The organism is Achromobacter marplatensis (genome assembly GCF_002209535.1).
Classification (GTDB): domain Bacteria; phylum Pseudomonadota; class Gammaproteobacteria; order Burkholderiales; family Burkholderiaceae_B; genus Achromobacter; species Achromobacter marplatensis.
On record NZ_NJIG01000003.1, the window covers coordinates 621001 to 676831 of the forward strand.

The 55831-nt window shown below is 66.4% G+C and carries 54 protein-coding genes (2 of these 54 running past the window's edge); 30 read left to right on the forward strand and 24 right to left on the reverse strand.

Annotation, left to right across the window (positions count from 1 at the left end):
- The 4 genes from CEY09_RS09830 to CEY09_RS09845 all read left to right on the forward strand — a co-directional run.
- Positions 1 to 790, forward strand: the final stretch of a protein-coding gene (locus CEY09_RS09830; RefSeq protein WP_088588483.1) for a urocanate hydratase. 878 nt of this gene lie to the left of the window's left edge; only the last 790 of its 1668 coding nucleotides appear in the window; its start codon lies beyond the left edge, outside the window; the stop codon is at positions 788 to 790.
- A 91-nt stretch (positions 791 to 881) separates the two neighbouring features.
- The gene (locus tag CEY09_RS09835; RefSeq protein WP_088588484.1) at positions 882 to 2222 is read left to right on the forward strand and encodes an MFS transporter; all 1341 of its coding nucleotides are present in this window, start codon (positions 882 to 884) and stop codon (positions 2220 to 2222) included.
- Positions 2215 to 3348 carry an MBL fold metallo-hydrolase gene (locus CEY09_RS09840; protein WP_088588485.1) on the forward strand — a complete coding sequence of 378 codons (1134 nt, stop codon included), beginning with the start codon at positions 2215 to 2217 and terminating at the stop codon, positions 3346 to 3348. Before CEY09_RS09835 ends, CEY09_RS09840 begins: the two co-directional genes overlap by 8 nt.
- Before the next feature lie 46 nt (positions 3349 to 3394).
- On the forward strand, positions 3395 to 5173 hold the full coding sequence (locus CEY09_RS09845; protein ID WP_088588486.1) for an HAL/PAL/TAL family ammonia-lyase: 1779 nt from the start codon (positions 3395 to 3397) through the stop codon (positions 5171 to 5173).
- A gap of 52 nt (positions 5174 to 5225) precedes the next feature.
- Here CEY09_RS09845 and CEY09_RS09850 read toward each other — a convergent pair whose 3' ends face one another.
- The 4 genes from CEY09_RS09850 to CEY09_RS09865 form a co-directional block, all read right to left on the reverse strand.
- Positions 5226 to 5831, reverse strand: a complete 606-nt coding sequence (locus CEY09_RS09850; RefSeq protein WP_088588487.1) for a 2-hydroxychromene-2-carboxylate isomerase — start codon at positions 5829 to 5831, stop codon at positions 5226 to 5228.
- A gap of 7 nt (positions 5832 to 5838) precedes the next feature.
- Entirely contained in the window at positions 5839 to 7167 is a 1329-nt protein-coding gene (locus CEY09_RS09855) for an MFS transporter (protein ID WP_088588488.1), read from the reverse strand.
- Between the two features lie 42 nt (positions 7168 to 7209).
- The gene (locus tag CEY09_RS09860; RefSeq protein WP_006224154.1) at positions 7210 to 7995 is read right to left on the reverse strand and encodes an aldolase; all 786 of its coding nucleotides are present in this window, start codon (positions 7993 to 7995) and stop codon (positions 7210 to 7212) included.
- A 154-nt stretch (positions 7996 to 8149) separates the two neighbouring features.
- The gene (locus tag CEY09_RS09865; protein WP_088588489.1) at positions 8150 to 9025 is read right to left on the reverse strand and encodes a LysR family transcriptional regulator; all 876 of its coding nucleotides are present in this window, start codon (positions 9023 to 9025) and stop codon (positions 8150 to 8152) included.
- A 142-nt stretch (positions 9026 to 9167) separates the two neighbouring features.
- Between CEY09_RS09865 and CEY09_RS09870 the strand changes: the two genes are divergently transcribed.
- The gene (locus tag CEY09_RS09870) at positions 9168 to 9605 is read left to right on the forward strand and encodes an NUDIX hydrolase (RefSeq protein ID WP_088588490.1); all 438 of its coding nucleotides are present in this window, start codon (positions 9168 to 9170) and stop codon (positions 9603 to 9605) included.
- Between the two features lie 132 nt (positions 9606 to 9737).
- On the forward strand, positions 9738 to 10553 hold the full coding sequence (locus CEY09_RS09875) for an aminoglycoside phosphotransferase family protein (protein ID WP_088588491.1): 816 nt from the start codon (positions 9738 to 9740) through the stop codon (positions 10551 to 10553).
- A 4-nt stretch (positions 10554 to 10557) separates the two neighbouring features.
- On the opposite strand, the gene CEY09_RS09880 is transcribed toward CEY09_RS09875, so the two are convergent.
- Positions 10558 to 11313: an AraC family transcriptional regulator gene (locus CEY09_RS09880; RefSeq protein ID WP_088588556.1), complete on the reverse strand. Its 756-nt coding sequence runs from the start codon at positions 11311 to 11313 to the stop codon at positions 10558 to 10560.
- A gap of 138 nt (positions 11314 to 11451) precedes the next feature.
- Here CEY09_RS09880 and CEY09_RS09885 point away from each other — a divergent pair, with 138 nt between their 5' ends.
- Both CEY09_RS09885 and CEY09_RS09890 read left to right on the forward strand, forming a co-directional pair.
- Positions 11452 to 13614 carry a TonB-dependent siderophore receptor gene (locus CEY09_RS09885; protein WP_088588492.1) on the forward strand — a complete coding sequence of 721 codons (2163 nt, stop codon included), beginning with the start codon at positions 11452 to 11454 and terminating at the stop codon, positions 13612 to 13614.
- A 77-nt stretch (positions 13615 to 13691) separates the two neighbouring features.
- Positions 13692 to 15086, forward strand: a complete 1395-nt coding sequence (locus CEY09_RS09890) for a GntP family permease (RefSeq protein ID WP_088588493.1) — start codon at positions 13692 to 13694, stop codon at positions 15084 to 15086.
- Here CEY09_RS09890 and CEY09_RS09895 read toward each other — a convergent pair.
- Positions 15065 to 15976 (reverse strand): LysR family transcriptional regulator, encoded by a 912-nt coding sequence (locus CEY09_RS09895; protein WP_088588494.1) that lies wholly within the window; start codon positions 15974 to 15976, stop codon positions 15065 to 15067. The two genes, CEY09_RS09890 and CEY09_RS09895, sit on opposite strands and share 22 nt — an antisense overlap.
- A 114-nt stretch (positions 15977 to 16090) precedes the next feature.
- On the opposite strand from CEY09_RS09895, the gene CEY09_RS09900 reads away from it, so the two are divergent.
- Together CEY09_RS09900 and CEY09_RS09905 are read left to right on the forward strand one after the other, a co-directional pair.
- Entirely contained in the window at positions 16091 to 16852 is a 762-nt protein-coding gene (locus CEY09_RS09900; RefSeq protein ID WP_088588495.1) for an SDR family oxidoreductase, read from the forward strand.
- A gap of 331 nt (positions 16853 to 17183) precedes the next feature.
- On the forward strand, positions 17184 to 18068 hold the full coding sequence (locus CEY09_RS09905; RefSeq protein WP_035212931.1) for a crotonase/enoyl-CoA hydratase family protein: 885 nt from the start codon (positions 17184 to 17186) through the stop codon (positions 18066 to 18068).
- A gap of 26 nt (positions 18069 to 18094) precedes the next feature.
- On the opposite strand, the gene pdeR is transcribed toward CEY09_RS09905, so the two are convergent.
- Complete coding sequence (gene pdeR, locus CEY09_RS09910) at positions 18095 to 20092, reverse strand: cyclic di-GMP phosphodiesterase (protein WP_088588496.1); 1998 nt, start codon at positions 20090 to 20092, stop codon at positions 18095 to 18097.
- Positions 20093 to 20436: 344 nt separating this feature from the next.
- Positions 20437 to 21432, reverse strand: a complete 996-nt coding sequence (locus CEY09_RS09915) for a Bug family tripartite tricarboxylate transporter substrate binding protein (protein WP_088588497.1) — start codon at positions 21430 to 21432, stop codon at positions 20437 to 20439.
- Between the two features lie 221 nt (positions 21433 to 21653).
- On the opposite strand from CEY09_RS09915, the gene CEY09_RS09920 reads away from it, so the two are divergent.
- Positions 21654 to 23429 (forward strand): IlvD/Edd family dehydratase, encoded by a 1776-nt coding sequence (locus CEY09_RS09920; protein WP_167390043.1) that lies wholly within the window; start codon positions 21654 to 21656, stop codon positions 23427 to 23429.
- 9 nt (positions 23430 to 23438) lie between these two features.
- Positions 23439 to 24122, forward strand: a complete 684-nt coding sequence (locus CEY09_RS09925) for a GntR family transcriptional regulator (protein ID WP_088588498.1) — start codon at positions 23439 to 23441, stop codon at positions 24120 to 24122.
- A 43-nt stretch (positions 24123 to 24165) separates the two neighbouring features.
- On the opposite strand, the gene CEY09_RS09930 is transcribed toward CEY09_RS09925, so the two are convergent.
- The 9 genes from CEY09_RS09930 to CEY09_RS09970 all read right to left on the reverse strand — a co-directional run bounded on the left by CEY09_RS09930 (position 24166) and on the right by CEY09_RS09970 (position 34799).
- Positions 24166 to 25821, reverse strand: a complete 1656-nt coding sequence (locus tag CEY09_RS09930) for a TRAP transporter large permease (RefSeq protein ID WP_088588499.1) — start codon at positions 25819 to 25821, stop codon at positions 24166 to 24168.
- Positions 25822 to 25823: 2 nt separating this feature from the next.
- Positions 25824 to 26450, reverse strand: coding sequence for a TRAP transporter small permease subunit (locus CEY09_RS09935; RefSeq protein WP_088588500.1), 627 nt, complete (start codon positions 26448 to 26450; stop codon positions 25824 to 25826).
- An 82-nt stretch (positions 26451 to 26532) separates the two neighbouring features.
- The gene (locus CEY09_RS09940) at positions 26533 to 27309 is read right to left on the reverse strand and encodes an ABC transporter permease (protein WP_088588501.1); all 777 of its coding nucleotides are present in this window, start codon (positions 27307 to 27309) and stop codon (positions 26533 to 26535) included.
- Positions 27306 to 28115 (reverse strand): ABC transporter ATP-binding protein, encoded by an 810-nt coding sequence (locus CEY09_RS09945; protein WP_088588502.1) that lies wholly within the window; start codon positions 28113 to 28115, stop codon positions 27306 to 27308. Before CEY09_RS09945 ends, CEY09_RS09940 begins: the two co-directional genes overlap by 4 nt.
- A complete protein-coding gene (locus CEY09_RS09950) occupies positions 28112 to 29137 on the reverse strand; it encodes an ABC transporter substrate-binding protein (RefSeq protein WP_088588503.1) in 1026 nt (341 codons plus the stop codon). The genes CEY09_RS09945 and CEY09_RS09950 overlap by 4 nt, the downstream gene beginning before the upstream one ends.
- 64 nt (positions 29138 to 29201) lie before the next feature.
- Positions 29202 to 30434, reverse strand: coding sequence for a xanthine dehydrogenase family Fe-S subunit (locus tag CEY09_RS09955; protein WP_088588504.1), 1233 nt, complete (start codon positions 30432 to 30434; stop codon positions 29202 to 29204).
- 11 nt (positions 30435 to 30445) lie between these two features.
- Positions 30446 to 31273, reverse strand: a complete 828-nt coding sequence (locus tag CEY09_RS09960; RefSeq protein ID WP_088588505.1) for an FAD binding domain-containing protein — start codon at positions 31271 to 31273, stop codon at positions 30446 to 30448.
- Entirely contained in the window at positions 31270 to 33672 is a 2403-nt protein-coding gene (locus CEY09_RS09965) for a xanthine dehydrogenase family protein molybdopterin-binding subunit (RefSeq protein WP_088588506.1), read from the reverse strand. The genes CEY09_RS09960 and CEY09_RS09965 overlap by 4 nt, the downstream gene beginning before the upstream one ends.
- 23 nt (positions 33673 to 33695) lie before the next feature.
- Complete coding sequence (locus CEY09_RS09970) at positions 33696 to 34799, reverse strand: TRAP transporter substrate-binding protein (RefSeq protein WP_088588507.1); 1104 nt, start codon at positions 34797 to 34799, stop codon at positions 33696 to 33698.
- Positions 34800 to 35196: 397 nt separating this feature from the next.
- Here CEY09_RS09970 and CEY09_RS09975 point away from each other — a divergent pair, with 397 nt between their 5' ends.
- From CEY09_RS09975 to CEY09_RS09990, 4 genes are read left to right on the forward strand one after another with little or no spacing between them, the layout of a single operon-like run.
- Positions 35197 to 35511, forward strand: coding sequence for a non-heme iron oxygenase ferredoxin subunit (locus CEY09_RS09975; protein WP_088588508.1), 315 nt, complete (start codon positions 35197 to 35199; stop codon positions 35509 to 35511).
- A 2-nt stretch (positions 35512 to 35513) separates the two neighbouring features.
- Complete coding sequence (locus tag CEY09_RS09980) at positions 35514 to 36815, forward strand: NAD(P)/FAD-dependent oxidoreductase (protein ID WP_088588509.1); 1302 nt, start codon at positions 35514 to 35516, stop codon at positions 36813 to 36815.
- A gap of 35 nt (positions 36816 to 36850) precedes the next feature.
- Positions 36851 to 38140: an aromatic ring-hydroxylating dioxygenase subunit alpha gene (locus CEY09_RS09985; protein WP_006224185.1), complete on the forward strand. Its 1290-nt coding sequence runs from the start codon at positions 36851 to 36853 to the stop codon at positions 38138 to 38140.
- A gap of 17 nt (positions 38141 to 38157) precedes the next feature.
- On the forward strand, positions 38158 to 38676 hold the full coding sequence (locus CEY09_RS09990; RefSeq protein WP_088588510.1) for an aromatic-ring-hydroxylating dioxygenase subunit beta: 519 nt from the start codon (positions 38158 to 38160) through the stop codon (positions 38674 to 38676).
- A gap of 77 nt (positions 38677 to 38753) precedes the next feature.
- On the opposite strand, the gene CEY09_RS09995 is transcribed toward CEY09_RS09990, so the two are convergent.
- Genes CEY09_RS09995 through CEY09_RS10015 form a run of 5 tightly spaced genes read right to left on the reverse strand, consistent with a single transcriptional unit; the run spans position 38754 to position 43070 of the window.
- Positions 38754 to 39374, reverse strand: a complete 621-nt coding sequence (locus tag CEY09_RS09995; protein WP_088588511.1) for an N-carbamoylsarcosine amidohydrolase — start codon at positions 39372 to 39374, stop codon at positions 38754 to 38756.
- A gap of 40 nt (positions 39375 to 39414) precedes the next feature.
- Positions 39415 to 40464, reverse strand: a complete 1050-nt coding sequence (locus tag CEY09_RS10000) for a 2,5-dihydroxypyridine 5,6-dioxygenase NicX family protein (RefSeq protein WP_006224188.1) — start codon at positions 40462 to 40464, stop codon at positions 39415 to 39417.
- Positions 40465 to 40495: 31 nt separating this feature from the next.
- On the reverse strand, positions 40496 to 41320 hold the full coding sequence (locus CEY09_RS10005; RefSeq protein WP_088588512.1) for an alpha/beta fold hydrolase: 825 nt from the start codon (positions 41318 to 41320) through the stop codon (positions 40496 to 40498).
- An 11-nt stretch (positions 41321 to 41331) separates the two neighbouring features.
- Positions 41332 to 42084 carry a maleate cis-trans isomerase family protein gene (locus CEY09_RS10010; protein ID WP_088588513.1) on the reverse strand — a complete coding sequence of 251 codons (753 nt, stop codon included), beginning with the start codon at positions 42082 to 42084 and terminating at the stop codon, positions 41332 to 41334.
- Between the two features lie 23 nt (positions 42085 to 42107).
- On the reverse strand, positions 42108 to 43070 hold the full coding sequence (locus CEY09_RS10015; protein ID WP_088588514.1) for an amidohydrolase family protein: 963 nt from the start codon (positions 43068 to 43070) through the stop codon (positions 42108 to 42110).
- A 341-nt stretch (positions 43071 to 43411) separates the two neighbouring features.
- On the opposite strand from CEY09_RS10015, the gene CEY09_RS10020 reads away from it, so the two are divergent.
- Positions 43412 to 44401 (forward strand): XdhC family protein, encoded by a 990-nt coding sequence (locus tag CEY09_RS10020; RefSeq protein WP_088588515.1) that lies wholly within the window; start codon positions 43412 to 43414, stop codon positions 44399 to 44401.
- A gap of 36 nt (positions 44402 to 44437) precedes the next feature.
- Here the strand turns inward: CEY09_RS10020 and CEY09_RS10025 are convergent, their stop codons facing one another.
- Together CEY09_RS10025 and CEY09_RS10030 are read right to left on the reverse strand one after the other, a co-directional pair.
- Positions 44438 to 44905, reverse strand: coding sequence for a MarR family winged helix-turn-helix transcriptional regulator (locus tag CEY09_RS10025; RefSeq protein WP_377785544.1), 468 nt, complete (start codon positions 44903 to 44905; stop codon positions 44438 to 44440).
- A 186-nt stretch (positions 44906 to 45091) separates the two neighbouring features.
- Entirely contained in the window at positions 45092 to 46000 is a 909-nt protein-coding gene (locus tag CEY09_RS10030; protein WP_006224194.1) for a LysR family transcriptional regulator, read from the reverse strand.
- A gap of 121 nt (positions 46001 to 46121) precedes the next feature.
- Here CEY09_RS10030 and CEY09_RS10035 point away from each other — a divergent pair, with 121 nt between their 5' ends.
- The 13 genes from CEY09_RS10035 to CEY09_RS10095 form a co-directional block, all read left to right on the forward strand.
- Complete coding sequence (locus CEY09_RS10035; protein ID WP_006224195.1) at positions 46122 to 47084, forward strand: 3-hydroxyacyl-CoA dehydrogenase family protein; 963 nt, start codon at positions 46122 to 46124, stop codon at positions 47082 to 47084.
- Positions 47081 to 47935 carry a beta-keto acid cleavage family enzyme gene (locus CEY09_RS10040; protein WP_088588516.1) on the forward strand — a complete coding sequence of 285 codons (855 nt, stop codon included), beginning with the start codon at positions 47081 to 47083 and terminating at the stop codon, positions 47933 to 47935. The genes CEY09_RS10035 and CEY09_RS10040 overlap by 4 nt, the downstream gene beginning before the upstream one ends.
- Positions 47936 to 48132: 197 nt before the next feature.
- Positions 48133 to 48291: a periplasmic nitrate reductase, NapE protein gene (gene napE, locus CEY09_RS10045; protein ID WP_035212934.1), complete on the forward strand. Its 159-nt coding sequence runs from the start codon at positions 48133 to 48135 to the stop codon at positions 48289 to 48291.
- Positions 48292 to 48314: 23 nt separating this feature from the next.
- Positions 48315 to 48632: a chaperone NapD gene (locus CEY09_RS10050; protein ID WP_088588517.1), complete on the forward strand. Its 318-nt coding sequence runs from the start codon at positions 48315 to 48317 to the stop codon at positions 48630 to 48632.
- Positions 48616 to 51111 carry a periplasmic nitrate reductase subunit alpha gene (napA, locus tag CEY09_RS10055; protein WP_088588518.1) on the forward strand — a complete coding sequence of 832 codons (2496 nt, stop codon included), beginning with the start codon at positions 48616 to 48618 and terminating at the stop codon, positions 51109 to 51111. Before CEY09_RS10050 ends, napA begins: the two co-directional genes overlap by 17 nt.
- Positions 51112 to 51130: 19 nt before the next feature.
- Positions 51131 to 51607 carry a nitrate reductase cytochrome c-type subunit gene (locus tag CEY09_RS10060; protein ID WP_006224200.1) on the forward strand — a complete coding sequence of 159 codons (477 nt, stop codon included), beginning with the start codon at positions 51131 to 51133 and terminating at the stop codon, positions 51605 to 51607.
- A 15-nt stretch (positions 51608 to 51622) separates the two neighbouring features.
- Positions 51623 to 52261 (forward strand): cytochrome c3 family protein, encoded by a 639-nt coding sequence (locus CEY09_RS10065; protein WP_006224201.1) that lies wholly within the window; start codon positions 51623 to 51625, stop codon positions 52259 to 52261.
- Positions 52248 to 52943, forward strand: a complete 696-nt coding sequence (ccmA, locus tag CEY09_RS10070; RefSeq protein WP_088588519.1) for a heme ABC exporter ATP-binding protein CcmA — start codon at positions 52248 to 52250, stop codon at positions 52941 to 52943. The genes CEY09_RS10065 and ccmA overlap by 14 nt, the downstream gene beginning before the upstream one ends.
- Positions 52909 to 53574 (forward strand): heme exporter protein CcmB, encoded by a 666-nt coding sequence (gene ccmB, locus CEY09_RS10075; protein ID WP_006224203.1) that lies wholly within the window; start codon positions 52909 to 52911, stop codon positions 53572 to 53574. The genes ccmA and ccmB overlap by 35 nt, the downstream gene beginning before the upstream one ends.
- Positions 53575 to 53582: 8 nt before the next feature.
- Positions 53583 to 54374: a heme ABC transporter permease CcmC gene (gene ccmC / locus CEY09_RS10080; RefSeq protein ID WP_088588520.1), complete on the forward strand. Its 792-nt coding sequence runs from the start codon at positions 53583 to 53585 to the stop codon at positions 54372 to 54374.
- A complete protein-coding gene (gene ccmD, locus CEY09_RS10085) occupies positions 54371 to 54535 on the forward strand; it encodes a heme exporter protein CcmD (protein ID WP_006224205.1) in 165 nt (54 codons plus the stop codon). The genes ccmC and ccmD overlap by 4 nt, the downstream gene beginning before the upstream one ends.
- Positions 54532 to 54993 carry a cytochrome c maturation protein CcmE gene (gene ccmE, locus CEY09_RS10090; RefSeq protein WP_088588521.1) on the forward strand — a complete coding sequence of 154 codons (462 nt, stop codon included), beginning with the start codon at positions 54532 to 54534 and terminating at the stop codon, positions 54991 to 54993. Before ccmD ends, ccmE begins: the two co-directional genes overlap by 4 nt.
- Positions 54990 to 55831 carry the beginning of a heme lyase CcmF/NrfE family subunit gene (locus CEY09_RS10095; RefSeq protein WP_088588522.1) on the forward strand. 1168 nt of this gene lie beyond the right edge of the window, so only the first 842 of its 2010 coding nucleotides appear in the window; the start codon lies at positions 54990 to 54992; its stop codon lies beyond the right edge, outside the window. The genes ccmE and CEY09_RS10095 overlap by 4 nt, the downstream gene beginning before the upstream one ends.

Sequence of the window (55831 nt, forward strand, 5' to 3'; positions counted from 1 at the left end):
GATCGTGCGCCACGTCACCGCCATGCTGGGCTTCAAGGACCAGGGCGCAGTGGTCTTCGACAACGGCAACCTGATCCGCACCCATGCCAGCCAGGGCGGCGTGCAACGCGCGTTCGAGATCCCCGTCTTCACTGAAGCGTTCCTGCGGCCGCTGTTCGCGCGCGCCATCGGCCCGTTCCGCTGGATCGCGCTGTCCAACGACCCCGACGACATCCGCAAGATCGACGATTTCCTGCTCGCGCGCTTTCCCGACAACGCCATCGTCTCCAACTGGATCCGGCTGGCGCGCAAGGAAGTGCCATTCGAAGGCCTGCCCGCGCGCATCGCATGGCTTGGCCACGGCGAGCGCACCGAGCTGGCGCTGGAGGTCAACCGCATGGTGCGCGAGGGCATCCTGAGCGCACCGGTCGCGTTCACCCGCGACCATCTGGACGCCGGCGCGATGGCGCACCCGAACATCATGACCGAAAACATGCGCGACGGCTCGGACGCCATTGCCGACTGGCCGTTGCTGAACGCGATGATCAACTGTTCATCCAGCGCCGACCTGGTCGCGATCCACTCGGGCGGCGGCGGGTACAGCGGCTACATGACCAGCGCGGGCGTGACGGTGGTGGCGGACGGCACCGAGGCGGCCGAAACGCGCCTGCGGCTGTCCATGACCAACGACACCGCCAGCGGCGTATTGCGGTACGCGGACGCAGGCTACGAGGAAGCACTGGATGAAGTGCGCAAAAAAGGCATCGCTCGCATCGATACCTCCGCCACTGGCCGTGCAGGCGGCCAGTAACGCGGCGGGCAATGCGATTCAGTCAATGGACAGTCGGACAGCAGTAATAGATAGCGCGGATCAAGCGCAAACGATCTCAATGGGGAATGCAATGAAAGACGTGATCATCAATCCGGGAATCGGGGCCTTGCCGGGCCACCCCGCTTCCCAGGCCACCGCGCAAGAGCGCAGCGGCCGCAAGGCCGTCATCGCGGCATCGGCAGGCAACGCACTGGAGTGGTATGACTTCACCGTCTACGCCCTGTTTGCGGTGTACATCGGTCAGAACTTCTTTCACAACGAAGACCCGACCGTGCAGTTGATGGCCTCGTTCCTGGCGTTCGGGCTGGGCTTCGTGGTTCGGCCACTGGGAGCGCTGGTGCTGGGCTCTTATGGCGACCGCGCCGGCCGCAAGGCCGCGCTGACCCTGACCATCATGCTGATGGCCGTCGGCACGCTGCTGATCGCGGCTGCCCCGCCCTACGCCGCCATTGGCGTGGGCGCCCCGCTGCTCATCGTCTGCGGCCGCGTGCTGCAGGGCTTTTCGGCCGGCGGCGAAGTCGGCGGCGCCACCGCCTTCCTCGTCGAGCACGCCCCGGAGGGCAAGCGCGGTCAATACGCGTCTTGGCTGCAGGCCAGCATGGGCATTTCGAATCTGCTGGGTGCGCTGGTGGCCACGCTGGTCACCACCTTCCTGACCGAGCAGCAGATCGGGGAATGGGGGTGGCGTGTGCCGTTCATCATCGGCCTGGCGATCGCGCCGGTGGGGCTGTGGATGCGCCGCGCGCTGGACGAAACGCCGCACTTCCGCGAAGAGCAGGCTCGCCAGGCGCGCCAGAACGACCGCGTCAAGACGCCGCTGCTTGCCGTGGTGCGCGACTATCCGAAGGAGCTGCTGACGGGCCTGTGCATGTCGGTGCTGTGGGCGGTCGGTCCGTACGCGCTAATCATCTTCATGCCCATCTACGTGCAGAAATCCCTGGGCTTCTCCAGCTCTCAGGCTTTCGTGGCGGCCTTGGTCGGCAACCTGTTCCTGATCGGCGGCTGCGTGTTCTCCGGCACGCTGTCCGACCGCTACGGCCGGCGCACCGTGCTGCGCGCCGCCGCGTTGCTCCTGCTGATCGCCGTGTATCCGCTGATGATGTGGCTGAAGGTGTCGCACACGCAGACCACGCTGATCGTGGTGCAGTCGATGTTTTGCCTGATGGTGGCCATGTATGTGGGCGTGGCGCCGGCAGCACTGTCCGAAGTCTTTCCCACGGCGGTGCGGTCCTCGGGCATGTCCCTGTCGTACAACACGGCGGTGACGATACTGGGCGGATTTGCGCCCGCCATCCTGACGTGGATCACCTACACCACCGGCGTAGCCTTCGCCCCCGCGCTGTACGTCATGGGCGCATGCGTCGTTGCGCTGGTGGCCTTGACCATCTTGCCGCAGGGCCGTCATGGATAAGCCCCGCAAGGCAGGAGCTTGCCGTCCGGGCGATTGGCGCCGGCTGGGCGCCGCAGCGGCCGCGCTGACGCTTGCGGCCTTCTGGTCGGCGGCCCCCCGGGCGGCCGCCGCCACCGAACCGCCGCCCGCCGAACTGGTGTTGGTGGGCGTGGCGGGTGGCCCCACCTGGTACGGTGAAGATTCTCCCCACGGGATTTCGTCCGCACTGGTGGTCGATGGACAGGCTTACATCGTCGACGTGGGCTCGGGCGTCTACCGCCAGCTTCGCCGTGCCGGCGTCAAGCCCGGCACCGAACAAGCGGTGTTCCTTACGCATCTGCACACCGACCACATCATCGACCTGGCCAACCTGCTGGCCTACGACCCCAGCGCGCGCCGCCGCGCCAGGGCGTCCATGCAGATCATCGGGCCCGGCCCGCGCGGCGTGCTGCCCCCGCTGGCGCCGGGCATGAAGGACGATGTGGTCATTCATGCCGAGAATCCGTCGCCGGGTACGCATGACCTGGTGGCGTCCATCGTCGCCGGCATGGCGGCGGACCTGAACATCCGCGTGCGCAGCGAAGGCGTGCCGGACATTCGGCAATTCTTCCAGGCGCACGACATCGTGGTGCCGGCCGGCGTCGTCAAGGATCCGAACACCGATCCGGCGCCGCCCATGGAGCCGTTCGCCGTCTGGCAGGATACCCGCGTCAAGGTCAGCGCCATCCTGGTGCCGCACGGACTGGTGTACCCCAACTTTGCCTACCGCTTCGACACGGCGGCCGGCTCGGTCGTGTTTTCGGGCGATACGGCGGTCAGCGACAACCTGGTCAAGCTGGCGCGCGGCGCGGACATCCTGGTGCACGAAGCGATCGACCCGGCCTGGGTGGACCATATCGTCGGCGCCAAGCCCTGGGATGCCCGGCAGCAGGCGCTGGCCACACAGTTGCTGCACGCGCACGCCACGCCGCTCGAAGTCGGCGACGTGGCCACCCGCGCGGGCGTGAAAACGCTAGTGCTGTCGCATCTCGTGCCGGGCGACGCCCCCGCCGAACACTGGCTGCAGGCGCGCCAGACCTTCAAGGGTCCGGTCGTGCTGGGGCAAGACCTGATGCGCCTGCCCCTGGGCGCGCCCCCGCCGCGCTAGCCTTCTCGTCCCTTCGAAGCCCCACCATCGCCTGTCTGGAGCCGCCATGCTCATGCATCCCGCGCCGCACGCCCCTGCCCGCCCGCTTCGCCGCCGCAGCATCGCCCGCTTGCGCGGTCGCCTCGCCGCCCTCTCCTCTGCCCTGCGGCGGGGCGCCGCCATGGCGCCCCTGCTGCTAGCGCTATGGCACCCAACGAGCGCATCCGCAGCCTGCAAGCCGGTCACGCTGGACGGCCGCTCGCTCACCCTGGAGCAGGTCGGCGCCGTCGCGCGACTGGGCTGCGGCGTCGTGCTGGCTGACGACGCTACCGCACGTGCCCAGCGCTCCTTCGAACTGCTGCTGGCCTACGCCAAGCTGGACCGCCCCGTATACGGATTGAACCGCGGCGTGGGTCTGAACAAGGATCAGACCCTCTTCAAGGGCGGCGACATCTCGCCCGACGTGCGCAAGGTCTCTGAACAGTTCAACCGGAACCTGCTGCATTCGCACAGCGCCGGGTATGGCGCCGAAGCCCCCCAGGACGTGACTCGGGCAGCCATGCTCATCCGGTTGAATTCGGCGCTGTTCGGCGGCTCCGGCCTGCAGGTGGAGATATTGCGCCAGTACGCCGAGTTCTTGAATCGCGGCATTACACCCGTGATGTTCGGTGAAGGCTCCGTCGGACAGGCCGACATCACCATCCTGGCGCAGATCGGGCTGGCGATGATGGGCGAAGGAGAGTCCTATTACCAAGGCCGCCGCATGCCTTCGGCAGAAGCGCTGGAACTGGCCGGCCTGAAACCCGTACGCCCGTTCGGCAAAGACGCCCTGGCCATCGTCAGCGCCAATGCCTACGGCGCCGCCGTCGCCTCGCTGGCGGCGCTGGACGCGGCCCGGCTGCTGGACCAGGCTGATGCGGTGGCTGCCTTGTCGCTTGAAGGATTGGATGGAAACCTGGCGCCCCTGCTGGCCGCGACGCAGGCGCAACGGCCTTATGACGGACAGCGGCGGACGGCTGGGCACATGCTGACGCTGCTGCACGGCAGCGCCCTGTGGCAACCCGACCCCAAGCGCGCGCTGCAAGACCCGTTGAGCTTTCGCACCGTCAGCCAGGTGCATGGCGCGGCGCGAGACATGCTGGGCCTGCTGGAGCGCCAGCTTCAGATCCAGATCAACAGTTCCGACGACAATCCTACCGTGGCGCTGGACGCGCAACCGGCCGCAGGCACGCAAGCCTACGCGGCCCAGTTCTACGTCACGGACGGACCCGTGCGCGGCGCCGTCCTGCCATCCGCCGGATTCGACCCCAGCGCCTGGGTACTGCCGCTGCAAAGCCTCGGCGTGGCCTTGTCCCAAACGGCGCAATTGTCGGCCCAACGCACCTTACGGCTCACCGACCCGGCGTTCACCGCGCTGCCACGCTTTCTCAGTCCCGGCAATGGCGCGATCGGCTATGGACCGATCCAGAAAACGGTGTCGTCGCTTGCCGCGGATGTGCGGACCCTATCGCTGCCCATCGTGACCGACGTGCAGGCGCAGGCCGGCAACATCGAAGATGTGGGCACCAATGCGCCCGCTACCGGCCGCAGGGTCTCCGCACAGATCGACCGGCTGACGACGCTGCTGGCGGTTGAACTGATGCACGCCGCCCAGGCGGTGGACCTGCGGCGCGCCCAGCGTCCCGGCTACGAGCTGGGCACGGGAACGGCGGCGCTGTGGCGTGATTTCCGCAAGCACGTGCCCTATATGGATGCCGACCGCCGCAACGACGTGGACATCGTCCGTGCCAACGACTTCTTGGCACGAGGCCAGGCAGGCCCGGACAAGCTGGCGTCTTTGCCTTGAACAGCCTGGCGGGCGGCGGCGCGTGAAGCGCGCCACCACCCTACGCCCCCGCCTACTCGTCCGAAGACGCCGCAATGGCTTCCTCCAGCATTTCCAGCCGGTCCTGGCCCCAGAACACCTCGCCCCGATACACGTAGGACGGCGAGCCGAACACGCCGGCCTGGACCGCTTCATCCGTGTTGCGGCGATACGTGGCCTCGATGTCCGGTGCGTCGGCTGCCGCCAGCAGGCTTGCGGCAGCCAGTCCCAGTTTCTCCATGAGCCCGCGCAGGACAGCGGGGTCGGAGATGTCCTGATCGTCCACCCATTCCGCCTTCAGGATCGCCTTGTACAGCGCCAGCACCGGCATGCCGGCACGATCGGCCGCGATGACGATGCGCGAGGCCAGCGACGCATCCGGGCACATGTGCGCCGGTTGCGGATTGACGTGGATGCCGAGCTTGGCGCACCAGCGCGCCAGCTCCGCCACGCGATAGGCCTGGCGCTCGGGCGAGCGCTGCCCAAGCAGCACGCCGCCGGTGCGCGCATAGACGTCGGGCAAGTCCACGGGCAGGTAGCGGATCGCCGCTTGCTGGCGGACCGCCAATGCTTCAAGCCGGTCGGCGCCCAGGTAGGCCCAGTCGGAATTCATCCAGAAGTAATAGTCGATCGTCTTCATGAGAGCCTCAGGTTCTTGCCGCCGCGGGCACGCGCAGGGCGGCAGGCGTGGCAGCCTCGCCCTGCATGCGCCAGGCGCTGAAGAAAGCAACCACGCCCAGCGCGCTCAGGTACCAGACCACGTACTTCGGGTCGCCCCCGCCCTTGGCCAGCAGCCAGGTCGCCAAGATGGGCGCCAGCCCGCCGCCGATGGCGCCCGACACCTGCACCGCCAGCGAAATGCCGGTGTACCGCACATGCGCGGGAAACTGGCTGGAGAACAAGGTGCCTTCGGGTCCGTACAGGCAAGCGTATACCAGCCCCACCGCCAGGCAAACCGCCACGATGATCCAGGCTTTATCGCCCGAGCCCAGCAGGTTGAAGAAGACCGGCGCGCAGATCAGGATGCCCACTGTGCCCGCCATGAACACCCACTTGTGGCCGATCTTGTCGCCCAGCACCCCGAACAGCGGCATCGTGAACAGGGCTAGCGCCGCCCCCCAGATCGTGGCGTCCAGCATGACGGAGCGCGGGATACCCAGCGTGCCCGTGGCGTAGGCCAGCGAAAACGTCACGACCGTGTAGAACCACGTCACCTCGGCCAGACGCGCGCCGACCACCACCAGCAACGCGCGCCGGTGGTGCTTGAGCACTTCGGCCACCGGCACCTCGACCTTGGCGCCTTTTTCCCGCATCTGCTCGAAGTCGGGCGACTCGGCCACCTTAACGCGGATGAACCAACCCACCAGCAACAGCACCACGCTGGCCAGGAACGGCAGGCGCCAGCCCCAGGACAGCATGTCGGCTTCGGGCAGCGCGGCCACTGCGCCCATCGCCAGCGACGACAGGATCAGCCCGGGCGCCACGCCGGCCTGCGGCAGGCTGCCGAAAAAGCCCTTCTTGCCTTCGGGCGCATGCTCTACCGCCATCAGCACCGCGCCGCCCCATTCGCCGCCCACTGCAATGCCTTGCAGAAAGCGCATCAGCACCAGCAGCACGGCGGCCCAATAGCCGATCTGCTCATACGAAGGGATCAGCCCGATCAGGATGGTAGGCACGCCCATCAGCAGCAAGGTGATCAGCAGCATGGACTTGCGGCCGATCTTGTCTCCATAGTGGCCGAAAATCACGCCGCCCAATGGCCGCGCGAAGAACCCCACGGAATACGTCGCAAACGCCGCCAGCGTGCCTGTCAGCGGGTCGAAGGCGGGAAAGAAGATCTTGTTGAAGATCAGAGCGGCAGCCGTGCCGTACAGGAAAAAGTCGTACCACTCGATCGTGGTGCCCATCATGCTGGCAAGGCCAGCCGTCACATAATCGCGGCGCGAACGCGCAGCAGCAGGCTTGGTCGTCATCATCGTGACTCCCCTGGAAAAGGTCGTGATCGGATGCGAGCGGAATCAGGCTTGGGGCAGCGGCAGCGGCGCGATGCCGTGCGTTTGCCGAGCCCAGTAGTCGAAGGTCGCGCGCACGATCGAAGGCTTCAGCAGGTAGTCGTGCGCCTCGCGCGCCAGGGCGTCGTCTACCGGCGTCAACGGCCCGAACGCCTGGGCGCGGATCTGCATGCGCGCCGCACGCTCCAAATAGACCGACAGATACGTCGCTTCCTCGCAGGAGCCGCCCGCCGTCAGATAACCGTGGTGCGCCAGGATGATGGCGCGCTTGCGTCCCAGCGCCTCGGAAATGATCACGCCCTCCTGGTCCGCGATCGGCACCCCCGGCCATTCACCCAGGAAGGCACAGTCGTCGTGCAGCGGCGTCATGTCCATCTGTGAAATGACCAGCGGCTGGCGTGCGGCGGCCAGCGCCGAGGCCCACGGCGAATGCGTGTGGATGATGGATTGCACATCCGGGCGCGCTTCGTATACCCACAGATGGAAGCGCGTAGCCGGGTTGGGCATACCGTCGCCCGTCAGGGTGTGCAGGTCGCGGTCGACTTCGATGAAGTCCGCCGGCGTCGCCTCGTCAAAGCCCAGGCCGAAGCGCAGGGTCCAGTACGCGCCCGGGCGCGCCGAGCGCACGCTGATCTGTCCCGCCAGGCCGGCTTCCTGCTCGGTCATCGCCAGGATGCGGCAGGCGTAGGCCATGGTTTCCTGGATGCTGCGCGGCACGGCCTGCAGATGGCGCGCCATTTCCTGCGTGGCACGGGTGTCGAAATACGATTTCTCTCGCAATGCGGTATTCATGGGTTCCCCTTGATGTCCTTGGCTTGCGGCGTCGAAGGACGCCGTGCAAGGTCAGGACAGTATGGAAACCACCGCGCAAACTAGCCATGCAGCCAGGCTCATAGCAGCTATTCGGAAGGCGGAACGGGGCCGCCGGGGGTGCAGGGGTTACCCGTCAAGCCGCAGCGATGCGGTGCGCGCACGCCAACAGCTCGGCCACCAGCGGCAAGGGCTGGCGCTGGGCCGGCGTGATCGCCACCACGCGGCGGCGCAGCACCGGGCTGCGGATGCCGACCTTGCGCAAGCCGTAGTCGGTCAGCAGCTTTTCGGGGATGCGCGACGGCAGGATACAGGCGCCCACCCCCGAGGACACCAGCTTGAGCATGGCGTCGATGGTCTCGGCCTCGGCCATGAACTCGGGCTGCAGCCCTGCGCTGTGGATCATCTTGCGCAAGGCGTAATGGGACGGAAAGCCCACCAGCCGCAACGGCATGCCGCCCAGATCCACCGCGTCCGCCAGCGGCACGTCCCGGCGCACGATCAGGCACATCTCGTCGTCGAACAACGGGGTGGACGTCAGATTGTCCGAGGCCACCGCCGCGTCATAGACGAAGCCCACGTCGGCCTTGCCGCTTTCCACCAGGGCCACTACGTCGGGCGAACTGCGCCCCATCACGGACAGGTTCACGTGTTCGTGGCTGCTGACGAAGCTGGCCACGACGTCGGCCATGAAGTAGTAGCTAAGTGTGTGCACGGTGGCAAGGCGCACCGTGCCGTGGGTCACGCCTTCCTGCTGGCGCACGGCATCAAGGACGCGGTCGATGTTCTGGTAGGCGGGCTGAATGCCCTCCAGCAGGCGGCTGCCCGCTACGGTCAGCTCCACGCCCCGGCCGGTACGCGTGAACAAGGGTTTGCCCACATGCGCTTCCAGCGCCGCCAGTTGCCGGCTCAGGCCCGATTGCGTCTGGTCCAGGTCCTCGGCGGCGCGTGATAAGGACTTCAGCTCCGCGATCCGCAAAAAATAACGCAACTGCCGGTCCGGCGTGTCCATGGTGCTGCCCCTTGATTCCGGTCTGACGCGCTCGATTCGGCGCGGCTACAGTGTGCCCAAGGATGCCGTCCGGCACCACGGGGATTTGCGCTAAGGGCCTGAAAGCGTACCCTTGCAGCTTGCCCCTACGCCGGAAATCTGCATGTCCACTCCCATTGCCCGCCCCATTCCCGCGACAATCGCCGCCGTCGTCCGCGAAGGCCACGTGCTGCTGGTGCGCCGCGCCAACCCGCCCGACGAGAACTGCTGGGCCTTTCCCGGCGGCAAGATCGACGCGGGCGAACGCATCGAGGCCGCCACGGCGCGCGAACTGCTGGAAGAAACCGGCGTGGTCGCCGAGCCGCTGCATGTGTTCGATGCGGTAGACGTCTTCGACCGCGACGAAGTCGGCGCCCTGCGCCGCCACTTCATCCTGATCGCCGTGCTGTGCCGCTGGCAATCCGGCGAACCGGTCGCGGGCGACGATGCGCGCGACGCCCGCTGGATTGCCCTGGCGGACCTGGAAGGGCATGAACTGGCGACCAGCTTCGGCGTCGCCAGGCTGGCGCGCAAGGCGGCGGCGCTGATGGCGGCGATGTAATCAGCCACGGCGCGCCAATGCGCCTGGTCCGGTTGCGGGCCGCTCATGCTTGCTGCTCCACGATGCCCCACGAATGCGGGCGCGACGACAGGCCCTACTATATACAGCCCGTCTACCTCCCCCTCCTACCCCATGTTCGACGCCTACCTCTCCCGTTGGAACCTCGTGCCCGACGGCGCCCCCATCGTGACCCATGCCGCGCAACTGCTGCCCGTCATGCGCGACGGCACGCCGGCCATGTTGAAAGTGTCGGTCGAAGAAGACGAGCGCCAGGGCGGCGTGCTGATGACGTGGTGGGACGGCCAGGGCGCGGCCCGCGTGCTGGCGCACGACGACTGCGCCATCCTGCTGGAACGCGCCACCGGCACGCGCTCGCTGGCAGCCTATGCCCGCACGGGCCGCGACGACGAAGCCACGCGCATCCTTTGCCGCGTGCTCAAGGCGCTGCACGCCCCGCGCGTCAAACCGCTGCCGCCGCTGCGCAGCCTGGAGGAATGGTTCGTGGAACTGTGGCCTATGGCCCAGGCGCAAGGCGGCATCCTGGCGCACAGCGCCCGCCACGCCCGCGCGCTGCTGGACGATCCGCGCGACCTCGCGGTGCTGCATGGCGACTTCCACCACGACAACGTGTTGGACTTCGGCGAACGCGGCTGGCTGGTCATCGACCCCAAGCGGCTCTACGGCGAACGCGCGTTCGACTATGCCAACATCTTCTGCAACCCCGACCTGTCGGACCCCGTGCCGCCTGTGGCTATCGCGCCCGGCTGCTTCGAGCGGCGCCTGGACCTCATCGTGGCCGAGTCCGGCCTGGACCGCCGCCGCCTGCTGCAATGGATCGTGGCGTGGTGCGGGCTGTCGGCCGTCTGGTACCTGGGCGACGGCGACGATGCCGCGGTCGACCTGAACATCGCACGCCAGGCGCAGGGGCTGCTGGACGCGGGCGCCTGAGGCCCTATGCCGCCGTGATCTGTTCGACATACCGCGTCGGCGACACCCCCGTCAGATTGCGGAACATGTAGACGAATGCGCTGGCGCTGGCGTAGCCCAGCGCGCGCGCCACGTTCACCACGGACTGCCCTTGCAGCAGCCGGCAGATCCCTTCGTCGATCCGCACTTGCAGGCGCCAATGGTGAAAACTCATGCCGGTTTCGTCCTTCATGCGCCGCGCCAGCGTGCGCGCGCTGGCGCCGATGCGCTCACCCCATTGCTCCAGCGTGTCGTCGTTGCCCGGGGCCTGCAAGACCGCATCGCACACCTTGCGCAGCCGCCGGTCAAAAGGCAGCGGCAACTGGCGGTGCTGGCGTTCGGTATCGGCCAGCAGATTCAGCAGCAGCTCCGAACTGAGCCGCTGCACGGGCCCTTTGCGGGGCGGGCCGTTCAGCGTCAGGATCAGCTCGCGCATCAGGGGGTTCACGTCCAGCGCGCAGGTCTCCTTCCAGAGCCATGGCGCCGCATCCGGCATGATGAACGCGGAACGCATGCTGACGCTGCCCACCATCTTCACCTCGTGGGTGACGCCGGCCGGAATCCATAGCGCGCGCATCGGCGCCAGCATCCAGGCGCCGTCCTCGGTCATGACGCGCATGATGCCCGTGGGGGAATACATCAGCTGGATACGCTCGTGCGAATGCGGCTGCTGGCGGGCGCCATTTTCGTAGTTGAACGACCGCGCGACCACGGCAGGCGCATCCTGGGGAAATTCACGCATTGGCAGGTTTTCGATATCAATGGGAAGGAAGTCGCCCATCCTGACAGTTATGTCCGTTTTTCGACATTTTCTGTCCAGCAGGACGGGAACTTGCTTTTTATCATTAATGCAAATGATTCCCATTGTTTTCAATAAAAAATGAACGCCTCTGCGCTTGTTCCCGTCGCATTTCACCCACGCCTGCCGTACCTTCCCCGTTTGACGCTTGCCGCCGCGCTGCTGGCGCAAGCCTGCCTGGGCGCGGCCGCCCACGCCGATGACGCGCCGGTGCCGCAGTTGAGTCCCGTGCGGGTCAGCGGCACCGCCGATTCGCTGTCGGACCCCGGCCAGACGGAGGGTTCGCAGTCCTACACCGCCAACACCGTCACGCTTGGCAAGGGCGCGACGAACGTGCGCGACATTCCCAACTCGGTCTCGGTGGTGACGCGCCAGCGCATGGACGACCAGAACATGACCACCGTGCAGGACGCCCTGCGCGAGACGACCGGCGTCAGCGCCATGAGCTACGGCGACGGCACCGCGTACTTCACCGCGCGCGGCTACGAAACCGACGTCCAGTTCGACGGCGTGCCCGCCAACGGCGCGCTGCAATACCTGCCACAGTTCGATTTGGCGCTGTATGACCGGATAGAAGTGCTGCGCGGCCCAGCGGGCCTGTTGCAAGGCTTCGGCAGCCCGGCCGGCACCGTCAACCTGGTGCGCAAGCGCCCGTTGGACGCCTTCAGCCTGACGGGCAGCGTCATGGCCGGGTCCTGGAACAATTACCGCACCGAACTGGACGTGACCGGTCCCGTGACCGCCGACGGCCGGGTCCGCGCCCGGGCCGGCTTGGCCGCCCAGGACCGCGACTACTCGATGGACGAAGCCCATATGCGCCAGGGCCTGGTCTACGGTTCGCTGGAATTCGACCTGACCGCCAACACCTTGCTGACCCTGTCGGCGGCTTATCAGAAAACGCGCATGGCGCCCTTCGACTACGGCCTGTCGACCTATTCCAACGGCAAGTTCGTCGACGGCCCCCGCTCCGGCTTCTACGGCGTGGACTGGGCGCGCGGCGACACCGACCTGTCCGAGGTCTACGCGGAACTGAGCCACCGCTTCGCCAGCGGCTGGACGGGCCAGGCGTCGATGAATTACCGGGCCACCGACCTGGACAGCAAGTACGGCTACGTTGACGGCCCGGTCGACCCCGCCACGGACCAAGCGGCCTATTGGCTGCAATTCCAGAAGGACCGCATCCGCTGGATGGGCCTGGACACGCACGCCTCCGGTCCCTTCACGCTGTTCGGCCGCACGCACACGGCGATGGTCGGCGCCAACTACGCAGAACGCAGACAGGACAGCCGATCGTCGGGCACGGGCATCGACAGCGTCGATATCCACCACATCGATGTGCCGGAAGTGGATATCCCGTTCACGTCGGGCAACAACTCCAAGTCCAGCCAGATGGGCGTGTATGGCCAGCTTAGTTTCAACGTGGCCGACCCGCTGACCCTGATCGCTGGCGGCCGCCAAAGCTGGTACCGCAACGCGACGCAGCCGGTACTGCCCGAGGCCGGCGACACCCGGCGCGACCCCGAGGTGCGCAAGTTCGTCCCCTACTTCGGCGCCGTGGCCCAGTTGAATTCGTGGTTGTCGGCATATGCCAGCTACTCGGACGTATTCGCGTTTTCGGAAGCCTGGCAGATGACGGCCGACGGCAAGCCCCTGGCCCCGCGCACTGGCAAGCAGTACGAGATCGGCCTGAAAGGCCAGTTCCTGGAAGGCGCCGCCAACGCGTCCCTGGCCTTGTTCCGGATCCGCGACAAGAACCGAGCCGTGCCGGATGACGCCAATCCCGGGCGGTATGTCGCCCAGGGCGAAGCGCAGAGCCAGGGCGTCGAAGCCGAAGTCACCGGCCGCCTGCTGCCCAACTGGGATGTATACGCCGGCTACACCTACCTGCAGACCCGCTACCTGTCTGACCCCACGCAGGAAGACCAGATCGTGAACCCGGAGTCGCCCAAGCACCTGTTCAAAGTCTGGACCACCTACCGCTTCACGCCCGACGTGTTGCCGGGCTGGCGCGTGGGCGCAGGCGCACGGGTGCAGAGCCGCACCAGCCGCAACAACACGTCGTGGCAAGGCGGCTATGCCGTGGTGGACGCGCAGGTTGGCTACCGCGTCAACCGCAACCTGGACGCGTCGATCACCGTGAACAACCTGTTCGACCGCAACTACTACAGCCGGGTGCCGTCCAGCTACTACAGCGTCTACGGCGAACCCCGCAATGTGATGCTGACCTTGCGCGCCACGTACTGACCGTCATTCAGGCTCCCGAAAGGATGAGGTAAGGTGTAGCCCCTTCACCCCTTATCTCTTCATTCCTGGAGTATCGAATGACCGGATTGTTCATCGTGGTGGCGGCGCTGGCATTTCTGATGCTGGCGGCGTATCGGGGCTACAGCGTGATCCTGTGCGCGCCCATCGCAGCCATGGGCGCGGTATTGCTGACGGATCCTTCCGCGCTGGCCCCCGTGTTTTCAGGCATTTTCATGGAGCGCATGGCCGGTTTCGCCAAGCTCTACTTCCCCGTGTTCCTGCTGGGCGCCGTGTTCGGCAAGCTGATCGAACTGTCGGGTTTTTCCCGCGCGATCGTGCAGGCGGTACTACGCATGATCGGCGCGGAACGCGCCATTGTCGCCATCGTGCTGGTGTGCGCCGTATTGACCTACGGCGGCGTCTCGCTGTTCGTGGTGGTGTTCGCGGTGTATCCGTTCGCCGCCGAGATGTTCCGCCAGGGCGGCATTCCGAAGCGGCTGATGCCGGGCGCCATCGCGCTGGGTGCGTTCACGTTCACGATGACGGCGCTGCCCGGCACGCCGCAGATCCAGAACATCATCCCCACCACCTTCTTCGAAACGACCACGTGGGCCGCGCCCTGGCTGGGCCTGATCGGCGCGGCGTTCACGCTGACGGCGGGTATCGCCTACCTGGAGTGGCGGCGCAAGCGCGCGGCGGCGGCCGGCGAGACCTACGGGACCGAACTTCGCAATGAACCGACGACGCCGCCCAGCGAACGCGACCACCACCCGCTCGTCGCCTTGCTGCCGCTGGTGGTGGTAGGCGTGGCCAACTTCCTGCTGACGCGCTGGATCCCCGGCTGGTATCCCGCAGGCGCCGAGGTGAACCTGCCCGGCCTGCCCAAGCCGATGCCCGTGAACGCCGCCGATCAGGTCGCGCTGTGGGCCGTGATGGGCGCGTTGATCGCCGGCATCTTCACCATCCTGCTGTTCTCGTTTCGCAGCATCAAGGCGCACTTCGCCGAAGGCAGCAAAAGCGCCGTGTCGGGCGCGCTGCTGGCTTCCATGAACACTGCGGCCGAATACGGGTTCGGCGGCGTCATCGCGGCGTTGCCGGGCTTTCTGCTGGTGGCCGAGGCGTTGAAATCGATCCCCGACCCGCTGGTGGGCGAAGCCATCGCCGTGACATCGTTGGCGGGCATCACGGGATCCGCCTCGGGCGGCATGAGCATCGCGTTGGCCGCCATGGCGCAGACCTTCATCGACGGCGCCGTTGCCGCAGGCATCCCGATGGACGTGCTGCACCGGATCGCCGCCATGGCCAGCGGCGGCATGGACACGCTGCCGCACAACGGCGCGGTGATCACGCTGCTGGCCGTCACCGGCCTGACGCACCGCCAGTCCTACGGCGACATTTTCGCCATCACGTTGATATCGACCATGTCGGTGTTCGTCGTGATCGCGGTGTACTACCTGACCGGCATCGTCTGATCGAAGGCCGTGGCGAACACGTCGGCCAGCCACTGCGTGAAGACGCGCACGCGGGCTGACACTTGCCGGTTCTGCGGGTATAGCACCGACACCGGCATGGGCGCGGGCGGCGCCTTGGGCAGCACGATCCGCAAGTGCCCCGCCGCCAGCTCGCGCTCCACCCGGTAGCGCGGCACCTGGGCCAGCCCCAGCCCCGCCAGCGCCGCGCCGGTGTAAAGCTCGGCCCCCGTCACGCTGATGACCGAGCCGGGACGCACCAGCACGTTGCGCCCGTCGACCATGAAGTCCAGCGCAATGCTACGGCCGGTGGCGCTGGACAAGTAATCCACGGCGCGGTGGCCCGCCAGGTCGTCCACGGTGGCGGGCGTGCCGAAACGCGCCAGGTAGGCGGGGCTGGCCACCGTTACCTGCGGCATCAGGGCAATCTGCCGGCCCACCAGCGACGAATCCTGCAAGGCGCCCGCCCGCAGCACACAGTCCACGCCCTCGCGCACCATATCCACCAGGCGGTCGTCTTCGCCCAGGTGCAGGACGATGTCGGGATAGCGCTCAAGAAAGCCCGGCAGCCCCGGCATCACGAAATACTTGGCCAGCGTGCCCTGGGCGTTCACGCGCAGCAGCCCCTTGGGCGCGGTGTTCAGGAACGCACCATCGGCCTCTTCCAGGTCGGCCAACAGGCGTACGCATCGCTGGTAATAGGCCTCGCCGTCGTGCGTCAGCCGCACCTGGCGCGTGGTGCGTTCCAGCAACCGGGCGCCCAAGCGCCTTTCCATGCGTTTAATCAGGTTGGTGACCGTCGCGCGGGGAATCTGCAGGTCTTCGGCTGCCTGGGAAAAACTGCCGCGCTCCGCGATGCGGACAAACACCTGCATTTCCTGAAAACGATCCATCCGAGCCCCAATTATTAATGCAAATGGAATTATGTTAGCGAATATAGGGTAATTATCTTCCGTTTGGAATAGTCCATCATTCGTTTCACCCCCTTCCCTTCTCGGAGATCGCGCATGAACACCCAAGCTTCTCAATCGACCGCGACCGCGCAACGCGTCGCCCTGGTCACGGGCGGATCCCGCGGCATCGGCGCCGCCATCGTACGCCGCCTGGCCCGCGACGGTTTTGCGGTCGGCATCAACTACGCATCCAACTCCGCGCAAGCCGACGTGCTGGCCAAGGAAATCCAGCAGGCCGGTGGCCGCGCCGTCGCGGTGCAAGCCGACGTGTCCAGGGCGGCCGACGTGCGCGCCCTGTTCGACAAGGTCGAATCCGAACTGGGCCGCATCAGCGCACTGGTCAACAGCGCCGGCGTCCTGAAGGTGCAGCCGCTGGCCGACACCTCCGACGAGGACTACGCGCAGACCTTCGACATCAATACGCGCGGCACCTTCAACACCCTGCGCGAAGCCGCCACCCGGCTGGCCGATGGCGGCAGCATCGTCAACGTGTCCAGCACGACGATTGCGCTGAACCTGCCGGGCTATGCGGTCTACATTGCCAGCAAGGCCGCCATCGAGAGCTTCACGCACGTGTTTTCCAAGGAACTGCGCGGCCGCCGGATCACCGTGAACGCCGTGGCCCCCGGCCCCGTCGCCACCGAGCTGTTCTTGAAGGGCAAGAGCCCCGAACTGATCGAGCACTTCGCCAAGATGCCGCCGCTGGAACGGCTGGGGCAGCCCGACGACATCGCCGGCGTCGTGTCGTTCCTGACGGGGCCGGACAGCGGCTGGGTCAACGGCCAGATCCTGCGCGCCAACGGCGGCGTTGCCTGACACAGGCCCGTCGCAGCCCGCGATTTCCCATCGCCAGGCCGCGACGTCGTCATCCGAACGCATGAGTCCCGCCGTCCCCACGGCGTTTCGCGCGTCGCCCCGATCCGCGCGAATTTGCGAAGGTCCTCATCCGTTGCGCCGATGCGTGTCTCCGCCGAGAGGCCGAGACGCCGCCTCAATCTGCAAGACTTTTGCATTGTTCGCTCGCGCTTTTGACTTACTGACAAGTCTGGCCACTCGAACGAGGTTTGCATGAGACGACAGCCGGAAGCTCTGTATTAGGCTGATCCGGCAGTACTCCGACTCACCTTGATCGATTGGACGAAAGCACATGAATCAACTCATTCATCCAGACTGCCACCCCTTTACCGCAGCGGGCAACATGAAGCAGATTTCAGCGTTTTACGAGGAGGGACGTCGTGTCATGTGGATGATGCTCCGGGCGCAGCCCCGGCCCTGCTTTAACCACGAACTCATCGACGAAATCATGACCCTGGCGCGGGCTGCCAAGGATTCGGGCCTGCCCATCGACTTCTGGGTGACGGGCTCGCTCGTGCCCCAGATCTACAACGTGGGCGGCGACCTCAACTTCTTCGCCGAGGCGATCCGGACCGGCAAGCGCGAAGCCTTGCGGGCCTATGCGCGGGCATGCGTGGATTGCGTGCATGCGGCCTCACGCGGGTTCGATACGGGCGCCATCTCGCTGGCCATGATCGAGGGCACGGCGTTGGGCGGCGGCTTCGAGGCCGCCCTGGCCCACCACTTCGTGCTGGCGCAGAACAACGCCCGCATGGGTTTCCCGGAAATGGCGTTCAACCTGTTCCCGGGCATGGGCGGCTACTCGCTGGTGGCGCGCCGCTCCGGCATGAAGCTGGCCGAAGACCTGATCAGCACGGGCGAATCGCATACCGCCGAATGGTTCCACGGCAAGGGGCTGGTGGACGCGCTGTTCGAGCCGGGCGACGCCTACCGCGCCACGCGCACCTTCATCGACGTGATGCGCCCCAAGCTCAACGGCATGCGGGCCATGCTGCGCGCGCGCCAGCGCGTGCTGAACCTGTCGCGCTCTGAACTGATGGACATCACCGAGGACTGGGTGGAAGCCGCGTTCGCGATCGATCCGAAGGACCGCGCCTACATGGAACGCCTGGTCATGGCGCAGAACCGGCGCACGGCCTCCAGCGCCGACGCGACGCAGGAAGCCACCATGCACTGATCCGCCACGGGCGGACGCCGGCTGTATCAGGCGATCAGATGCAGTCGGCGGCGCTGGGCCAGCCAGGTCGAAAACTCGCTCGCGGGCATGGGCTTGGCATACAGGTAGCCTTGCTTGGCATCCACGCCCAGCGTATCCAGGAACGCGGTTTCTTCCGACGTTTCCACCCCTTCGGCGATCACCTTCAGTTCCAGCGTACGCGCCACGGCCACGATAGCCCGCGCCAGCGCCTGCGACACCGGGTTCTCGTTCACGCCGCGCACGAAGCTGGCGTCCAGCTTGATGGCATCCAGCGGAATGCGGGCCAGTTGCGACAGCGACGAATAGCCGGTGCCGAAATCGTCCAGGTGCACGCGTGCGCCCAATTGGCGGAACTGCTTGATCAGGTCGATAGCCGCGACTTCGTCTTCGATCAGGCAGCTTTCCGTCAGCTCGATGTCCAGCAGGCACGGGTCCAGTTCCGCGTCGCCGATGGCGCTCATGAAGTCGCTGACCACGCCCTTGTCGTCCAGCTGCCGCGCCGACATATTGATGGCGATCCGGATGTTCAGGCCTTCACGCTTCCAGGCGGCCGCCTGGCGGGCGGCCTCGCGCATCACCCACACGCCCAGCGGCGAGATCAGGCCCGATTCCTCGGCGTACGGGATGAAGACGCTGGGGCAGACCATGCCGCGTTCGGGGGAACGCCAGCGCAACAGGGCTTCCACGCCGTCGACCTCGCCGGTCCGCCCGACGAGCTTGGGCTGGTAGTACAGCATCAGGTGGTTCTCGGCCAGCGCCTTGCGCAGGTTCGTGTCCAGCCACACGTAGTCCGCATTGCGGCGGTCCATGTCGGGTTGGAACACGCGGTAGGTATGGCGCCCCGCTTCCTTGGCCACGTACATCGCGATGTCGGCGCTGCGCACCACGCTGTCCAGGTCGGCGCCGTGGTCGGGGTACATCGCGATGCCGATCGAGCAACTGGTGTAGACCTCGATCAGCCCCTGGCGGAAAGGTTCGCGCAGGCGTTCGATGATGCGCTCGGCGGTGGCTTCCAGCTCCCAGGCCTGGGCCTGTTCCTGCAGCACGATGAACTCGTCGCCGCCCAGCCGGGCCAGCGTCTGGCCTTCGGACAGGCAGGTCGAGATCGCCACCGACACGGCCTTGAGCAGGCGGTCGCCGAAGCCATGGCCGTAGTGATCGTTGATGCGCTTGAAATTGTCCAGGTCCAGGAACAGCACGCCGCCCCGCCCTTCCTTGCCGGCCGCCAGCGCCGCCTTCAGGCGCGTCGTGATGGCATGCCGGTTGGGCAGGTTGGTCAGCATGTCGGTATTGGCCAGCACGCGCAGGCGCTCCTGCGCCTGGCGTTCTTCGGTGATGTCGGTGCCCGAGCAGATCAGGTACACGCGCTTTTCGCCGCTGCCGCTGGTGACGAACTTATTGCGGAACAGGAACAGCCGGGGGCCCTTGACCGTATTGATCAACCGTTCGGCCTCATAGGACTGCCCGCGTTTGTAGAATTCCGCGATATTGCGGCGCGAGGCCATGGCTTCTTCGCGCGTCATGAACATCTCGAACACGCTGCGGCCAACGATGTCCTGTTCGCGCTTGCCGGTGTATTCCTCGCTCAACTTGTTGAAACGTTGCACGCGACCGTTCTGGTCCACGATGACGATCACCGAGTTGGCTTCGGACACTACGGTTTCGGCAAACGACAGCCCTTCGACCAGGTCCTTGGCGACGGATTCAGTGTCGGAATGCGCCGATGCGGTGCCGGCCCATTCGTTGGGATTGATCTTGCGGCCTACCAGATGCAACCGCAGCAGATCCCCGTATAGCGAGATATCGATGCGCAGGCTGGACGTAATGCCCGTCAGCGAACGGACGGCGTCGGCCTGTTCCGGACGCAGCGCCATCGCGATATTGGTCGCTCCCTTGACGGCGGAGAGCTCAAAGGCGTCGCTATCGGCGGCCAGACGCCAATATGGACTGTGCGTACCGAAATGCGTGTACAGGATCGACCTTTCGTCCTGATGCTCTGTCATCGTGGTATCCCCCCACTGTCCTAAGGCCTGCCACACTAAAAGTAGGCGCCTTTAGTATGACCAGTCGTAGCTGGACCGAAAAGTACATTACGGCCAAGCCTGGGCGGGGTCAACACCTATGTGCAGCGCGTCAAACGCTGTATTGCGGATTGTTTCACCGACTATCACGGACGTGTGGAAAACCCGATCCCTGACAACATCTTTAATTCGCCGCCACGTCCCGGCGCGCACGCCTTGTTGCGCCGGATCGCACCGCAACGCACAAACAAAATCGCCGAAGATTCCATGAAGAAATCTTCGGCGTGTCGCGTAAAAGGCGCAACCCGGCGGATCAACCCGACGGATCAGTCCCCCTTCACCCCGGCTTCATCGATCACCTTGGTCCAGCGGGCCAGTTCGGCCGACACGCGGGCGCTGGCGTCGGCAGGCGTAGTCCAGGTGGCGATGGCGCCCTGGTTCAGCAGCGATGCCTTTACTTCCGGCTTGGCCAGGATCTTCTTGAGTTCACCGTTCAGGCGGTCGATGACCGGAGCCGGCGTATTGGCAGGCGCCACGATGCCGAACATCGAGCTGACCTCGAAGTCCTTCAGGCCCGCTTCGGCGGCGGTCGGCACATCCGGCAACGCGTCCACGCGCGCAGGCGACGTCACCGCCAGCGCACGCAACTTGCCCGCCTTGATATTGGCCTGCGCGGCCGGCACGGTTTCGATCATGCTGAGCACCTGGCCGCCCATCAGGTCGGTCATGGCTGGGCCACTGCCCTTGTAGGGCACGTGCAGGATGTCGACGCCCGCCGTGCGCTTGAACATTTCGCCGGCCAGATGCTGGGGCGAGCCGTTGCCGGCCGAGGCCATGGTCATGTAGCCCGGCTTGGACTTGGCCAGCGCGATGAATTCCGACAGCGTCTTGGCCTGCACCGACGGGTTGACGACGAACACCAGCGGCACCGTGCCCACGATGGACACCGGCGCGAAGCTCTTTTCCACGTCATAGGTAACGCGGCCGCGATACAGGGCGGCGTTGATGGAATGGCTGGTCAGCGCGCCCATCAACAAGGTGTAGCCGTCGGGCTGCGCCTTGGCGACCTGGTCCGCGCCGATGTTGCCGGCAGCGCCCGCACGGTTCTCCACGATCACCGACTGGCCCAGCGCGCCCGTCAGTTCCTGCGCCAGCACGCGGCCGATCACGTCGGTCGCGCCTCCGGGCGGATACGGGACGATCAGGCGGATGGGCTTGTCCGGGTACGCGTCGGCCGACAGCGCCGGGGCGGAAACGCCGGCACAGAGGGCCAGCAGGGAAAGCAGGACGGCACGGCGCGGCCGCAGACGCAGGTCTGACATTGAGGTCTCTCCAGCCGGGATGAGTATAGGAATGGACGGACGCCCGGCTCGTCAACGGCGCCAGTGTAGGAGTCCGAACTTGATAGAAGAATCAGAATTTTTCTATCGACTGATCTGAAATACAGATCAATATATCGGCGCGCATAAAGCGCTTGCGGGATGCTTCAAAGGGTAGCTATGATCTTGGCCCTGGATTATCAATAATATTATCGGGATTGAAAATGACGGACGAGACGAAAGGCGGCAAGCCCGCAGCGGGGCCTTTTGACAGCGACAGCGCCACCGCGCAGGGCGTGGCCCGCGGGCTGACGAACTACGGCGACAAGGGTTTCTCGCTGTTCCTGCGCAAGGCCTTCATCAAGGGCGCCGGTCTTTCCGACGACGCACTGGCCCGTCCGATCATCGGCATCGTCAACACGGGCAGCAGCTACAACCCGTGCCACGGCAACGCGCCCCAGCTGATCGAAGCGGTCAAGCGCGGCGTGATGCTGGCCGGCGGCCTGCCGATGGACTTCCCGACCATCTCGGTGCACGAAAGCTTCTCGCAGCCGACCAGCATGTACCTGCGCAACCTCATGTCCATGGACACCGAGGAGATGATCCGCGCGCAGCCCATGGACGCCGTGGTGCTGATTGGCGGCTGCGACAAGACCGTGCCGGCCCAGCTGATGGGCGCCGCCTCGGCCGGCGTGCCCGCCATTCAGCTGGTCACGGGCTCGATGCTGACCGGGTCGCACCGCGGCGAACGCGTCGGCGCCTGCACCGATTGCCGCCGCTACTGGGGCCGCTACCGCGCCGACGAAATCGACGCGCCCGAAATCGCCGACGTGAACAACCAGCTGGTCGCCAGCGTGGGCACCTGTTCAGTCATGGGCACGGCCAGCACCATGGCCTGCATCACCGAAGCGCTGGGCATGATGGTGGCGGGCGGCGCATCCGCTCCGGCCGTCACAGCCGACCGCGTACGCGTGGCCGAACGGACCGGCGCCACCGCGGTCGCCATGGCCGCGTCCCGGCTGACGCCCGACCAGATCATCAACGGCAAGTCCATCGAAAACGCCTTGCGCGTGCTGCTGTCGATCGGCGGCTCCACCAACGGCATCGTCCACCTGACCGCCATCGCCGGCCGCCTGGGCATCGATATCGACCTGGCGGGCCTGGACCGCATCAGCCGCGAAACCCCCGTGCTGGTCGACCTGAAGCCGTCGGGCCAGCACTATATGGAAGATTTCCACGACGCCGGCGGCATGCTCGCGCTGCTGCGCGAACTGCGGCCCTACCTGCACCTGGACGTGATGACCGTGTCCGGCCGCACGCTGGGCCAGGAACTGGACGACGCTCCCGCGCCCTTCACGCAGGACGTGATCCGCACCGCCGCGTCGCCCATCTACCCCGTGGGCGGCCTGGCCGTGCTGCGCGGGAACCTGGCCCCGGGCGGCGCCATCATCAAGCAGTCCGCCGCCAACCCCAAGCTGATGGAGCACGAGGGCCGCGCGGTGGTGTTCGAAGACGCAGAAGACATGGCGCGGCGCATCGATGACGACGCGCTGGACGTGACCGCCGACGACATCCTGGTGCTCAAGCGCATCGGCCCGACTGGCGCGCCCGGCATGCCGGAAGCCGGCTACATGCCGATCCCGAAAAAGCTGGCGCGTGCGGGCGTCAAGGACATGGTGCGCATTTCGGACGGCCGCATGAGCGGCACGGCGGCGGGCACCATCGTGCTGCACGTCACGCCCGAGGCCGCCATTGGCGGGCCGCTGGCTTACGTGCAAAATGGCGACCGCATCCGCTTGTCGGTGGCCCAGCGTGAAATCGCGCTGCTGGTGGACGACGCCGAACTGGCGCGCCGCGCCGCGGCCCAGCCCATCACCCGGCCCACCGCCGAACGCGGCTACCGCAAGCTGTTCCTGCAAACCGTGACGCAGGCCGACCAGGGCGTCGATTTCGACTTCCTGCGCGCCGGCGTCACCCACGACACCGTGCCGAAGAAGTAACGCCGCCCCATGAACGCCATCACGCCCGACGCCCTGCAAGCAGAGGCCCCTGACGCCACGCAGACCGCGGTGGACGCCCTGGAAGAAGACATCGTCTTCGGCAGGCTGCACCCGCGCGAACGCCTGACCGAGGACGAGCTGATGGCGCGCTTCGCCATGAAGCGCCATGCCGTGCGGCAGGTGCTGGCGGAGCTGGAACTCTTGGGCGTGGTCGAGAAAAAGCGCAATATCGGCGCCGTCGTGCGGGCGTTTTCCACCCGCGAAGTGATGGAACTGTATGCGCTGCGCGAGGTGCTGGAAGTGCATGCCGCCAGCCAGATGCCGCTGCCCGTGCCCGAAGCGCGGCTGGCAGCGCTGGTAGCGGTGCAGCGCGAGCACGATGCGGCGGTGGCCGATGGCGACGCGCGCCGCGTGTTCCGCAGCAACCAGCGGTTCCACCGCGAGTTCTTCGGGCTGCTGGACAACGCCGTGCTGGGCCAGGCCATCGAGGAATACGCCCGGCGCACCCACCCCATCCGCTTCGGCACGCTGGTGGCCGCCGGCTACCGCGAACGCGCCCGCCAGGAGCACTGGGCCATGATCCAGGCGCTGCGCGACGGCGACCGGGCGGCCCTGATGACGGTGTGCCGCGATCACCTGCTGCCATCGCGCGACGCCTATCTGGCCTCGGAACAGGTGCGGCCGGGGCGCTAGGCCGGCACGCCGCTACCGCTACCGCTGCGCCGCCCTGCCCGTCCTATTTGAACGGATTGGAATCGGCCCCGTAGGCGCCGGCGCCCGCGCCCCCGCCCACTTCCAGCGACACCGAACTGGGGTCGACCGTCGGCGCGTCGCTCTTGTAGTGCATCACCATGCCCGGGAACGCCATGACCGCGGCGACCATCAGCAACTGGATCACGATGAACGGCACCGAGCCCCAATAGATCTGCCCCGTGGTGACGGGTTCGATCATCTTTCCCGTGACCCGGTCCTTGTAGCGGTCCCGCGGCGCCACGGACCGCAGGTAAAAGAGCGCGAAGCCGAAAGGCGGATGCATGAACGACGTCTGCATGTTGACGGCCAGGATCACGCCGAACCAGATCAGGTCGATACCCAGCTTGTCGGCCACCGGCCCAAGCAGGGGCACGATGATGAACGCCAGTTCAAAGAAGTCCAGGAAGAAGGCCAGCACGAAGGTCAGGACGCTGACGACGATCAAGAAGCCCCACTGTCCGCCGGGCAAGCCCGTCAACAGATGCTCGACCCAGAGGTCGCCGTTGACCGCGCGGAAGGTCAGGCCGAACACGGTGGACCCCACCAGGATGAACACCACGAAGCAGGACAGCTTGGTCGTCGTGTCCATCGCCTGCTTGAGCAGGTCCAGCGACAGGCGGCGGCGTATCAGCGCCATCAGGATGGCTCCCACCGCCCCCATGGCGCCGCCCTCGGTCGGCGTGGCCACGCCGATGAAGATCGTGCCCAGCACCAGGAAGATCAGCGCCAGCGGCGGAATCATCACGAACGTCACCCGCTCGGCCAGCGCCGACAGCAGGCCCAGCCCCAGCGTCTTGTTGATCAACGCGATGACGAAGGCCGTGGCGCCCCAGAACAGCAGCGCCACCACGATGCGTTCGTCGATCGGCGCGGTGTTGTTCTCGACCCAGAGGCCCAGGAAGTAGGCCGACACGGCCGAAATCGTCATCAACACCAGCAGCGACCGCCCGCCGCGCGTGCCGTTCGGCTCCTGGAAGCGGCGCGCCTCTTCGGGCAGCGCCGGCGCCGACGCCGGCTTCAGCAGGCTCATGATGACGATGTAGACGATGTACAGCCCGGCCAGCACAAAGCCCGGCACCATCGCCGCCCGGTAGATGTCGCCGATGGAACGGCCCAGCTGGTCGGCCAGGATGATCAGCACCAGCGACGGCGGGATGATCTGCGACAGCGTGCCCGACGCGGCGATCACGCCGCTGGCCAGCTTGCGGTCATAGCCGTTGCGCAGCATGATCGGCAGCGATATCAGCCCCATCGAAATGACCGAAGCCGACACCACGCCCGTGGTCGCGGCCAGCATCGCACCCACGAACACCACCGCGATGGCCAGCCCGCCGCGCACCGCACCGAACAGCTGGCCGATCGTCTCAAGCAGGTCCTCGGCCATGCCCGAACGCTCAAGCACCAGCCCCATCAGCGTAAAGAACGGCACCGCCAGCAGCGTATCGTTGGAAATGATGCCGAACACCCGTTGCGGCAGCGCCTGGAACAGCGAGGAATTGAGCAGGCCCAGTTCCATGCCCACCAGACCGAACAGGATGCCGTTGGCCGCCAGGGCGAACGCCACGGGAAAGCCCAGCAACAGGAAGATGATCAGCGTCGCGAACATGATCGGCGCCAGATTGGCAATGAAGAACTCCATGATCAGCGACCCTTGTTATCCAGTTCACGCACAGCGGCCGCTTCGCGCGCTTGCGCTTCACGGGCGATTTCTTCGGCCAGTTCCTCTTCGGCGCTCTTGGCGCCCTCGCGTTCGCGCGGGTCGCGGCAGCGCCCCATCAGGAAGCCGATGCATTTGATCAGGTGCGACAGGCCGGCAAGCACCAGCAGCGCAAACCCCACGGGGATCAACAGCTTGACCGGCCAGCGGATCAGGCCGCCGGAGTTGGACGAATGCTCGTTGCTCAGGTACGAATCCATGAACACCGGCCAGGACAGGTACATGATCAAGAGGCAGGCCGGCAGCAAAAAGAACAGCACGCCGAAGATCTCGATCCCCACCTGGGCGCGGCGCGACAGCCGCGACGCGATGATGTCCACGCGTACGTGGTCGTTCTTCAAGAGCGTGTAGCCCGCCGTCAGCAGGAACATCGCGCCAAACATGTACCACTGCATTTCCAGCCAGGCGTTGGAGCTGAAGTGGAAGAACTTGCGCACGATGGCGTTGCCGGCGCTGACCAGGACGACCAGCAGCGTCACCCAGGACACGATCCGGCCCATCCGCAGGTTGATCGCGTCTATGCCGCGCGACAAGGCGAGTAGTGCTTGCATCTGTTTTCCCCAGAATTGTTTCTAATCACACGTTTGCCCGAACCCGACGCCACGGTCTGCCGCCGCGGACACGGAAACCTTCTCAACCGTCTTCCCGGTGGTGCCGCAGCCACGGCGTCGAGCGGCGTTCCAGCCACACCAGCAGCGCGAACAGCACCATGCCCATCAGCGCCAGCACGAAGATCGCGGCAAACACGCGCACCGTGTCGAACGTGCCCTGGGCGCTCATGATCACGTAGCCCAGGCCGCGCTGCGACGACACGAATTCACCGACGATGGCGCCCACCAGCGCCAGCGATATCGACACTTTCATGCCCGCCAGGATCGAGGGCAGCGCGCTAGGCAGCCGCACCTTGAAGAAAAAGTCGCGGCGCGAGCCCTTCAGCACCCGCCCCAGGTCCAGCACGTCCTGCGGGACCGATCGCAGGCCATGGACGGTGTCGACGATGATCGCGAACACGGCGATCAGGAAGGCGATGGCGATCTTGGGTTCGGCGCCCGTGCCCATCCAGATCACGAACAAAGGTGCGATGGCGACCTTCGGCACGCTGTTCAAGGCCACGATCAGGGGATAGATGAATCGCTCGAACCAGCGCGACCCCACCAGCATGATGGCGATCGCCACGCCGCCGGCCACCGCCAGCGCAAAGCCGGCCAGCGTGGTCATCAGGGTGTAGGCGGCGTGGCCGGCGTACCAGCTCCATTCGGACGCCAGTTCCAGCACCACCTGCCCCGGCAGCGGCAACATGATGGCGCGTACGTGGAAGACCCGGGCGGCAACTTCCCAGAGCAGCAGGAACACCACCACCGACACCAGGCCCGCCATCCGGCGGGCGGCACTGCGCAATAGCCGGATCATCGGGCGCTCTCCACGGGTGACGCCGCGCGGGCGCCCTCGTCTATCAAACCCATCTGCTGGAACATGCCCCGGATATGCCGCACGTATTCGCCAAAAGCGGGGGTTTCGCGCAGCGCCAGCGGCCGGGGCCGCGGCAGGTCGATGTGGATCGTTTCCAGGATGCGGCCGGGGCGCGGCGAAAACACCATCACCACATCGCCCAGGAATACCGCTTCGGCAATGCCGTGGGTCACGAACAGCACCGTGTTGCGGGTTTCCATCCAGATCCGCTGCAACTCCACGTTCATCTGGTCGCGGGTCAGCGCATCCAGGGCGCCGAACGGCTCATCCATCAGCAGCAGTTGCGGGTCGTCGACCAAGGCGCGGCAGATCGCGGCGCGTTGACGCATCCCGCCGGACAACTCGCGCGGATAGCTCTCGGAAAATTTCGTCAGGCCGCTCAAGGCCAGCAGCTCACGTACCTTGCCCTCATACGCCGCCACAGGCTTGCCGGCGAATTCGATCGGCAGCAGGATATTGCGCCGGACGTTGCGCCATTCCAGCAGCGCATCGCGCTGGAACACCATGCCCATGCCTTGCGGCGGCCCGTCCACCGGCACGCCTGCCACCTGCAACTCGCCGCTGGAGAGGGTCTCCAGGCCCGCCACGCAGCGCAGGAACGTGCTCTTGCCGCACCCGCTCGGCCCCAGGATGCTGACGAAGCGGCCTTGCGGCACGTCGACCGACACCGAGGCCAGCGCCTCCACGCCGGCCGCCCCCGGGTAGCGTTTACGCACGTCCCGCGCCGACACCGCCCACGGCGTCATGGCTGCACCAGGCTGTCGTAGCGTTCGGGGTGCACCAAGCCGGGCACATAGAACGAAGAGGCCTCGGCGCCAGCGCCGATCAGCCCGACGGAAGACAGTGTCTTGACGGCCTGCGTCCAGTCCTGCGGCACGATCGCGCCCAGGCGTTCGCCTGCCGCCGGCTGGCCGAAGTACGGCTGCAAGGCGTCGATCTGGCCGCGCAGCACGGTCTTGTCCAGGCGGGCCTGCGGCCGCTGCTGCAGGATCGCGGACACTGCCTCGTCCTGATGGCCGGCGTAGATGTATTCCCAGGCCCGCGCGGTGACGCTGGCAAAGCGCGCGATGGCTTCGCCCCGCGCGGCCAGTTTGGATTCATTGGCGAACAGGCCGAAGCTGGGCATGTTCAGGCCGAAGTCGGCAAAGCGCACCGCGCTGGAAGGCCGGTTCTGCGATACCACCGGCAGGAAGAACGGGATCGTGGAGAACGCCGCGTCCGCCCGGCCCATCGCATAGGTCGACGCCTTGCCGGCGGCGTCCACGTTGATCAGTTCCAGGTCGCTCTTCTTGAGCTTGCCCGCCGCCAGGAAGGCATCGATGAACGGCGCCTCCAACGAACCGGCCGTATAGGCCACCTTCTTGCCCTTGAGCTGGGCGGGCCCGGTGATGCCGGCCTCCGCCGGCACCAGCAGCCCGATATCGCTTTGGCGCGCAAACACCGCCACCGCCTTGACGGGCATGCCCTTCTCGCGGGCGATCATCACCGAGGCCAAGGCCGCATGCCCGACGTCGAAACTATCGCCGGCCCCCACGATCTGCACCGTGGTCACCGAACCGTTGCCGTCCTCCAGCGAGACGTCCAGGCCGGCCTGCTGGTACCAGCCCTTCTGCTGCGCCAGGTGGAACGCGCCGTGCACCCCCCACGGCGTCCAGTCCAGCCGCACCCGCAGCGGCTCTGGATTCTGGGCCCAGGCCGACGCGCTGAGCGCGACCGCGGCCAGGCCCCACATGGCGTGGCGCCAACCTCTTGCGAAACCCGCATGCATGATCTTCCCCGTTATCCGACGACACTATGCGGCCGCTGTTGCGGCGGCCTGACCTCGTCCGCGATCAGTCGCCGCGGCCGAACCAACGCTTGATACGCGCCCACAGCACGCTGAAGAACATGGCCGTGGGATTGAAACTGGCCTGGGCCAGGGGTTCGCCCTGCCCTGCGGGCTGACGCAAGCGGGCCGTCACGTTGTTGCCGAAGTCGGCGATCATGCGGCGCACGAAATCCTGCACCAGCCCCGACCGCGAGAACTGCGCCAACGGCCCTTGCAGCGAATACAGCAGATTGACGTTGACTCGCGTCTCGGTGGGCGACAGCGCCTCAAGCTGATACGTGATGTCGCCATTGGCGCGCGACTGGCTCAGCGAGTCCTGCCCGGCGCCGCGGAACACTGCCCGCATGGCGGCGTCGTCGCGTTCCAGGCGGGCCGCGCCGTTGAAGGCCGCGGCCATGGGCCCGAACTTGATGGCGACCTTGCCCTTGACGCGGTCGCCCTCGTGCGATTCGATCGAGGCGCCCGGCAGGCAACTGGCCAGGGCTGGCAAGTCCACCATGAAGGCCCAGACTTCCGCCGCCGGGAACGGCACCTGGAAGCCGCCGTCGATCTGGCTGCCGCGCCCCGCTTTCTTGTCCGCCGGCGCCGCCGCCGTGGGGGTTGGGGTTGCTGCGCTGTCCGCACTGCCCGCGGTGGCCGAGGCCGTCGTTTCAGCCGGGCTCGCCATCGTTGGGGTAAAGCCTGCGAACGCCACCGGCTTCTCGGCCACGGGCGCTGCGCCGCGGCCTTGCGCCTGGGCGGCGCGCAACGCCTGCACCGCCGCATCAGGCTGCGCCTTCAAGTCGGCCAGCACCGACATCACCGCAGCGACGATGCCCATATAGCCCGTGCAACGGCACAGGTTGCCGGACAGCTCCACCCGGACCCGGCTTTCATCCGCATCGGGCAGGCGCAGCACGATATCGCGCGAGGTCGCCAGCATGCCCGGCGTGCAATAGCCGCATTGCAGGGCGTGATGCCGGGTGAAGGCGGCGCGTAGCCGCTGCATCACCGGATCGGCGTCGTACCCTTCGATGGTGGTCACTTGCCGCCCTTCGCACGCCACCGCGAACGAAATACAGGACCGCACCGGCGCTCCGTCGACCAGCACCGTGCAGGCGCCGCAGACGCCATGTTCGCAACCGAGGTGGGTGCCGGTCAGGCGCGCCTGATCCCGCAGGAAATCCCCCAGATGCATGCGCGCGGGCGCCTCGTGCGACACGCGCTTGCCGTTTACTTCCAATGTCACCTGAACCATGGTTTTTCCTGTCAGCCCAACGCCTGCGCCAGGCAGCGCGTCACCGCGGTCCCGTGCAGCTTGCGGTGGTGTTCATCCTTGTCCTGCATGACACCGGCCAGTTCATTGGCCAGCAGCGTCTCGTCCATGCCGGCCAGCCCCTGCTGCGCGATGCGCGCGGCCAACTGGGGCAGCAGCCTGGGCGCGCCGTCCAGGGCGCCCACCGCGATGCGCGCCGTGCACGCCACGGGATCGAACCAGGCGGCGCAGCTGGCTTCGGCGAACTCGCCCGTCTTGCGGCAGAACTTGTAGTAGCCCCAGCGCGCCTGCGGGCTGGGAACCGGCACGAGCACGGCGGCGATCAGTTCGTCTTCCCGCAACGCCGTGGTGTAGGCGCCCTGCATGTAGCCATCGGCCGGAACCCTGCGCACGCCGTCCGGGCCGGCGATCTCCAGCGTCGCGCCCAGCCCTACCACCGTCAGCACCCAATCCGCCGCCGGGTCGGCGTGCGCCAGGCTGCCGCCCAGCGTCCCGCGGTTGCGGATGGCGCGGTAGGCGATGCCCGGGGCCACCTGCTGCAAGGGCGTGCCGCGCAGCAGCTCGTGCACGCCGTCCTCGATCTCGGCGTGCGTCACGGCCGCGCCCACGCGCAGCATGCCGTCCTGCCGGGTGACGGTACGCAATTCCGACAGGCCGGAAATGTCGATGACGACCGGCGGACGCGCCAGCCGCAGGTTCAGCATCGGCCCAAGCGACTGGCCGCCGGCCATCAGCTTGGCGCGGCCGTCGTGTTCGCGCAGCGCCCGCAGGGCTTCCTGCAGCGAGCCCGGACGCGTGTACTCGAATGCGGCGGCCTTCATGCCATCACCTCCGCCGCGGCGGGCTGTATTGTTTGCTTGCCTTGCGCGATGGCGGCCAATACGCGCGTCGGCGACAAGGGCGTGCGCAGCAGTTCCGCCGCGCCCAAAGGACGCAGCGCATCGTTGACGGCGTTGAACAGCACGGCTGGCGGCGCGATGGCGCCTCCCTCGCCCATGCCCTTGGCGCCGAATTCGGTGTGCGGCGATGGCGTCTCGAAGTGATGCAGGCGCATGTTGGGGACTTCGGTGGCGCCGGGCAGCATGTAGTCCGCCAACGTCGAGGCCAGCGGCTGGCCGTTCTCGTCGTAGGGCGTCTCTTCATAGAAGGCGGTGCCGATGCCCTGGGCCACGCCGCCGATGGTCTGACCTTCGACGACCATGGGATTGATCATCGTCCCGCAATCCTCTACCACCACGTAATCCAGGATTTCCACGCCGCCCGTGCCCGGATCCACCGCCACCACCGCCGCATGGGTGGCGTAGGTGAAGCAGCCCGTGTCGACTTTGGGCTTGTAGCCCACGGTGACCTCCAGACCGCTGGGATCCACGTCGGGCGGCAGCAGTTGCGGCCGCAGGTACCAGGCGTCGGCCACGTCCTTGACCGACACCGATTTGCCGCCCGCCTCCAGGCGATCCTGGTTCCACGCCACGCTGGCCGGATCGGCCTGCAGCAGGTGCGCGCCGATATGGGTCAGCCGCGGCAGCAGGCGCTTACAGGCTTGCGACACGGCGCCGCCCGACATCACCAGCGACCGCGACGCGTAGGTACCAGTGGAAAACGGCGTCTGCCCGGTGTCGCCGTGCAGCAGCTTGATGCTGCCCACGTCGACGCCCAGGATTTCATTGGCGATCTGCGCAAAGGTGGTTTCCATGCCCTGTCCGTGCGAATGCACGCCCACCCGCAGTTCCAGCCCGCCGTCGGGCGTGACCCGGGCCGTGGCCTGGTCGAACCCCGGAATGACGGGGGTTCCCCAGGCGGCGAACACGGACGTGCCGTGCGCAGCCTGCTCGGTATAGGTCGCCAGGCCCACGCCGATCAGACGCCCATCGGCTTCGCCCTGGCGCTGGCGCTCGCGCACCGCGGCCACGCCGATCATGTCCATGGCCTGTTGCAGGCTGGCTGGATAGTCGCCGCTGTCCAGGTGCTTGCCCGTCACGTTGACGAACGGCATCTGGTCACCCTGCACCAGGTTCTCCTGGCGCACTTCCCACGGTTCGCGCCCGACCTCGCGTGCGATCGCGTCCATCGTCAGTTCCATCGCGAAGCACACGCCGGTGCGCGCCACGCCGCGGTAGGGCACGAATCCCGGCTTGTTGGTGGCTACCGCCCGCGTGACGCAGCGGTAGCCTTTGAAAGCGTACGGCCCGGGCAGGTTGCCGATGGCCTGCCCCGGCTCCAGGCCGATGGTGAACGGCCATACCGAGTACGCGCCACCGTCGATGGTGATCTTGGCGTCCAACGCCAGGAGCTTGCCGCGACGGTCGGCGTAGGCCACCATTTCATAATGGTGCTCGCGCGAGTTGGCGCCCGCGGTCAGGTGTTCGCGGCGGTCCTCGATGAAGCGAAACGGCCGCTTGAAGGTCTTGGCCAGCCAGGCCACGCACAACTCTTCCTGCTGCAGCACGCATTTGTAACCAAAGGCGCCGCCCACATCGGGCGACACCACCCGCACACGGCCTTGCTCCAGGTCCAGGCACTGGGCCAGCACGCTGCGGATCATGTGCGGCACCTGGGTGGCGCTGACCACTACCAGCTGGTCGGCCTGATGGTCCCAATACGCCAGCACCGCCTTGCCTTCCATTGGCACCATGCATTGCCGCGCCAGGTCGATCTTGCGACGCACCACCACCTCGGCCTGCGCCGCATACTCGTCGAACTGCTTGTCGGCATTGAGCGTGACGAAGACGTTGTCGCGCCACTGCTCGTGCAGCAAGTCGCTCTGTGCGGCCTGCGCGCTGTCGACGTCGGCATACACCGGCAGGTCGTCGTAGTCGACCTCGATCAGTTCGGCGTAGTCCTCGGCTTCGGCGCGCGTGGGCGCAAACACCATGGCCACCGGTTCCCCGACGAAACGCACCTTGCCCGAGGCCAGCGGCGGCTGGGCCGACGCCTGATAGGTGGGCAGCGTGGAATCGGCCACGATGTCGCGCGCATCGGGCATGGCCTGACGCAGGAACACATTGCCCGCGATCTGATCGGCCACGCGCACCGCCGTGATGCGCGCATGCGCCAGCGGACTGCGCAGAAACGCGACTTCGCTCAGGCCCGGCATGGCCATGTCGGCCACGAAATTGCCTTTGCCGTGCAGATGGCGCGCGTCCTCCTTGCGCGGCACCCGCGCGCCCACTCCTTGCGGCTTACCCGGCCGGCCGTGCGTACTGGCGTGTTCTGTCGTCATGACTACCCTCTGTCTCCTGAGTCTTATTTGGCCTGGGCCTTCGCCACGGCGGCGAAGGTGTAGTTGTCCAGCGGGCCTTCGGCCACGCGGAACCAGCCCACCTGCTCGGCCTGGAATTTCTTCCAGTCGGGATAGATCGCGGCAAAGTCGGGATTCTTGGCCGACAGTTCCACCCACAGTTCCTGCGACGCGTTGTAGGCCGCGTCCATCACTTCCTTGGGGAAGAAACTGACCTTGGCGCCGCCCGCGATCAGCTTGCGCAGCGCAAGCGGATTGCGCGCGTCGTAGTTGGCCAGCATGCGCATGGTCTGTTCGCCCGCGGCGGCTTCGAATGCCGCCTGGTAGGCCGGGGGCAATGCCTCCCAGGCCTTGTCGTGCACCATGCTGGTAATGGATGCGCTGCCTTCGAACCAGCCGGGCGAATAGTAGAAAGGCGCCACCTTGTTGAAACCCAGCTTCTCGTCGTCGTAAGGCCCGATCCATTCGGCGGCGTCGATGGTGCCCTTTTCCAGCGCCGGATAAATATCGCCAGGCGGAATCTGCTGCGGCACCGCGCCCAGCTTGGACAGCACCATGCCGCCAATGCCGCCGATCCGCATGTTCAGGCCTTTCAGATCGGCAAGCGATTTGATTTCCTTGCGGTACCAGCCACCCATCTGCACGCCGACGTTGCCACAGACGTGGTTCACGATGTTGTATTTCTTATAGAGCGCCCGCAGCATCTTCAGGCCGCCGCCGGAATGGACCCAGGCGTTGTGCTGGCGCGCGCTCAAGCCGAACGACAGGCCGGTGTCGAACGTCAGCGCGGTGTTCTTGCCGATGTAGGCCGTGCTCAGCACGTGATTGCATTCGACCGTGCCGTTGCTGACCGCATCCATGTTCTGCGCCGCCGGCACCAGCTCGCCGCCAGGGAACGCGCGGATCTCGAACTTGCCGTCCGTCAATTGCGCCACGCGCTTGCACAGCTCTTCTGCCGAACCGTAGATGGTGTCCAGGCTTTTGGGCCAACTGGTCGACATGCGCCAGCGCACCGCCGGCGCGGATTGCGCGATGGCGGGCATGCCCACGGTGGCAAGGCCCGCGCCGGCTGCGCCAGCGGCTTGTGCGAGGAAACGGCGTCGTTGCATGTATTGCTCCCGATCTATTCGATTGAGTCCCCTTGGACCCGCCTCAACCCATGCCAACGCCGCTTCCGTACACCCGAAAAAACGTTAGCACACTGAATTGTTGATCAGCATACTGACAGTAATTTTGAGTGTCAATAAGGTAAATCCCCACTGCGAAAGCCGCTTAAACCCTGCGTTTGCGGCCCATTCGGCGCGCATGGCGGGACGGCGCCGACGGCGTTTACGGGTAGTCCTTCCATATAGAGGAAGTGGCGCGCCCGCGCGCTTACATGGCGGGCATAATAGGCCCGCGCCGCAGACCGCCTGCGAGCGTCACGTCGGGGAAATCCCTAGCTCCAGACTTGTTTTTTTGAGCAGTACACTGACCACATTACTCAGCATACTGATTAGAGACAATATGAACTGGATCCGCATCGCCTCCACCGACCAGCTGACCGACGACGATGAAGTCATTCCCGTCGCGGCCGGCGAAAAGCAGCTTGCGCTGTATCGCAGCGAAGGCGAGTTCTTCGCGTCGGACAATGTCTGTACGCACGCCTATGCGCTGCTGTCCGACGGTTATCTGGAAGACGGCTGCATCGAATGCCCGCTGCATCAAGCCAGGTTCGACATCCGCACCGGCCAGGCCATGTGCGCGCCGGCGACCAGCGGCATCCGCGTGTACCCCGTCAAGGTCGAAGGCCAGGACATCTACGCGGACGTGCAGGGTTGATCATGGCTGACGCCGACTCGATCCTCATCATCGGCGCCGGCCAGTCCGGCGCGGTGGCCGCCGCCGCCCTGCGCGACCAGGGCCATGAAGGCCCGATCACGCTGATCGGCCGCGAAGCGCATGCCCCCTACGAGCGCCCGCCCCTGTCCAAGGCCGTGCTGCAATCGGCAGAGGCGCATGCGCAGACGGCGGTCCATCCCGGCGACTTCTATGAACAGCGGCGCATCACGCTGCTGACGGGCGCCGAAGTGGTCCGTCTGGATCCCGCGGACCACCAGGTCCATCTGGCCGATGGGCGCGCCTTAAGCTATAGCCGCTGCCTGCTTGCCACCGGCGGCCGGGCGCGCGAACTGCCCGCCTTTCCGCGCGGCACCGCCGGCGTGCATTACATCAGGACGCTGGATGATGCGGCCGCGCTGCGCGCCGGCCTGACACCGCAAGCGCGTGTCGTGGTGATCGGCGGCGGTTTCCTGGGCCTGGAAGTTGCCTCCACCGCGCGCGCCCTGGGCGCGGCGGTGACCGTGCTGGAAAGCGCGCCCCGCCTGCTGGAGCGTGTGCTGCCGCCGGCGCTGTCCGACTGGTTGGCCGAACGCGCCCGCCATGCCGGCGTGGCGCTGCGCCTGGACGCGCGCATTGCGCGCAGCAGCGCGCATCCCCACCCGGACGCGACGGTAAAGCACCAAGCGCGTTTCACCCTTGAACTGCAGGATGCCACCGTGATCGACGCCGACGTGGTGGTGGTGGCCATCGGCCTGGCGCCCGAGGTGTCGCTGGCCGAGCAGGCGGGCCTGGCGCTGGACGCCGCCAACGGCGGCATCGTGGTCGACGCCCACTGCCGCAGCAGCGATCCCGACGTCTACGCCGCGGGCGATTGCGCCAGCCAGCACCGGCGTCACCTGAACCTGGCACTGCGGCTGGAGTCATGGCAGAACGCCAATGAGCAAGCGCGCGCCGCCGCCGCCGGCATGCTGGGCCTGCCCGCACCGGGCGAGCCCTACCCCTGGTTCTGGACGGACCAGTTCGGCTGCAACGTGCAGATGCTGGGCCTGCCGCAAGCCGGCCTGGCCTATGCCTGCCGCGGCGTGCCCGACAGCCAGGGCGACGCGCCCAAATTCATCTGGCTGGGCCACCGCGATGGCGTCCCCGTGCACGCCATCGCCGTCAACGCCGGCGGCGACCTGCGCCAGTTGCGTGTGCTGTTCGAACAAGGCCTGCGCATCGATCCGCAGCGCTACGCCGACGAAACCGTGGCGCTCAAGCCGCTGGTGAAAGCCTGCCAGCAGAGCGCAGCCGCCGCGTCCTGAATTCCATTGTTGCCCCGCCTCGACAGGAGCTTTTCATGTATCAATCACAAACCGTCATCGGCCGCACGGTAGCCGCCAAGGATGCAGCGCTAGCCGACTGTGTCTGGCCAGAAGACGCGCTGCACTACATCCCCGACTGGGTCTACACCAGCAGCGCCGTCTACGACCAGGAAGTCGAGAAGATCTTCCACGGCAAGACCTGGAACTACGTGGCGCTGGAAGCCGAACTGCCCAATCCGGGCGACTACAAGCGCTCTTACGTCGGGCCGACGCCCGTGGTGGTCTCGCGCGCCGAAGACGGGTCGGTCAACGTGTTCGAGAACCGCTGCGCCCATCGCGGCGCCGAGTTCTGCCGCAACAGCCAGGGCAACGCCAAAGAGTTCGTCTGCCCCTATCACCAGTGGTCGTACGACCTGAAGGGCAATCTGCAAGGCATCCCCTTCAAGCGCGGCGTGAACCGCGAAGGCGGCATGCCCAAGGACTTCAAGAACGACGAACACGGCCTGCGCAAGCTCTACGTGACCACGCGCAACGGCGTGATCTTCGCCTCGTACAGCGCCGAGGTCGAACCCATCGACCAGTACCTGACGCCCGAGATCCTGACCGATTTCGACACCGTCTTTCCAGGCAAGAAGCTCAAGATCCACGGCTACTACCGCAACGAGCTGCCGTGCAACTGGAAGATGTATCACGAGAATCTGAAGGACCCCTACCACGCGACCCTGCTGCATTCCTTCCTGGTTGTCTTCGGGCTGCTGGTGGCCGGCAACAAGTCGGCGATGCTGGTCGATTCCGTTCATGGCCGCCACGGCACCATGGCCTCGGCCAAGAGCGAAGACAAGTACGCCTCCGTCAGCGAAGAAAACAAGAAAGAGATGCGTTCTTTCCACGACGGCCTGCACCTGCAGGACGACCGCTTCCTGGAGTTCGTCAAGGAATTCGATTCGCCCTGGTCGGTCACCATGCAGACGGTGTGGCCCAACCTGATCGTGCAGCGCGAAATGAATACGCTGGGCGTGCGCCAGATCGTGCCCAACGGCCCCGACAGCATGATCATGCAGTGGACCATGTTCGGCTATGAAGACGATACGCCCGAGATGGAACGCCATCGCCTGCGCCAGGGCAACCTGATGGGACCGGCCGGCTTTTTGGGCCTGGAAGACAACGAGGCCATGAAGTTCGTGCAAGAAGGCGTGCGGCGCGCCAGCACCGACGTCAACGTGCTGAAGCTGGAATCCGGCAAGCAAGGCACGTCCAACACGTTGATCTCGGAGGCCGCGATCCGCTCGATGTACAGCTACTACCGCGGCGTGATGGGCTTCTAAGGCAGGAACCGAGACAGATGAGAACCCGATTCGAATTTTCCCGCCGCAAGATCGACCCGACGCGCGCCATTGCGTTGCGCCAGGAAATCGAGGAATTCCACGCCGACTATTGCGCGACGCTGGACGCCGGCCAGGTCGAGGCCTGGCCCGCCTTCTTCACCGAGGACGGCCTGTACCGCGTGACTGCGCGCGAGAACGCCGAGCTGGGCTTGCCGGTGGGGCTGGTCTATTCCGAGGGCCGCGCCATGATGCACGACCGCGCCGTGGCCATTTCGCGCACCCAGATGTTCGCGCCGCGCTACATGCTGCACCTGGTCAGCAATACCCGCGTGATCAGCGAATCGCCTGACGGCGACATCGAGGCCCAGGCCGCGTTCATGCTGATGCAGACCCTGGTGGAAGGCCCCACGACGCTGCACCTTGCCGGCACCTACTACGACCGCTTCACGAAGCAGGACGGCGTGCTCAAGCTGAAGGAACGGCAAGTGGTGTATGACACCACCATCCTGGCCAACGACCTGGTGTATCCCGTGTAGTCCATCGGGGCGCCAAAGAAAAAAGGGTTTGCGCCGGACGGCGCAACCCCTTTTTCCTTGGACGATGGCCGGGCCGTTCAGCCCCGGGTGGCGCGCACCGCCTCGTCACAAGTCAGCACGGTGGCGTACTTCTGGCGCATGTCGAACAGGTTGGCCTCGTGCGGGCCAATGGCGCGGTCGCCCACGCAGTCCGACACCACCAAGGGCCGAAAGCCATACTGCATTGCGTCCACCACGCTTGCCCGCACGCAGCCGCTGGTGACCGCGCCCGCCACCAGCAGCGTCTGGACGCCGCGCTGCGACAGCCAGGCGGCCAGGCCGGTGCCAAAAAACGCCGAAGGCACCGTCTTGCGTACCACCAGTTCCCCGGCGGCGGGCGCCAGTTGGGGAACGATCGCGCTGTTGGGGTGGGTTTCCTTCAGCGTCAGCATGCCCGGGACCTTCAACGTGAAGATGTTGTGGTCGGCGTCGTCGTCCGCGAACACGATGCGGCTGTGGGCCACCGGCCAGCCTTGGCTGCGCGCGTGCGCCAGCAGATGCGTCGTCTGCGCGATGGCCGGCGCGATGTTGCCCCCGCCGAACACCGCGGGGTCGGCGAAGCCGTTGACCAGGTCCACGATCAGCAGGCCGTAGGGGGGCTTGGGCGCCATGGCGGCGCCAAAACCCTGGCGCTCGTAGGCAGAGATATCGTCATTCATGAAGCGGGTTCCTTGATCGATAGTGACTGGGCGCGATGGCCTATTCCTGCCGGGCAGCGCCGTCCAGCACCTTGCCCTGGCGAACCACGTCCTCGCCGTCCAGCCGCACGGTGCACGCACGCAGCGGGATGTCGATATGGCAGGTGGTGCTGCGGCTGCCGCCCGCCTCGTTGTTCGGGCCCAGCGAGAACAGGAAATTGCCCTCGTACGCCCGCGCGTCCATGCCGATCGTGGCCTCGCGGTCGTACAGCCCCAGCGTGGTCCAGTGCGCGCGCGGTTGCAGGCCCCAGCCGATATGCGAAATCGCGTAGGCCTCGGGGTCCCGGAACGACGCCACGTATTCGCGCAGCAGTTCCGCGTCGACGCCGCCTTCGATCCGCGTGGCAAAGCCGTTTTCCACCGTCAGTTCGATGGGTGAGCGCACGTAGAGCTTTTGCGGCAGCAGGATGTCGCCCACGTCGATCACGATCTTGCCGTTGGCGCCGCGCTCGTTCGGCCAGGTCAGGACAAAGCCGCTGGGCCAATGGTCCCAGCGCCCCGGTTCATCCACGAAGCCGTATTCGCTGATCGCGGGGAATTCGCCCAGCGGGCAGCGCAGGTCGGTGCCCGCCGCCGACACCACGCTCATCTCGCGCGCGGCGCCGATGCGCGCGGCCGCCGCCTTCACCCGCGCGCGGTCCGCCTCGGTGGGCACCAGCCGCGCCAGCACCTCGGGAGGCTCCACCGCCAGCAGGATCTTGGTGCCCGTCGCCAGGATTTCGTGCTGCTCCGGCGAGAACAGCAGCGTCATCAGGTCCAGCACCAGGTCGCTTTCCTTTAACGCCGCGATCGCGGGCTTGTTGCCCGTCAGCGGCGTAGTGCCCAGATAGGCCAGCGAATCGCGGCTTAACGCCTTCTCGCCGTTGACGGGCGGCAAATCCAGCCGGTTCACCACCGCCCCCATGGATTGCGCCGCGATCAACGCCGTCGACAGCGTCTGCGGGTGGGTCGCCGCGCTGGTCAGCACCGTCACGGTCTGGCCGGCTTGCAGTTGGGACAAGGTCAGCACCTGCTGCCAGGCCTTCACCAGTTCATAGTCGCTTACAGGCATGGTTGCCTCCTTCTCTTGAAAGTCCGGCGGCTCAGGCCCGCGCCAGCGGCGCGCCCAGGAAATCGCCGAAGGCCGCGTAGAAACCTTCCTCGTTGTCCCACGGAATCATGTGGCCGGCCGCGGGCACCCGGTGATGCTGCGTACCAGGCGCCAACTGCGCGATTTCCGCCACGTCCGCGTCCAGCACCACATCGCCCTTTTCCGCGGTCACCAGCAGGACGGGTACGTTCAGCTGGGGCAGGTCGGCATGGATGTCGTCGGTCTGAAACGCCTCGAAGCTCTGGACGATGGCGCGTTCGTCGCAGGTATGCAGCCATTCGGCGCGCAGCCGGCGCTGTTGATCGGTCCAGGTCGGGCAAAACGCGCGCATGGCGTCCGCGTCCATGCCGTGGCGGGCCTGCGCCATGGAATCCACATACCAGGGCAGCTTGGCCGGGTACGGCCGGCGGCCGGGACCAGACACCGGCGGGTCGACCAGAACCAGCCTGCGCAGGCCGGCGGGCTGGGTCCGGCCCGCGCGCACGCCGATGCGCCCGCCCATGGAATGCCCGACCAGGCTGTAACGCTCCAGTCCCAACGCTTGCGCGAACGCCAGTACGTCCGCGGCCTGCGCGTCCAGGCTGTAGTCCAGCGCGGCGCCGGCCTCCGACAGGCCGCGGCCGCGCACGTCCAGGATGTAGGTATCGAACGTCTTGCCGAAACGTTCGCCGACAAAGCCCCATGTGATCGCCGGGCTGGTGATGCCCGGCACGATTACGACGGCGTCCCGACCCGCGGTGTGCGCACCGCCGTAGCGCAGGTAGTGCTGGCGGATGCCGTTGGCCTGGACATTCGCCCCGTAGAGATAAGTGCTCATGGCCGTCTTCCTCAGTAAGCGCCCGACAGCAGCGCGCCCGCGCCCGGCACCACGGGTTCCAGGTTCAGCGACTTCAGGATGGCGTAGGTCGTGGCCACCGCGGCGGTGATCACCGGCTTGCCGGTCTGGGCCTCGACCTTGGCGATGGCCGGCAAGGACGGCATCTGGACGCAGGCCGACAGCACGATGGCGTCCACGTTGCTGGTATCCATCTGCGCGACGATTTCGGGCAGGCGCGCCGGGTCATGGCGCCCCACTTCCAGATTGTCCGGAATCTCCAGCGCCCGATAGTCGACTACGTCAAAGCCTTCGTTGCGGATGTAGTCCACGACCAGCTCGGTCAACGGCTTCATGTAGGGCGCCACCACCACGATACGGCGGGCGCCGATCACCTTCAGCGCGTCCACCAGCGCGCCCGCGCTGGTGATGACCGGCGCGTCCGCACCGTTGGCGGCCGTGTGCGCCTGCAGGCGTTTTTCCGACACCCGGTGATAGCCATGGCCCATGGCCATGATTGCCACCAGGCACGCGTAGCCCAGCACGTCCACCCGCGCGTCGCTCAGTTCCACCGCGCAGCGGTCGGATTCCCCGTCCATCGCCGCAAGCTCCTCCTTGACCACCTTCTTCATGCGCATGCGGCTGGAATGGAACGTGAAGCGCTCCGGCCGGATCTGCTGGCGCGCCAGCAACATGGCCGGGATTTCGGTTTCCATCGTGGTATTCGAACTCGGCACGATCTGGCCGATGCGGAAGGGTTTCTGCATGGTTGCTCCTTTTTCCGGTGAAGTCAGAGTTTGAACAGGCGCTGCGCGTTGCCGTGGCAGATCAGGTCGCGGGTCGCGTCGTCCATCGGCGTCTGCTCGATGAATTCGGCGGCCAGCGCGGTCGATTCGTAGGGATAGTCCACCGAAAACATCACCGCCTCGCGGCCCATTTCGGCAATGGCGGCGACCAGGGTGGGAGGCGAACAGACGCCGGACGTGGTGATGACGATGTTGCTGCCCAGGTATTCCGACGGGGCGCGCGCCAGCTTGATGCCGTGCGAGTAGACGGCGAAACGGCTGTCAAAGCGCCAGCGCTGGAACGGCAGGCCCTCGCCCATATGGCCCAGGATCAACTTGACCCCGGGGTAGCGGTCAAACACGCCGCCGAACAGCAGCCGCAGCGCGTGGGTGGCGGTCTCGACGCCCCAGCCCCAGGACGCGCCCACCAGCTCCGGGTGGCCCGAGTAGGCCTGCGGCACCACATAGGGATCGGTGGGGTGCAGATAGATCGGCACATCCAGTTCCTGCACACGTTCCCAGAAGGGGTCATAGGCGCGGTCGTCGTAGTAGACGCCGTTGGTGTGGCCGTTGATCAGCGCGCCCCTGAAGCCCAGTTGCCTGACGCAACGCTCAAGCTCCGCCGCGGCGACCTTCGGGTCGTGCATCGGCAAGGTGGCAAAGCCGCCGTACCGGGTCGGATGCCGGGCAATCTGGCTGACCAGGAAATCATTGTTCTCCTTGGCGCGGTTGACCGCCACCGCCGCATCGGCTTCGGCCTGCACGCCGGGCCCCGTCTGCGACAGGATGACGTAGTCGATGCCGGCGCGGTCCATTTCGCCCAATCGGACTTCATCGAAGTCCGTCAGGCGCGCTGCCAGATCGGCCAGCACCGCCGGATCGATATGCTGCGCAAAACTCTTTGAATAGTCTTTGAATCCGACCGCGGTGTAGTGCTCCTCGAACGCGATCTTGCGCACTTTGCTCATTCCCCTGCTCCCAGTTTGATGGCGCGACGCCTGCCCCGCCACGGCATGCCAGTGTATTTATCAGTACACTGACTATTTGATTGGAACAACCGGAACTCCAGACGGCACTCTTCCCTATGGGAACCCGGGCCGTCACGGCTTCCGAATTTACGTCAGTATACTGACTTTATAGTCAGCGTACTGACCAATTAGGGAAATCCCGGGGCAAGCGCCGTGCCTGAAATGAGGCTGCCCGGGTAGGGATAGACACTAGAGACACGCCCGATAATCATCAGTACAGTGAACACATAGGCCGTGCCGACGCCCCTACGTCGACCAGGCCTTTCCTGTGTGAGAAGCCAATGAACGCTTTGGATCTGGACGTATTGCAACAAGCCCGGGATTGGGTCGCTGCGGGCAAGCGCGTGCACCTGGTGACCGTGGTGCAGACCTGGGGTTCGGCCCCCCGGCAGGCTGGCGCCATGCTGGCCGTGCGCGACGACGGCCGGGTGGTCGGCTCGGTGTCGGGCGGCTGCATCGAAGACGATTTGATTGCGCGCGCCCGCGCCGGCGACCTTGAAGACGCCCCTGCCCGCCTGACCTACGGCGTCACGCGGGACGAGGCCGCGCGCTTCGGCCTGCCTTGCGGCGGCACGCTGCGCCTGATCAGTGAACGGCTACACGACACCGTATGGCTGGACCGCGTGCTGGCATCGATCCGCGAGCATCATCTGATCCAACGCACGGTTGACCTGGTCGATGGCCACACCTCGATCTCGCCTGCCGGACCTGCCGACGGGCCCGATTTCGACGGCCGGCGCTTGCGCAGCGTTTACGGCCCGCGCTGGCGGCTGCTGATCATCGGCGCGAACCATACCGCCCGCGTATTGGCGGACATCGCCGCAACGCTGGAATTCCACGTCACGGTGTGCGATCCCCGCGAGGAATTCTTCAGCGATTGGAACGCGGCCCAAGCCACGCTGCTGACCAGCATGCCCGACGATGCCGTGCTGGAGATCGGCACCGACGAACGCACCGCGATCGTGGCCGTCACCCATGACCCCAAGCTTGACGACATGGCGCTGCTGGAAGCGTTGAAGTCCCCAGCGTTCTATGTGGGCGCGCTAGGGTCGCACGCCAATCAGGAGAAGCGGCGTGAGCGCTTGCGGTTGTTCGACCTGGAAGATCATCAGATTGAACGCCTGCATGGCCCGGTGGGCTTGCGCATCGCCAGCAAGACGCCGGCCGAGATTGCCGTGGCGATCGCCGCCGAATTGATCTGGGTGCGAAATTCGCTGGGGGATGGGCAAGCTGCCCGCAGCGTGCCTCAGGCGAATGCGTTGAAGGAGTGAAAAAGGGGGATCGCGCCGCAGGCGCCCCCCTTTGCCTTACATCGGTTTGAGCGTCGTACGGCTGTACTGGTTATTGGCTTCGACCAGCGTGGACAGCAGCTTCATGAAGATTTCCTGGTTGCGCGCCGACAGGGGTTCCAGCAAGCGCTGCTGTGCCCGCGCCATGCCCTGCTGCAGCAGTCCCATGATGCGCAACCCTTCCTGGGTGATCACCGCCTGGCGCGAACGCTTGTCGGTGGGATTCACGCGGCGTTCCACCAGGCCGCGCTCCTGCAGCCGCTTGACCACGTCGGCAGTCGTGGTGCGGTCCAGCCCCAATTCCATGCCGATGGCGGTCTGGTCCAGCCAGGGGCTGAGCGACAGCGCCGTCAGCACGCCGTACTGCACGGGCGTCACGTTCTGCGTCTTGCACTCTTCGTAGAACATGGCGTAGTGGATCTGGTTCAGGCGCCGCACCAGATAGCCGGGGCGCGACCACAGCACCTGCTTGGCCGGATCGAAAATATTGCTGTCTGTCTTCTGAGGTGCGACGCGCTTCTGGGACGTCGTCTTTTTCTGTACATCCGGCACGTTGAGGCAGCTCCGATTAGTTAGTGTACTGAGAATAATACCATCGGCAACCGGGTGTCGAGGGGCTTTGACGGGGCGCTTGAGAGAAATCAAACGGCCTCGGGCGGCGCCTTCATCGCCCTAGCGCGGATGCGCCGCCAGGTACGTTTTCAAGGTCTGCACCAGCGCCGCCGCGGCGGGCGACAAGCTGCGGTTGCGCGAGGTGACCAGACCGATCGAACGCTCGGCCACCGGCCCCGTCAACGGCCGCTGGACGATGGCCGTCTGGGATACCGCGCCCGCCGCGATCTCGGGCAAGGCGGCCACGCCAAAACCGCACTCGACCATGGCCACGATCGTTGTCAGATGCTCGGCTTCGAACGCGGGCGTGAAGCGGATGCGGTTCTGCAGAAATGCCCATTCGGTGTACTGCCGCACGCTGCTGGGCTGCACCATCGATACGTGCGCGGCGGTGGCCGTGTCGGCCCAGCGCAACGGTCCGCGCGTCTTGGCCAGGGGGTGGGATTCGGGAATCAGCAGCAGGAAGCTGTCGGACATCAGCGGCACGTAGTGCAAGTCGGCGTGCTGCGGATCGGCGGCGGTCAGCGCGAAGTCCACTTCGCCGGCGCGCACCAGATCAAACGCGGGACCGGACAGCGTGTCACGCACTTTCAGCGCCACGTGCGGATGCGCCTGGCGGTAGGCCATCAGCACGCGCGGCAACAGCCGGGCAGCCAGCGACGGCAAGGCGGCCACCGACACCTGGCCCTGCTCGGCGCTGGTGACGCCGCTGACGGCCGCGATCGCGTCGCGAAACGCCACCTGCAGGGTCGCGGCCTGCTGCAGGAAGACCTCGCCCGCCGCCGTCAGGCGCACGGTGCGCGTGGTGCGGTCGAACAGCCGCACGCCCAGCGCCTCTTCGATGCGCTGGATCTGGGTGGAAAGCGCCGATTGCGACAGGTGCAGCTGCGCGGCCGCCTGCCGGAAATTGAGCGTGCGCCCCAGCACCAGCGTGGTGTCGATATCGCGCATCGAAAGATTGATCTGCATGCCGGCCTGCCTGTCTCTATTGATCTGTTTTAACGATCATTCTATCCAAAAAATCTGATTCATCAATCAAAGCGGCTTCTCTACACTCGCCCCCAACGACGATCGAAGAGAGGAGCAAACCATGCAGACGGACGCAAAAGCGCTGCCCAACCCGGGCGCGGCGCATGCAGTGGTAGTGGGCGGCGGCACGATGGGCGCCGACGTGGCGGTGGTGTTGACCCGCGCGGCCTGCCGGACGACCGTGATCGAATCCAACGCGGAACGCGCGGCCGGCCTGCCCGCCCGCGTCGCCGAAAACCTGAAGACCATCGGCCGCGAAGCCAATGCCGCCCTGCTGGCCACCGCCCCCAGCCTGGACGCCGTGGACTGGTCCACCGTGGATCTCGTCATCGAGTGCATTCCCGAACGCCTGGACATCAAACAGGCCCTGTTCGCGGACCTGGCGCAGCGCGCCCGGCCCGACGCCATCCTGGCCAGCAACAGTTCCAGCTTCCCCATCAGCGCCATTGGCCAGGGCCTGGATACGCGCGGCCGCATGCTGGGCCTGCACTTCTTCATGCCCGCGCACCTGGTGCCGCTGGTGGAAGTGGTGCTGGGCGAAGCCAGCGACAACGCCTGCGCGGATTCGCTGATCGCCTTCATGCGTCGTTGCGGCAGCGTGCCGGTGAAGGTCAAGCAGGACCTGCCCGGTTTCCTGGCCAACCGCCTGCAGCACGCGCTGTCGCGCGAGGCCTTCGACCTGATCGACCGCGGCATCGCGTCGCCGGAAGACGTGGACGCCGCCGTGCGCTTCGGCTTCGGCTTCCGCTTCCTGGCGGCCGGCCCCGTCATGCAACGCGACCACGCGGGCATCGACGTGCACGCTGCCGCGGGCGCGACCATGTACCCGACCTTCTGCAATTCGGACCACCCGGCGCGCTGCCTGACCGAACGCGCCGCCGACGGCCGTTACGGCATGAAGGCCGGAGAAGGCTTCTACGCCTGGACGCCCGAGACGATCGCCGCCGAGCGCGCCCGCTACGACCGCCTGTTGCGCGCCGGCCTGGACCTGATCAGCCCCGAACTGCCGGAGATCCAGCCTTGAATGCTGCCGCCCTGCCGCGCGCCGCGCTGGCCGAATCCCCCGTCATCATCACCGTGGCGCCCAACGGCGCCTACAAGAAAGCCGCCGACCACCCCGCCGTGCCGATGACGCCCGAGGCATTGGCGCTGGAAGCGCGCGCCTGCCTGGACGCCGGCGCCGGGATGATGCACATGCACGTGCGCAAGCCCGATGGCAGCCACTTGCTGTGCGCGCACGCCTACCGCGAAGCGCTGGCCGCGGTGGACCGCGCCGTGGGCCGCGAACTGCTGGTGCAGGTCACCAGCGAAGCCGCCGGCGTCTACAAGGCGGCCGAGCAGATCGCGCTGGTGCGCGAACTGCAGCCCGAAGCCGTGTCCATGGGACTGCGCGAAATCGCCGTGCCGGACGTTCCCGAAGCGGAACTGGCGGCGTTCCTGGCCTGGGTGGCCGAGCGCCGCATCATGGCCCAGATCATCCTGTACGACGAAGGCGACGTGCGCCGCTGGCAATCGTTGCGCGCCCGCGGACTGGTGCCGCCGGGCGCCTGGTCGGTGCTGTTCGTGCTGGGCCGCTACAGCGTGGGCCAGACTTCGTCGGCCTATGACCTGCTGCCCTTCCTGGCGGCGTACGACCAATCGCTGCCCTGGGCGATCTGCGCGTTCGGCGCCGAGGAAAACGCCTGCGTCACGACCGCGGCGGCATTCGGCGGCCACATGCGCGTGGGCTTCGAGAACAACCTGAAGCTGCGCGACGGCAGCATCGCGTCCGGCAATGCGGCGCTGGTTCGCCAGGCTGCCGAAGGCGCCCGCGCGCTGGGCCGTCCGTTGGCCACCGCGGCGGATGCGCGCCGCATCTACGGCGCTATCGGCTAATCCGCAACGCGAATCAATACAAGGTGCCTGACGTCTGCCGGAGCGTGTTCCCGCAAGGCGTCAGGCACCTTTGTATATAGCGCGACCGCGCGATTGTTTCGCCGTGATGCAACATTGACGCCATGTAAATGCACTGCTAAAAACTTCGACATCCGCACGTTAAACGCAATACCCCAACTGTCGTAGTGAGGTGGTGTGTGCAAAACGAGTCTGATGGGTACACCAAGCCCCAGGAGCTTCGAAGTTTCCTGTTCCTGACGGCCGTCATGGCCCCCGTCCTTACGGTCATCATCGTGGCGGGCTACGGTTTCATCGTCTGGTTCTATCAGCTGATCGCCGGCCCCCCGGGCAGCTGATGCGACGCGACGGAAAACCTCCCATGTCCGCGCTTGCCTCCCCCGCGCCCTTGGCGGCGCCCCCTGAGCTGCACATTGCCAGCCTGGTGGTGCATGCCCTGCCCCAACGCCTGCCCGACGTCCGCGCCGCCATCCTGGCGGTAGCCGGAGCCGAAATCCATGGCGCGTCCGACACCGGAAAACTGGTGGTCACGCTGGAAGCGCCCTCCACCGACGACATGATGGCGCGGATCTCCGAGATCCAGCGCCTGGATGGCGTGCTGGCCTCGGCGCTGGTCTACCAGCATGCCGACACGCTTGCCGCGATGAACGAGGAGATTGACGATGGCCATGGCTCGTAGAGACTTCATCAAGCAATCCGCCGCCGCGGCTGCCGCCACCGTGGCGGGCATCCCGATCGTCGGGTACACGCAGAACATCGTGACCGAATCCGAGGCCGCCAAGCTGAAATGGTCCAAGGCACCCTGTAGGTTCTGCGGGACCGGCTGCGGCGTGAACGTCGCGGTGAAGGACAACCAGGTCGTGGCCACGCACGGCGATTTCAACGCCGAGGTCAACAAGGGCCTGAACTGCGTCAAGGGCTACTTCCTGTCCAAGATCATGTATGGCAACGACCGGCTGACCACGCCGCTCTTGCGCATGAAGGACGGCAAGTACGCCAAGGACGGTGAATTCGCACCGGTGTCCTGGGACCAGGCCTTCGACGTGATGGCCGAACAGTTCAAGCGGGTGTTAAAGGACAAGGGGCCCACGGCGGTGGGCATGTTCGGATCGGGCCAATGGACCGTGTGGGAAGGCTACGCGGCGCTCAAGCTGATGAAGGCAGGCTTCAGGTCGAACAACCTGGACCCGAACGCGCGGCACTGCATGGCATCGGCAGCCGTGGGTTTCATGCGGACCTTCGGCGCCGACGAACCGATGGGCTGCTATGACGACATTGAGAACGCCGACGCCTTCGTGCTGTGGGGTTCGAACATGGCCGAGATGCACCCCATCCTGTGGACGCGCGTGACCGACCGGCGGCTGTCCGCCCCCAAGACGAAGGTCGCGGTGCTGTCCACCTTCGAGCACCGCTCGTATGAACTGGCCGACCTGACGCTGACCTTCACGCCGCAGACGGACCTGGCGATCCTGAACTACATCGCCAACTACATCATCCAGACCAAGCGCGTGAACCGCGACTTTGTGGACAAGCACACCGTGTTCCATGAAGGCAACACCGACATCGGCTATGGCCTACGGCCGGACCACCCTTTGCAGAAGGCGGCCAAGAACGCCGACAAGGCGGGCGGCTCCAAACCCATCACCTACGACGACTTCGCCAAGTTCGTCTCGAAGTACGACCTGGAATACACGTCCAAGCTGACCGGCGTGCCGCAGAAGCAATTGCAGGACCTGGCCGAGCTCTACGCCGACCCGAAGATCCGCGTGACCTCGTTCTGGACCATGGGTTTTAACCAGCACACGCGCGGCGTGTGGGCCAACAACATGGTCTACAACATCCACCTGCTGACCGGCAAGATCTCGACGCCGGGCAACAGCCCGTTCTCGCTGACCGGCCAGCCGTCGGCCTGTGGGACCGCGCGTGAAGTGGGCACGTTCTCGCACCGCCTGCCGGCCGACCTGGTCGTGACCAACCCCAAGCACCGCGCGCATGCGGAAGAGATCTGGAAACTGCCCGACGGCACCATTCCCGAAAAAGTGGGCGCGCACGCGGTACTGCAGAACCGCATGCTCAAGGACGGCCAGATCAACGCCTACTGGGTGATGGTGAACAACAACATGCAGGCGGCGGCCAACCTGATGAATGAGGGACTGCCGGGCTACCGCAACCCCGACAACTTCATCGTGGTGTCGGACGCCTACCCCACGGTCACCACCATTTCGGCCGACCTGATCCTGCCCGCAGCCATGTGGGTGGAAAAGGAAGGCGCTTACGGCAACGCCGAACGGCGCACCCAGTTCTGGCATCAGCTGGTGAACGCCCCGGGCGACGCGCGCTCCGACCTGTGGCAGTTGATGGAATTCTCCAAGCGCTTCAAGGTGGAAGAGGTCTGGCCCGCCGACCTGCTGGCCAAGAAGCCCGAGTACCGGGGCAAGACCCTGTTCGACGTGCTCTTTGCCAACGGCCGCGTCAACAAGTTCCCCAACAGCGAACTGAACGCGGAATACGAAAACCAGGAAGCGAAGGCTTTCGGCTTCTATGCGCAAAAGGGGCTGTTCGAGGAATACGCCGAATTCGGCCGCGGCCACGGGCACGACCTGGCCCCCTTCGACATGTACCACGAGGCCCGCGGCCTGCGCTGGCCCGTCGTCAACGGCAAGGAAACCCTGTGGCGCTACCGCGAAGGCAGCGACCCCTACGTGAAGGCGGGCGCCGGCTTCGAGTTCTACGGCAATCCGGACGGTCGCGCCATTATCTACGCCCTGCCCTACGAGCCGCCTCCGGAATCGCCCGACAAGGAATACCCATTCTGGCTGTCCACCGGCCGCGTCCTGGAGCACTGGCATTCCGGGTCGATGACGCGGCGCGTGCCCGAGCTGTACCGGGCCTTTCCCAACGCGGTCTGTTTCATGCACCCCGACGACGCGCAGGCGATGGGCCTGCGGCGCGGCGTGGAAATCGAGATCGAATCGCGGCGCGGCAAGATGCGCACGCGGCTTGAGACCCGCGGGCGCGACAAGCCGCCGCGCGGCCTGGTCTTCGTGCCCTGGTTCGACGCCGGCCAGCTGATCAACAAGGTCACGTTGGACGCCACCGACCCGATCTCTTTCCAGACCGACTTCAAGAAGTGCGCGGTCAAGATCGTCAAGGTCTGAGCGGCCCCGGGAGACAGCCATGAAACGACGCGCCGCCACCATCGCCATCGGCATCCTTCTGGCCTCGGCCGCCTGGGCCGCCCCGCCGCTGGAGGTCGAAGACCCCATGCGCGGGCCCACCCCGATCGCAGAAGAAGCCAACCCGCCGCTGATAAGCCCGATCGAAAACAAGGACATCAAGCGGATGCGCACCTATTCGATGCAGCCGCCCACCATTCCGCACAAGATCGACGGCTACCAGATCGACAAGAACTACAACCGTTGCCTGGCCTGCCATGCGCGGGTAAACACCGAGGAAACCCAGGCGCCGCCCTTGAGCGTGACGCACTACATGGACCGCGACAGCAACGTGCTGGCCGAGGTATCCCCGCGGCGCTATTTCTGTGTGCAGTGCCACGTGCCGCAGGCCGAGGCCAAGCCGCTGGTGTCCAATACCTATCAGGACATCGATGTGATCCTCAAGCGCCTGACGGCGCCGGCCACCGACAAGAAGTAAGGGATCGATGCCGCCATGCTCAAGCTCCTAAAGCGCTACTGGAACATCATCCGCCGCCCCAGCGTGCACTTCAGCCTGGGCTTTCTGACGATCGGCGGCTTCATCGGCGGCATCCTGTTCTGGGGCGCCTTCAACACGGCGATGGAACTGACCAACACCGAAAAGTTCTGTACGGGCTGCCATGAAATGCGCGACAACGTGTACGCGGAACTGAAGGGCACCATCCACTTCACCAACCGCTCGGGCGTGCGCGCCTTGTGCTCGGACTGCCACGTGCCGCACAACTGGACCGACAAGATCGCCCGCAAGATGCAGGCGTCCAAGGAAGTCTGGGGCAAGATCTTCGGCACCATCGACACGCGCGAAAAATTCGTGGACAAGCGGCTGGAGCTGGCTCAGCACGAATGGGCTCGCTTCAAGGCCAACGACTCGCTGGAATGCCGCAATTGCCACAACTACGAATACATGGACTTCACGCGCCAAAGCGTACGCGCGCAGAACATGCACTCGACCTATCTGGCCGACAAGACCAAGACCTGCATCGATTGCCACAAGGGCATCGCCCATACGCTGCCGCATATTCCGCCTGGCCAGACCTCTGACGCGACGCCGCCGGCCAGGGCGCCCAAAGAGGTGGCGAATGCGGCCCGCTGACGCTCCGCCGCCCCTGCTCGCGGCCCGCGGGCTGCGCAGCCCCCGCGGCGGCCCTTGCAGCGGGCCCGAGGGACTGCGTCCGGTGGACGTCGAGCTGCATGCCGGCCAGCTCCTGCATGTGCAGGGCGCCAATGGCAGCGGCAAGACCAGCCTCTTGCGCATGTTGGCCGGCCTGCTGCGCCCGCTGGCCGGCACGCTCTATTCGCAGGGCCAGGAGGTGCGCCGCGACACGGCGGCGTACTTCGCGCGCGTGGCGTTCCTGGGGCACGCCAACGGCCTGTGCGGCGAACTGACGGCGCTGGAGAACCTGCGCTATAGCCTGCATGTGGCCGGCACGCCGCAAGACGACGACGCCATTGCGACGGGCCTGCACCGTTGGCGTCTGGAGGGCAGCGTGCACGTGCCAGCGGCCCGGCTGTCCCAAGGCCAGGGCCGTCGGCTGGCAATGGCCGCCGTGGTGCTGGGCGGCAAGCCCGTGTGGCTGCTGGATGAACCCGACGCGGGGTTGGACGCCGCCAGCCTTGAGCAGTTGTGGCGGGCGCTGGACGCACACCTGGATGCCGGCGGCGCCGCAGTCGTGGCGTCGCACCGCGCGCCCGGCACCGCCGTCGTCCGCACGCAAACCTTGAACATGGATGACTACGCGGATGCTGGCTACGCTGTCTCAGTTGGCGCTGCGTGACATCCGGCTAGCCTGGAGACGGCCCGCGGATACGCTGGGCGCCACGCTGTTCTTCATCGTGGCGGGTTCCCTGTTCCCGCTGGCGGTCGGCCCCGATCCCGTCCTGCTGCTGGCGATCGGGCCGGGCGTGCTGTGGGTCTGCGCGTTGCTGGGCATCCTGTTGAGCCTGCACCGCCCGTTTGCACAAGACCACGCCAACGGCGCGCTGGAGCAACTGTTGGTGTCGCCGCACCCGCTGCCGCTGTTGGTGGGCGTGAAGCTCGCCGCGCACTGGGTCAGCGGCTGCCTGCCGCTGATCCTGGCCAGCCCCGTGCTGGCGCTGCAATTCGGCCTGCCGCCGCAGGCGATCGGCGTACTGGTCCTGTCCCTGCTGCTGGGTACGCCCACGCTGGCGCTGGTGGGCGGTCTGGGCGCGGCGCTGACGCTGGGCCTGCGCGGCGGGGCGTTGCTGCCCCTGCTGGTGCTGCCGCTGTACGTGCCGGTGCTGATCTTCGGGGCGGGCGCCGTGTCCGCCACACACGCGGGCCTGGGCGCCGGGCCGCAACTGTCGCTGCTGGGCGCCTGCCTGTGCCTGGCGATCCTGCTATGCCCCTGGAGCGCGTCCGCCGCGCTGCGCGTGGCGCTGGACTGAGAGGCCCCATGCACAAGCAACCCGCCTTCGATTCGCCCTACTCCCCCGCGCCCGCCGCCCCTGGCGCCGGCTGGCTGCGCTATGCCTCGCCCGCGGTGTTCTATCCGCTGGCTGGCCGCCTGATTCCGGTGCTGGCGCTGGCGGCCGCCCTCTTCGCCTGCGCCGGCCTGTATGTGGGCCTGGCCGTCGCGCCCACGGACAGCCAGCAGGGCGAGGTCTACCGCATCCTGTTCATCCACGTGGCGGCGGCGTGGATGTCGATGTTCCTGTACCTGGTGATGGCGGGGTATGCCGCGCTGGGCTTGATCTACAACACGCGCCTGTCGTTCATGATGATGCGGGCGCTGGCGCCCACCGGCGCGCTCTTCACCTTCCTGACGTTATGGACCGGCGCGTTGTGGGGCAAGCCCACCTGGGGCGCGTGGTGGGTCTGGGATGCGCGGCTGACCTCGGAACTGATCCTGCTATTCCTGTACCTGGGCTTCATGGCCTTGCAGGCGGCGAGCGACGACACGCGCCGCGCCGACCGCGGCGGCGCCATCCTGCTGCTGGCCGGCGTCGTCAACGTGCCCATCATCTATTTCTCGGTGCGCTGGTGGAGCACGCTGCATCAGGGCGCATCCATCAACCTGACGTCCGCCCCGAGCATGGCGCGCATCATGGTCGCCGCCATGCTGCTGATGGTGGCGGCCTTCTGGCTGTACAGCGCGGCCGTGGCGCTGGCGCGGGTGCGCGGCATCATCGCCGAACGCGAACCCGGCGCGGCGCGCGCCGGCCGCCCCGCCCCGGAGGCCCCATGAGCTGGGACGCGCTGTTCTCGCTGCAAGGCCACAGCCCTTACATCCTGGGCGCCTACGGCGTCACCCTGGCGCTGATGGGTGCAGAGGCCCTTGTGCTGTGGCGCCGCGCGCGCGCCCGGCGCCAGGCCGCACGCAGGCAAGCTGGCGAGGGACGACCATGACGCCGCGCAAGCGCCGCATGTTCGCCATCGCGGGCGGCCTGGGGCTGCTGGCCATCGCCACCGCGCTGGTACTCAATGCGCTGCAATCGAACCTGGTGTTCTTCTTCAGCCCCACGCAGGTGGTGGCGAAAGAAGCCCCACGGACCGGGAGCTTTCGCGTGGGCGGGCTGGTGGAGCAAGGCTCGGTGCGCCGCGAGGCCGACGGCCTGACCCTGCGGTTCATCGTGACCGACACCGCGCATACCGTGCCCGTGACCTATCAAGGCCTGCTGCCCGACCTGTTCCGCGAGGGCAAGGGCGTGGTGGTGGCGGGCAAGCTGGACGCCGACGGCGTGTTCCGCGCCACGGAAGTGCTGGCCAAGCATGACGAGAACTACATGCCGCCCGAAGCGGCCGATGCGATCAAGCGCGCCGGACAAGCCACGGCTGCCAACGCGATGCGGGAGCAGCCCCGATGATCCCCGAGATCGGCCTGTTCAGCCTGATCCTGGCGCTGCTGACGGCGTTGGCGCAAGCCACCCTGCCGCTGATCGGCGCCGCCACCGGCTGGCAGGCCGGACTGCGCGTGGCGCGGCCCGCCGCCGTGGGCCAGTTCTGCCTGACCGTGCTGGCCTTCGGCTGCCTGGCCTGGTCGTTCGTGCACAACGATTTCTCGGTGCTGTATGTGGCAGGCAATTCCCACGCCGACCTGCCTGCCGCCTACCGCTTCGCGGCCGTCTGGGGCGGACACGAGGGGTCGCTGCTGCTGTGGTTGCTGCTGCTGACCGCCTGGACGCTCGCCGTCGCCGTGTTCAGCCGCCGCCTGCCCCTGGCTTTCGCCGCCCGCGTGCTGGCCGTGATGGGCTGGATCAGCGTGGGCTTCCTGCTGTTCCTGCTGTTCCTGTCCAACCCTTTCGAACGACTGATGCCGCCAGCCATGGCCGGGCGCGACCTGAACCCGCTGCTGCAGGACCCCGGCATGATCGTGCACCCGCCCATGCTGTACATGGGCTATGTGGGGTTTTCCGTTGCCTTCGCCTTCGCCATCGCCGCCTTGCTGTCGGGCGAACTGGATGCGCTATGGGCGCGTTGGGTGCGCCCCTGGACGCTGGCCGCCTGGACCTTCCTGACCATCGGCATCCTGCTGGGCAGCGCCTGGGCCTACTACGTGCTGGGCTGGGGCGGCTGGTGGTTCTGGGACCCGGTGGAGAACGCCTCGTTCATGCCCTGGCTGGCAGGCACGGCCCTGATCCACTCGCTGATCGTCACCGAGCGCAGGGGGGCCTTCCGCAGCTGGACGGTGCTGCTGGCGATCTG

What these genes read in the sequence shown, in the direction of transcription:
- CEY09_RS09865 (WP_088588489.1), bottom strand. Translation starts at nt 9,025, where the DNA reads ATGGACACGCCGGACCGGCAGTTGCGTTATTTTTTGCGGATCGCGGAG.
- CEY09_RS10010 (WP_088588513.1), bottom strand. Translation starts at nt 42,084, where the DNA reads ATGCAGAAACCCTTCCGCATCGGCCAGATCGTGCCGAGTTCGAATACC.
- CEY09_RS10020 (WP_088588515.1), top strand. Translation starts at nt 43,412, where the DNA reads ATGAACGCTTTGGATCTGGACGTATTGCAACAAGCCCGGGATTGGGTC.
- CEY09_RS09880 (WP_088588556.1), bottom strand. Translation starts at nt 11,313, where the DNA reads ATGCGTGAATTTCCCCAGGATGCGCCTGCCGTGGTCGCGCGGTCGTTC.
- ccmB (WP_006224203.1), top strand. Translation starts at nt 52,909, where the DNA reads ATGCTGGCTACGCTGTCTCAGTTGGCGCTGCGTGACATCCGGCTAGCC.
- CEY09_RS10000 (WP_006224188.1), bottom strand. Translation starts at nt 40,464, where the DNA reads ATGCCTGTAAGCGACTATGAACTGGTGAAGGCCTGGCAGCAGGTGCTG.
- CEY09_RS09875 (WP_088588491.1), top strand. Translation starts at nt 9,738, where the DNA reads ATGTTCGACGCCTACCTCTCCCGTTGGAACCTCGTGCCCGACGGCGCC.
- CEY09_RS09895 (WP_088588494.1), bottom strand. Translation starts at nt 15,976, where the DNA reads ATGGATCGTTTTCAGGAAATGCAGGTGTTTGTCCGCATCGCGGAGCGC.
- CEY09_RS10065 (WP_006224201.1), top strand. Translation starts at nt 51,623, where the DNA reads ATGCTCAAGCTCCTAAAGCGCTACTGGAACATCATCCGCCGCCCCAGC.
- CEY09_RS09945 (WP_088588502.1), bottom strand. Translation starts at nt 28,115, where the DNA reads ATGACGCCGTGGGCGGTGTCGGCGCGGGACGTGCGTAAACGCTACCCG.
- CEY09_RS09890 (WP_088588493.1), top strand. Translation starts at nt 13,692, where the DNA reads ATGACCGGATTGTTCATCGTGGTGGCGGCGCTGGCATTTCTGATGCTG.
- CEY09_RS09975 (WP_088588508.1), top strand. Translation starts at nt 35,197, where the DNA reads ATGAACTGGATCCGCATCGCCTCCACCGACCAGCTGACCGACGACGAT.
- CEY09_RS10060 (WP_006224200.1), top strand. Translation starts at nt 51,131, where the DNA reads ATGAAACGACGCGCCGCCACCATCGCCATCGGCATCCTTCTGGCCTCG.
- CEY09_RS10035 (WP_006224195.1), top strand. Translation starts at nt 46,122, where the DNA reads ATGCAGACGGACGCAAAAGCGCTGCCCAACCCGGGCGCGGCGCATGCA.
- CEY09_RS09840 (WP_088588485.1), top strand. Translation starts at nt 2,215, where the DNA reads ATGGATAAGCCCCGCAAGGCAGGAGCTTGCCGTCCGGGCGATTGGCGC.
- CEY09_RS09960 (WP_088588505.1), bottom strand. Translation starts at nt 31,273, where the DNA reads ATGAAGGCCGCCGCATTCGAGTACACGCGTCCGGGCTCGCTGCAGGAA.
- CEY09_RS09850 (WP_088588487.1), bottom strand. Translation starts at nt 5,831, where the DNA reads ATGAAGACGATCGACTATTACTTCTGGATGAATTCCGACTGGGCCTAC.
- CEY09_RS09915 (WP_088588497.1), bottom strand. Translation starts at nt 21,432, where the DNA reads ATGTCAGACCTGCGTCTGCGGCCGCGCCGTGCCGTCCTGCTTTCCCTG.
- CEY09_RS09930 (WP_088588499.1), bottom strand. Translation starts at nt 25,821, where the DNA reads ATGGAGTTCTTCATTGCCAATCTGGCGCCGATCATGTTCGCGACGCTG.
- CEY09_RS09885 (WP_088588492.1), top strand. Translation starts at nt 11,452, where the DNA reads ATGAACGCCTCTGCGCTTGTTCCCGTCGCATTTCACCCACGCCTGCCG.
- CEY09_RS09985 (WP_006224185.1), top strand. Translation starts at nt 36,851, where the DNA reads ATGTATCAATCACAAACCGTCATCGGCCGCACGGTAGCCGCCAAGGAT.
- ccmD (WP_006224205.1), top strand. Translation starts at nt 54,371, where the DNA reads ATGAGCTGGGACGCGCTGTTCTCGCTGCAAGGCCACAGCCCTTACATC.
- CEY09_RS10005 (WP_088588512.1), bottom strand. Translation starts at nt 41,320, where the DNA reads ATGAGCACTTATCTCTACGGGGCGAATGTCCAGGCCAACGGCATCCGC.
- ccmC (WP_088588520.1), top strand. Translation starts at nt 53,583, where the DNA reads ATGCACAAGCAACCCGCCTTCGATTCGCCCTACTCCCCCGCGCCCGCC.
- ccmE (WP_088588521.1), top strand. Translation starts at nt 54,532, where the DNA reads ATGACGCCGCGCAAGCGCCGCATGTTCGCCATCGCGGGCGGCCTGGGG.
- CEY09_RS09965 (WP_088588506.1), bottom strand. Translation starts at nt 33,672, where the DNA reads ATGACGACAGAACACGCCAGTACGCACGGCCGGCCGGGTAAGCCGCAA.
- CEY09_RS09920 (WP_167390043.1), top strand. Translation starts at nt 21,654, where the DNA reads ATGACGGACGAGACGAAAGGCGGCAAGCCCGCAGCGGGGCCTTTTGAC.
- CEY09_RS09925 (WP_088588498.1), top strand. Translation starts at nt 23,439, where the DNA reads ATGAACGCCATCACGCCCGACGCCCTGCAAGCAGAGGCCCCTGACGCC.
- CEY09_RS09940 (WP_088588501.1), bottom strand. Translation starts at nt 27,309, where the DNA reads ATGATCCGGCTATTGCGCAGTGCCGCCCGCCGGATGGCGGGCCTGGTG.
- CEY09_RS09835 (WP_088588484.1), top strand. Translation starts at nt 882, where the DNA reads ATGAAAGACGTGATCATCAATCCGGGAATCGGGGCCTTGCCGGGCCAC.
- pdeR (WP_088588496.1), bottom strand. Translation starts at nt 20,092, where the DNA reads ATGACAGAGCATCAGGACGAAAGGTCGATCCTGTACACGCATTTCGGT.
- CEY09_RS10050 (WP_088588517.1), top strand. Translation starts at nt 48,315, where the DNA reads ATGTCCGCGCTTGCCTCCCCCGCGCCCTTGGCGGCGCCCCCTGAGCTG.
- CEY09_RS09845 (WP_088588486.1), top strand. Translation starts at nt 3,395, where the DNA reads ATGCTCATGCATCCCGCGCCGCACGCCCCTGCCCGCCCGCTTCGCCGC.
- CEY09_RS09950 (WP_088588503.1), bottom strand. Translation starts at nt 29,137, where the DNA reads ATGCATGCGGGTTTCGCAAGAGGTTGGCGCCACGCCATGTGGGGCCTG.
- ccmA (WP_088588519.1), top strand. Translation starts at nt 52,248, where the DNA reads ATGCGGCCCGCTGACGCTCCGCCGCCCCTGCTCGCGGCCCGCGGGCTG.
- CEY09_RS09935 (WP_088588500.1), bottom strand. Translation starts at nt 26,450, where the DNA reads ATGCAAGCACTACTCGCCTTGTCGCGCGGCATAGACGCGATCAACCTG.
- CEY09_RS09970 (WP_088588507.1), bottom strand. Translation starts at nt 34,799, where the DNA reads ATGCAACGACGCCGTTTCCTCGCACAAGCCGCTGGCGCAGCCGGCGCG.
- CEY09_RS10030 (WP_006224194.1), bottom strand. Translation starts at nt 46,000, where the DNA reads ATGCAGATCAATCTTTCGATGCGCGATATCGACACCACGCTGGTGCTG.
- CEY09_RS09905 (WP_035212931.1), top strand. Translation starts at nt 17,184, where the DNA reads ATGAATCAACTCATTCATCCAGACTGCCACCCCTTTACCGCAGCGGGC.
- CEY09_RS09955 (WP_088588504.1), bottom strand. Translation starts at nt 30,434, where the DNA reads ATGGTTCAGGTGACATTGGAAGTAAACGGCAAGCGCGTGTCGCACGAG.
- CEY09_RS09980 (WP_088588509.1), top strand. Translation starts at nt 35,514, where the DNA reads ATGGCTGACGCCGACTCGATCCTCATCATCGGCGCCGGCCAGTCCGGC.
- CEY09_RS09870 (WP_088588490.1), top strand. Translation starts at nt 9,168, where the DNA reads ATGTCCACTCCCATTGCCCGCCCCATTCCCGCGACAATCGCCGCCGTC.
- napA (WP_088588518.1), top strand. Translation starts at nt 48,616, where the DNA reads ATGGCCATGGCTCGTAGAGACTTCATCAAGCAATCCGCCGCCGCGGCT.
- CEY09_RS09995 (WP_088588511.1), bottom strand. Translation starts at nt 39,374, where the DNA reads ATGAATGACGATATCTCTGCCTACGAGCGCCAGGGTTTTGGCGCCGCC.
- CEY09_RS09860 (WP_006224154.1), bottom strand. Translation starts at nt 7,995, where the DNA reads ATGAATACCGCATTGCGAGAGAAATCGTATTTCGACACCCGTGCCACG.
- CEY09_RS10015 (WP_088588514.1), bottom strand. Translation starts at nt 43,070, where the DNA reads ATGAGCAAAGTGCGCAAGATCGCGTTCGAGGAGCACTACACCGCGGTC.
- CEY09_RS09855 (WP_088588488.1), bottom strand. Translation starts at nt 7,167, where the DNA reads ATGATGACGACCAAGCCTGCTGCTGCGCGTTCGCGCCGCGATTATGTG.
- CEY09_RS09990 (WP_088588510.1), top strand. Translation starts at nt 38,158, where the DNA reads ATGAGAACCCGATTCGAATTTTCCCGCCGCAAGATCGACCCGACGCGC.
- CEY09_RS09900 (WP_088588495.1), top strand. Translation starts at nt 16,091, where the DNA reads ATGAACACCCAAGCTTCTCAATCGACCGCGACCGCGCAACGCGTCGCC.